Source organism: Kiritimatiellaceae bacterium, from assembly GCA_013141415.1.
Taxonomy (GTDB): Bacteria; Verrucomicrobiota; Kiritimatiellia; order Kiritimatiellales; family Tichowtungiaceae; genus Tichowtungia.
Genome location: JABFQY010000004.1, coordinates 1 through 50,149 on the forward strand (window position 1 = coordinate 1; position 50,149 = coordinate 50,149).

Genomic DNA, 50,149 nt, shown 5'->3' on the forward strand with positions numbered 1-50,149 from the left:
TTCGTTCAGTCGAAATGAACGCACTTTTAAATCAGCCGGACAGTCTTTTGAAACAGAGAAAGGAATGGATTATAAGCAGAAGCGGTTGACAGACTCCATAGAAGGCCCGGTCCCCGACCGGGCGTTCCTATACCGAAGATCATGCGAACTTGGTATCATTCACCTATTAAGGGTCGTCGGCCCGCTCCCTGCGGTCGCTCAAGACGCGAAGGCGCAGGAGTCCTGAAAACAACCTTTTTTGGCGTTCCTTGGCCCCGTCACTTTCGCAAGGGATGCGGCGGCTCTGCGGCCTGCGGTGAGCTTGTCGAACTCGCTTTGCGAGAAACAATTCCACTCAAAGTGATTTCAAGATGCCGGTACTGCCGGAACTCAGGCGAAGCCGTGGATCCGGCTATTAACACTCAGAAGCCGGATCTACGGGCGAATACGCCCTAAGGTCCGGCTGTACCTTTTGGTGCTTAAATCTATTGCGCCAGCCGGACGTCGATTTTATAGAACTGTCCGGCGCGATATACGGAATCGGTGTAACTGGACTGCGGAAAGGCTATATTGGTTTCCAATCCCTGAAAACTGTTCAGCAGGTTGCTGACTGAATAAACGGAATAGACTCGGCCTGAAACCGCGCTCCACCGGACAACGAAGCCGTTCCCTGCCCCGTCTTTCTCCAATCCAGTTGCCTTGAAGAAAGATGCTGCATTAGTCGGATTAAGACCGGCAATGTAACATTGGAGCACCGTGTTGACGCCGTTGGACGCAGTCGCGTTCGGGTTGGCATTGGTCGCCCCGCCGAAATATTGCGTCTCCCAGTCGTTCGGCAGGCCGTCATTGTCGGAGTCGTTACTTACAGCGCCTTCGGCAACCGATATCAGGTCAAGCGCGGTCTCCGCCTCCTGTCCAAAAAACTCACTGAAAAAGTACCGGAAGCGGATTTGTACATTCGTCATACCAGCATAAGCCAATAGGCTGACGTTCGTGCGAAACCATTGATCTCCTTGATTACCGAAAAGCAGCCGGGGATTGGCCCACGACACCCCGTTTGTTGAGACCTCAAGATAAAGCTGCCCGATGTTCGCGCCATACATGTGGTACGACCAACTGATCTCGGGGTTCACCAGAGCTTGAAAGTCGAAAGTTGTTTTCAATATTGCAGTTTTTGAGGCGTTGCCTCCTTGTACATACAGGTAGTACGTCCCGTCAGCCGCAGCCGACGGGCCGGTTCCGGGTAATGGAGTCGGCCCGCTATTGGTGATCCACGGCGTACTTCCTGTGTTATAACTCCAGCGTCCATAGCCGGTTTCAAAACTTTCGCTGTAAGGATATTTTCTAATTGGATAAAGCAAATCCAGCGAACGGCTGACGTTCAGGCGTCCTCCGGATACACATTTTCCGGAATAGGCCGGAAACTTATCAACGCCATCCATCAGCGCCTGTTTGCAGTCTAAATAGTTTAACCCGGGCTTCGCGCTGTACAGCAATGCAATCGCCCCGGCCACTTGCGGAGCGGCCATAGAAGTTCCGCTTTTTGTGGCAATACCACCACCCGACACGGTGCTTAAAATTAAACTGCCCGGAGCGACGATGTCCACCGTGGTTGCGCCGTAGCTTGACGTGCCCGACAACACCTCGGAACTGGTGCTGTTGGCTACTGCAATGACATTGGGGAGATTAACCCCCGCTGGCTGATAGGCTGTTACATCGTTATTCGCCGTGTCATTACCGGCAGCGGCAACAAACAGAACTCCCTTGCCATTCTGATAATCGATCCCCTCATAATAACTGCTTCCACTACCCGGCCCGCCATACGAATTAGAAGTGACCTTGGCTCCTTTATCAGCCGCATATTTCATAGCCAGCACCGCTTTGGTTGAGATCACAAGCATGTTTGTATAGCTTGGGAAATACTCAAAAGGCTTCAGCGCCATAATGGCCACGTTCCAGCAAACCCCCGCAACCTGATTTGAGTTGTTGCCAATAGCTCCGGCAATTCCGGCGCAATGCGTACCGTGCCCGCTGACACTGAAGCGACCGTCATAATCGGCGTCGCCATTATCGTCCGGATTGTTATCGCCCGAACCCACTGTCCCATCCCCCCGTCCAAAATCCCAGCCGATCCAGTCATCGACGTATCCGTTATGGTCGTCATCAATACCGTTTGTGGCTAACGCTCCGGCTTCGCCGGGGTTACGCCAGAGGTGCGCCGCCAAATCGGGGTGGTCGAGATCTATCCCTGTGTCAATGATGGCGATGATGATGTTCGTACTGCCGGTTCCGCTATCCCATGCCTCCGGACAGGCAATCCGCTGTTTATCCCATTGCGAAGCCCAGTTCGTATCGTTCGGAATCGCTGAGGGGAAATCGATCGAATCGACATAGGTGCGCAGAACCAGATTGGTTTCTTTTTCGTACACGGACATCATTTCCGGAACTCCGTCCAGCGAAGGCGTCGCAAGCTGAATCATAAAGATGTCCGGAAACCCTGTGTCTGAAATAATCCGGGTGCCGAGCGATGCATTCAGCGTCTCCAGTTCGGCCTGTGTACAGCCGGGCCGCAGTTTGACCATAAAATGGTCGGCCACGATCAGAGTCTGGCGCACAACAACGTATGCGTCCTTTGCGGCATCATAACGCACCAGTTCCTCAATGCGATGGTATGGATAACTTCCGCCGCCGTTCACTAAGAATAACCGCCGCACCTCACCGTTCCCTATATCCGCCACACGCCGTTCCAGAACAATTTTTGCCGACAGCTGATCCACGTTCACCCGTCCTGACCCGGTTTCCGGAAAAACGGATCCATTAAGAATATCGCTAAGACGGGTTTGTTTTATTTCCACTGCGCCATCGGAAACATGGCTTGGATCCGGCGAGTCCAACCCGACCGACCGCGCCTGAGTTAAAGTCGGCCGAGATGCGCTTTCCTTGCCAGTCAAACTGAGGTGCCGCAATCCGAAAAGCATCAGAAGGCACACAACGGAAATCAGTAATACGGATTTGAAAAAATTCATTCTCACCCTCATTAGCGGCCCGCATCGTACCACTTAGCGTATGAAATGTTCGAGAGATAAAATCCCAAGTGTGCCGCCTGAACGATGCAATCATTCCACTCCTCAGAGCGATTATCGTTGCGGTAGCATCGGCTTCAGACAGCTCCAGCCGGAACACAGGGCCATCCATACCCATTTATAAGCCGATAGAGTTTCTGTCCACACCGAGGTTCCCGCTTCGCGAAAGGTCGGCGCGCCGATTACAATCATCCAAACCGCCGCGAAAAACAGGTTGGCCAGATAGATGACCGAATAGGAAAACAGCCGCCCGTTTTCCTGCACGTCCGGCTGGCGCTGGGTCAGCATATAAACCGTGAACGTGACATGAAATCCCCATGTCAGTCCGACCGCCGCCAGCCACCACGGTTCGTAGGCACGCAAGTCGGTAAAGGCTCCGGCGATATACCAAAGCGCGATCACCAGTCCGGTGTAGAACGGAAAAAAGTACGGCGCGAGCGAGATGATGAAATTGCTTTTGGAAAGCATGACGTGGCCACCGGTTTTCCCGACTTTCATTTTTCCGACCTTGGCACCCATCAGCATTCCCCAGACTGCATGAGTCAATTCGTGTGCCAGCACGTAGGTACGGAAGGGTCGCGGCAGAAGAAAAAATCCAATAACCGATAAAACGAAACCGGCGGGCAGTGCCCAGACTGTCCAGCCGGAAGTCCCCGTCGGGAGTGCGCTGAGCAGACTGAAAACGGATCGGGAACAGGCCCAGCAGAGCGGCAGAAGCAGTAAACCGATGATGAATTTGAGAAACTTTTTCACCGGGAAAAATTAGCAGGCTCAATGATTATTGACACTCCAAAAAACATCACGTATAAACCCAGCTTCTTTCGACCTTTTGTGGGGGTATAGCTCAGTTGGTAGAGCGCTTGAATGGCATTCAAGAGGTCAGGAGTTCGACCCTCCTTACCTCCACCACTTAATCATGAGGCCAAGACACCAGATTAGTTTTCGCTGGCCAAACCCGCCCTTCAACATCGTGCTGGTCGAGCCGGAAATTCCACAGAACACCGGTAATATCGCCCGTCTCTGCGCTGCAACCGGCACCGTTCTTAATCTAATTGAACCGCTGGGATTCCGGCTGACCGACCGGGAGGTAAAACGCGCCGGACTCGATTACTGGGATGCCGTTGAAATCCGCCGGTTTCAAAACCTTGAAAAATTCGAGTCGGATTTTTCCAAACACCGGAAGATTTTCTTCAGCACGTCTGGGCATCGAAACTATACCGAGGCGGAATACCGGCCCGGCGACTGTCTGATCTTTGGCAGCGAAAGCCGCGGCCTGCCGCTGGAACTGCTCGAATCTCATCCGGATGATGTTTTCAACATTCCCATGAAGCTGGAAAACGTCCGCTCACTCAACCTTGCCAACGCCGCTTCGATCGTCCTCTACGAAGCTCTTCGGCAGTCACAAGGTTTTGCTTGTACAGAAACCACAAAACGGTAGTCTGTGAGCAGTATGATGTTCGCAATCAAACCCAATCGGCATGCGTGGCTCTGGTGGCTTTCCGCTGTGACTCTCTCCGTAGGAATTGCAGTTTATATCCTGCTCAAACCGGCGGAATATAATATGGAAATTCAGCGCTTCCGATCCATTGCTCTGGTTTCGGGAATCTTCATTTCAGGACTGTGCATCATCATCGGCACATCCCGCCGCTGGTTCGGAAAAGGTCTGTAAAGTTCCCGCCGGAAACCTCCGCCCTCTAAATATATTTTCTCTCCAGCGAAGCATGAATGCTGGTGAGAATTTCGTACGGAATGGTTCGGCAGATTTTTGACAGTTCATCGGCCCAGATTGATTCCTCGCCCTGTTCACCGATCAGAACCGCCTCGTCGCCCGTTTTCACTCTGGCATCCAGACCGACATCCGCCGTGATCCAGTTCATGCTGACACGTCCGACCACAGCACAACGCCGACCGCCGATCAGCACGTCACCTTTGTTGCTCAGCGCGCGGTTATAGCCGTCGGCATAGCCGACCGCCAGCGTGGCAATCTGGGTAGGATACTCCGTGCGGTAGGTGCCGTAATAACCGACTGCAAAATCGGCCGGTACTTTTTTGACCTGCACCACCCTCGCCTTCCACTGCAAAATCGGCCTGGTTTGGAACCGTCCTTTCGGATCGTTCGCGCCGTACCCGTAGAGAACGATTCCCTGCCGAACGCCGTTCAGATCCCAATCGGGGAAATAGAGCGCGGCACGGCTGCTCGAAAGGTGTTTAAAAACCGTAGAAGGCAAAACGTTCAGCACGTCATGGAACTTCGCCGCCTGCGCCGAAGCATGATCCGGCTGATCCGGGTCAACCCGGGCAAAATGGCTGCAAACGCCCGCCCATTCGAGACCGCCCGCTTCGTCCAGCGCGTTGACGACGGCTCCCGCTTCGTCCCACTGCACACCAAGGCGCCCCATGCCGGTGTCCACTTTCAGGTGCACCGGAAGCGCCATCCCTCTGGCGCGTGCGGCTCCGGCCAATGCCAGACCGTGTTCAAGACAGGTAATCACCGGGAAAATCCGTTTTTCTAAAAGCTCACTGACATGCTCCGGCATCACCAGTCCCAGCACCAGAATATTCACATCCGGCAGGGCGGCGCGGATCTTGAGTGCTTCATCAAGGAAGGCGACCGCGAACCAGTTGATGCCTTCTTCGGCGGCCGCTTTAGCCGTCGGAACCAGCCCGTGCCCGTAGGCGTCGGCCTTGACGACCAGTATCACAGCCGTTTCGGCAGGAATCGCAGAACGCAGTGCACGCACATTCTGCTTCAGGCGTCCCAGATCAATTTCAATCCATGAATGATTCACTCACGATGCTCCCAATTCATATTTCATAGCACGGGTGTCCGGTAAACAGTTGAAAATCCAGACGGCTCGAAAGAGTTCCTTTATTGTTCGTTCGTCAAAAGCCAACAACCAAGGGGGTCTCGATCCATGGGATACGAGCCTACGGTTTTCAATCAGCTGTTCAATTTTATTCCGAGACATCCTTTCCAGAAATCGACTGACCTGCCCCCATGGACGGGACAGGTTCTAATGAGAGTCCAGCACGGTTAGTTTTTCGCTCATTGGATGCTTTGCATGCCGCTACGTCCGCTTCGTGGTTCGTGTTAACCGGTTTTATCCGACGAATCTTCAACGGTCTGTCCATGCGATGATTTGTCAGCCGGGTTGGAGTAGGATTTCATGAACATGTGAATGCCGGTGATAATGATGAAAACGGCAAACATCCGTTTGAGTACCGCGTCGGAAATTCCGAAAACAATCTGTGACCCGATCACGGCACCGACCACTCCGCCGACAGCGAGCAGGCCGAGCAGTTTAAGATTCATTTCGACTTCCGGATTGAAGTAATAGCGGAGCGCACCGACCAGCGCCATCGGCACCATCAACGCCAGCGCCATGCCCTGCGCGCTTTTCTGGCCGAAGGCAAAGGCAATGGTGAGAATCGGAATCATCAGAATGCCGGAACCGACTCCGAACATGGAACTCAGGATTCCGGCGGCCAGTCCGGCGATGATGTAAAGATACCACTGTTCCATTTCAGGACTCCTCTCGCGTTATTTTTCCGTCCTTCAACACAAAAACCGCATCGGCCAGCTCACGCGCCTCGACCGGATTGTGCGTGATGTGCAAAGCGGTGACGCCGCTTTCGACCTGTACGCGCCGGAGCAGTTCATACATTTCGCTGCGCGTCCCTTCGTCCACTGCGCTCAGCGGTTCGTCGAGCAACAGAATCTGCGGACGGAACGACAGGGCGCGGCCCAGCGCGACGCGCTGGCGTTCGCCGCCGCTCAGTCCGAACGGACGGCGGTGCAGCAGGTGCGTAATGCCGAGCAGTTCGGCCAGTTCCTGTACGCGCTGTTCGACGGCTTCGCGTTTTTCGTGCCTGATTTCCAATGCAAAAGCAAGATGCTCACGCACCGTCATGGTGGAAAACAGCGCGCCGTCCTGCGGAACATAACCGATGCCGCGCGCCGCCGGACTGGCGTTTGTAACGTCATTCCCAGCCAGAAAAATCTTTCCGCTTTCGACCGGCTTCAGTCCGATGATGGCTTCAAGCAATGTCGTCTTGCCGGAGCCGGTACGGCCCATCAGTGCGCCGTAGCAACCGGCAGGCACATGGAGCGAGACTTCCGCGATGGAGAAGCCGCCGGCGCGCACCGTTATATTTTCAATACGGATCATACCATCACATCCCTTGAGCCCCAGATGCGGGTGATGAGCAGTACGACGACTGCCGCAAAGACCATGATGAGCGAAACGGCGACCGCCGCTTCCAGATCGCCAATGCTCATTTCGAGAAAGACGGTGGTGGAAAGCACCTCGGTTTTATTGCGGGTGGCTCCGGCGAAAATGAGCAGCGGGCCGAATTCGCCAAGGGCGCGGGCCCACGCGAGCGTAAACGCGGTGAGCATGCCCCGGCCCGCCTCCGGCAATGCCACACGCATAAATGACTGTGCCCGCGAACAGCCGAGTGTGAGCGCAACCTGTTCGCAGCGCGGGTTGATTCCGTCGAAGGTCGCTTTCATCGTGCGGATCGCGAACGCGGCGGCGACAGCGAACTGCGCCAGAATCACCGCAGGCACCTGATAAACGATCAGTTCGTTCAGTGACTTCCCAATGCCCGGAAGCCTCGCGGTGAACGGCCAGAATTGGAAAAGGATGAGCAGACTCAGCCCGACCACCAGCGGCGGCAGGACAATTGGAATATCCAGAACGGCATCCACCAGATTCCGGCCGCGGAACTTGAGGCGGGCAAGCAGCCAGCCGATCGGCACGGCGACAAAAACGGAAAGAATGGCCGAAAGCGTACAGGAGATCAGGCTGAGCGTAATCGAATAACGGATTTCCGGTTTGGCCAGCGCACGTAGAATCGGATTTTCGAAAAGGAATTTATGCCAGTCCGAGCCCTGCACCATGTAGGCCGCATCGCCCAGCAGCAGCAGAATAATCAGAAGAACATACGTGCCGCCGATAACGCTCATGCACAGGATAAAGAGCGAATCGGAAAGTCCTGTCCGCGTTTTGGTTTTCTGCGTCATTTCACCGGCATCGTAGCGTTTTTTCCGCAAAGCGCGAAAAGGAAATCGGCCGTCTGGTCACTTTTTCAGCCGGAAGTTGAATCCGGCGTCTTCAAAGCGCTTTTCGGACGCCGCGATTTTTCCGAACAGGCGGCGTCCAAGAAATTTATGTTCGCTGGAACACGCCACACTGAAAGGCTGAACGGCGATCGCAAACGGCGAGTCGATCCGGATCACGTCCACTTTATCGCTTTCCGATTTGGTGTCGGTGATATAGGCGATCGCCGCATCAACCGACTTGGTCGTCACCGCCGGTATCAGCATGGCGGACGACGCCGTCTGCGTCACCACGTTGCTCATGACACTGCCGTACACATTCATCTTCTCCAGCATGATGCGAGTCAGTGCGCCGATCGTGCACTGTTCGGGCTGGCCGACGGCAATGCGGATATTTTCTTTGGTGAGATCGGCGACGCCTTGAATATTTTTCGGATTTCCTTTCGGCACGGCAATCACGATAGCCGCGTCGGAAACGTCGATATCTTCCTGAAACCAGTCGCGGACGTTGTTGAGATAGTAGCGGTCACACGCCATGTAAACGTCGGGAAACCCCGCGCTGCCCTCTTTCTGTTTAATGACCTTCATCTGTCCGGTAAGGGTTCCGCATCCGTTATAAATGGTGTTCACCGTGACGCCTTCGCGTTGTTCAAATTCTTTTACGGTGGCATCCACAGCCCGGCGGTTCACCGATCCGCAGAAAAAAGTAATCTCCGGATGTGCGGCCCAGACATCGCCGTCAACGGCCTCGAAGCCGCACGTTTTGAACACTTCGTTTCCGATCTTGCTGTTGAGCCAGCGGGCGAAACGCAGCGCGGCGGTCGGCTGCTCGCTGGAGTTAAGTACCGCGACACTGACTTCATCGCGCACGGAATCGAACAGCGGTACGTTCACCGCTTCCAGCTCCGGATACTGCGCCGCCGTGGCATCCCAGATGATTCCGGCATCAACCGCGCCCAGCTTCACATCGTTGGCCACATCCGGAACGGTCGGCTTAAAAACTCCGTTCTGCTCAACCTGTTTTTTCACGGCATCCCAGATACCGGCACGTTCCAAAAGCTGTTTGGTTTGTTTACCAACCGAGGCGGATTCCGGATTGCCAAGCGCAAGGCGAACGCCGGACTGAAGCAAATCTTCCAGCCGCCGGATATTTTTCGGGTTTCCCTTCGGCACAGCAATGACCGGATGCTGGTAAGCCAGCGGAAGGACTTCGGCAATCAGCCCTTTCTTCGCCGCGAGCTCGATATAGCTGTGATCGGCGGCAACGTAGAGGTCGCCCTTGCGGGACACTTCGATATTGCTGAGAAGCGTGCCGGAACCGCCGTACTGAATCTGAATCTTCACGCCGGATTCAAATTCGTACCGCTTCGCCAGTTCAACAACCGGCGGCTTGACGCCGGCCGCGCAATAAACCAGCAGCGGGTTCCCGCCGGAGGCGGTCTCGTGCGGTTTCGAAATCAGAAAAAGCAGTGCAGCCAGTACCGCCGCAAGTATCAATCCGGCCCAGACAATTCGTTTCCCTGTCATCACGTTCTCCTTGTTTTGAGTTAATACGTTTCCCGGAGAACAAAAAAGACATTTTACTTGTGGAAAAATTCAGCTTTCGCCACCGTCTGCCTCCATGCCGCACACCGATCCTACAGCCACAGACGAAGCGCTGATGCTGCGTTTCCGCGATACGCTCGACGACGCCGCATTCGACGTCCTTATGGATCGGTACTACGGACGGGCACTGACCATCGCCGGAAGCCGCATCTTTGACCGTTCGCTGGCGCAGGACGCCGTGCAGGAAACGTTTATCCGGATGGTTCGCGAACGGAAAAAATACGACGGACGGAAATTTTCGCCGTGGTTCTATACGATCCTGCGCAATATCTGCACCGACTTCGTCCGGCGCGAAATGCGCCACCGCGATAAAATGGATGCGCTGTCCGTTGTAATCCCGGACGATGCGCCGTCAGACAAACGGAATGATTTTGATGAACTGATTGCCGCACTGCCGCCGACGGATCGCGAGCTTCTGGTTTACCGCTATGTGCAGGGCCTTTCCTTTCAGGAAATTTCGGAACTGATGGACATTACTGAGGACACCGCCAAGAAGCGCGGACAGCGGGCTCTGCAAAAACTCCGTGATACATTTGTCCCCCCGGACGGCGAGAGAGCGTAGTGAAGGACGGAACCATGAAAACAACCGAACAGCGTTTACAGGAATCCGTGGACAACCGGAACGACGGACTGGCTGAAGTCCGTGCCCGTCTGCACCGCGAGATCGCGGCGGAACGGCTTCGCGGCCGCTTCATTCTGTTTACAATTCCCCGTCCGCTTCGTGCCGCAGCCGCGCTGGCAGTCATCGGGCTGGGAACATTCCTCCTCTGGCAGACCACGCATAAAAACTGCGCTCTGCCGCTCTGCCCGCACTCCGCAAAAATCGAAAGTGCTGAACGCTTCATTGCCTCCGGCAAAGCGGTTCCGGAGGATTTTATTCTCAATCCGGAGCGCTACGACCGCATCTGCCACTGCTCGCCGCGCTATTCCGGCAGCCTCCGCTGAAAAATACCGTAAGATGTCCCTTATTTAACTTCCTCACCGTATTGGTGGAAAACCAAACGGAGAGGTGCCCTTCATGTTCAGAAAACTGTTTTGTGCTGTGCTGGTCTGTGCCGCTGCCGGATTCGCTGAAAACACCAATGTTTTCTTGGGTGAAAAAATAACGGTTTCCGCCGACAAACCGGTTCGTAATCTGCTCACAACCCCGGCGGCGGAATCCGTCGCGCTGGAAATTGCGACATCAACTGTCGATAGCGAAGACATCAAAAATCAGGATGCCGCGACGTGGAGCGATGCGCTGAAATTCGCGCCGGGCGTGCTCACCGAAACCCGCGGACGCAAAAATAAAAGCTTCGTCTCGTTCCGCGGGCAGATTTATCCGTATCCCGACTTTGCTATGAACGGCATCTGGCAGCGTGAATCCCGCGATATGACCTACACCCTGCCCGCTTCGCAAATCGGCAGCATCGAAATCGTCCGCTCCAGTGGCACCCTGCTGATGGGTTTGGCCGACATTGTTGGTGTGATCAACGTTCTGCCGAAAAAATATGATAAGCCGACCACGATGATCGAAGGCGAGATCGGCACGTTCAACACCTGGCGTACCGGCATCGCAAACGGGAACACCACGAGCAACGGCTGGTACACCGTCGGCGCGACCGCCAACGGTACGGACGGCCCCGGCGGACGCAACGCCGCCGAGCAGGCCCAAACGGTTTACGGTTACGGCGGAGTGCAGGCCAACGATCAGCTTTATCTCGAAGGTCAGTTCATCGCCATGCAGGGCTCGCGCGAGCTGATGACACCGGAACCGGACGGCCCGGCGCAGACCACGCTCAAAACCCGGCTTGAAAAATATGATCCGTTCCATGCGTACTCAGCGGGCGGCAAAGCGGTTTTCAAAGAGTCACCCAAGGCTTCGACGGAACTTTCCGGTTACTATACCTCGCGCTCCTATAATTTCATCAACCTCACCACTCCCGCTCAGAATGCGCTGGAACGCGACTATGAATACGGCGCGCAACTGATGCAGGCGCTGGAACTGACGGAGGCCAATACGCTGCGCTTCGGCGGCGTCTATAACCGCTGGGTCTGCCCGAACGGAAAAGATTTTTATGTCGGCGCGCCGCAGGATGTTGAAACCGGCGCCGCTGTACTGACCGACGAACACCGGTTCGACAAGCTGACTCTGGACGCCGGAGTACGGGTCATGCGCAACTACTACAATCAGTTTTCCGGCGCCAGCTATGACATCAGCGGCGTCAGTCGGGATTTTCCAACCGTTGAAAACCAATGGGGCGATCCGCTACTGACCGGAACGCTCGGCGCGAAATATAAAATCACCGACGAGGTTTCGCTCTACAACCATCTGGCGGCAGGTCAGCGGGCCAAAGAACCCGGCGCATTGAAAAAAGACGGCACCGACCTCGCCGACGAAATGCGCGTGATGTACGACGCCGGTGTGCAGATTGAAAGCAAAGATAAAGGCATGGTCAAACTCGGCGGCTTTTATGTCATGCGGAAAGACGCCGTCACCAAAACGGGTTCGGCAGCAACGAATACGATAACCGGCGACACGTTCTATTTTTCCGACAATCAGGATGTCAAACAGTACGGTCTTGAGTTTGAAACCCGTTCCGCGCCGATCGGCGGCATCGCCACCCTCTTCTTCAGTGCCACGGCCATGGACTCGCAGCTGAAGCCGATCGGAAGTTCAGACTATGTGGACTATCGGGAAATTCCGAACTGGATTCTCAGCGGCGGAACCTACATGCAATACGGTCCGTTCGATTTCAGTCTGGTCGGTAAATATGTTTCGTCCTTCGAAAACAACCGGTTCGCGCAGGATAAACAGTACCATCCGCTGGGAGACTTTCTCGATCTGAACGCCACCGCCGGTTACAGCTTCGGAGCAAAGCGGAATACCCGCATCTACGTTTCCGTGCAAAATCTGCTGGATCAGGAATATTCCACCGTCGTCGGCTACGACAATCCCGGCGCGCAATTCCGCTTCGGCGTTCAACACGAATTTTAAATTACCGGAATGATCCGGCGGTCATCTGCATCGTGCGAGTGGCGCAGTCTGCAGCGGCAGCATCGTGTGTCACCAGCAGCACCGCCCCGCCTTCGTCTGCGAAGGCCTTCAGCGCGTTGAGAACAATCCCGCCGTTCTCCGGATCGAGATTACCGGTCGGCTCGTCGGCTAAAAGAAGTTTTGGCCGATTGAACAATGCGCGGGCCAATGCGGTGCGCTGGCGTTCGCCAATGCTGAGTTGGGCCGGAACATGATGTGCGCGGTGTCCCATCCCGAAACGGGCCAACAATTCCTGCGCCCGGTCATGGCTTCTGGAATCCTTCTTCACCACGGAAGGAAGCAGAACGTTGTCGAGTACGCTGAGGTACGGAACGAGATGGAACTGCTGAAAGACAAACCCGATCTTCTCCGACCGCAGTGCACTGCGGTCGTTCGGAGAGAGTGAATACGGATCATTCCCGTCAATGGAAACCGAACCTTGCGTCGGTCTCAAAAGCGTTCCGGCAGCCAGCAACAGCGTGCTTTTGCCGCATCCGCTCGGCCCGCGGATGGCGACCACTTCACCGGAGTTGACGGTGAACGATACATCGTTCAGCGCGGTTACTTTTCCCTGCGGCCCGTTGAATACTTTGGTGACATTTTCAAATTTCAGCATGGGATCACTCCTCTCTCAAAACATCAGCGGGATCGGTTTGTGCGGCGATGAGCGCCGGAATCCAGCCGGAAATCATCATCAGTCCGACGGCTCCGGCCATGGAAATCAGCAGATTGAATACGCTCCAGACGGAGGCGGCATCGGCTGCCGAAAGTCCGTCCATACCGGCGGTACGCGCGCCGCAAAGCAGTGCGGCGGCGGCATAGCCGAGCGCTCCGCCGGCAAGGCCGACCAGCAGGTTCTTGCCGATAAACAGCAATAGAAGAGAATGAGTACGGAAGCCGATGGTGCGCAGCATTCCGATTTCACCGCGCCGATCGCGCACATCGCTGAAGGTGAGCAGACCGATCCAGCCGCCGCACAGCAGGAGCATAAGCGGAACGAGAAGCGCGGCGAACCGCTGGCGCTGAAGCTGAAGCTGGCGCTGTTTTTCTTTTTCCGCAGCGAGCTGGCGTGTGGTTTCCTCACCGGCACGAATCCGCGCTTCGGCTCGGGCAATCACTTTGGTGCCCATCTCGACAACCTGCGTGCCGGGGAGAATACCGGTGACTTCGCCGCGAATCTGATCCAGCGCATCCGCGCCGACGCAGAGACATTCCAGCGCCAGCAGCGAAGAAATCTGCCCCTTCATGTCGAGCAGTTCCTGCGCATCTTTCAGGTGAATCCAGGCGGTGATGTCATCTTTGCTTCCGCGCGCTTCGTGCAGGCGGTGGATTTTAAATTCCCGGCCCATCAGTTTAACGGTCTGGTTGCTGGTGATGCCGAGCGAATGGTGCAGTTCATAGCCGATAACGATCGTTCCTTCCGGCACCGGCTGAATCAGCGGCGCGCGCGGATTTTTGTAAAGGTCGGCCGCTTCGCCGCGCGTGCCGATCAGCACCATATTGCGTCCGGTTTCCGGCCAGACGATCCGCTTCTGAAGCATCGGCAGAATATGCTGAACGCTGACGATGCCGGACTTGACCAGCTTGTCGCCGTACGATTCGGGCAGCGTAAAGCGGCTCTCCTGATCAATGTACCACTGCTTCAAATCAACCTGTTCCGGCAGAATCAGCAGATTAAAACTGAGTTTCAGCGTGGCCTTGCGCATTTCATCGCGCAAGACGGCTCCGGCTTCGGCGGTCTGCTTTTCCCGCTCGGCCAGCAGAGTGCGGGCGGCGCGGTCGTGCAGACGCAGCAGCGTCAGCGCGGCGGTCAGCGCGGCGGCGGCGATGGCGACGGCCAAAAGCGCGGCGAGTGTACGGCGCAGGCGGTAGAACAGTTCGCGGCGAATCAATGTAAAGAGTTTCATGGTTCACCTCTCAGAATATCGGCAGGATCGCGGAGGACGGCCCGCCAGACTGGACGAAAACTTCCTGCCAGCGCAATCAGGAGCGAGCATGGAAGCAGTAAGACAAAAAGTTTAACCGGCATACCGCGCGCCACGGCGGCACTGATCAGCAGCCCGGCCGTTCCGCCGAGCAGTCCGAGCAGTGCCGCGCGCATCAAAAAAACGGCGGCGACGTAGCCGGATGAAAACCCGAGCGAGCACAGCGTACCGATCTCAGCCGTCCGGCGCGCCGTGTTGTCAGCCGTCAGCAGGTAAATCCACGCGATACACGCCAGCAGGATGAACGGAATCAAAATACCAAGCGTGCGCTGAACCGAACGGCGCATCTGTTCCCGCGCCGCCTGTTCGTTCGCAATTTGCGCGGCGCCCTTTTCTTCAACCTGCCGGATCGCGGTAACTTTGGCTAGCACTTCGGAGCCTTTTTCAATCACCTGTGTGCCGGGAAGAATTTTTCCAACCTCTTCTCGGATTCGTTTTACGTCGCGCCATGCGGCTCGGCATTGCAGGGCGCGGATTTCGCTGATTTGCCCCGCTTTACCGAGAAGTTCCTGCGCGGCAGCCAGCGGCAGTGTCAGCGTGACATCATCGGCGGCGGCTTCCTGCAACATGACATTGCGAACGATAAACGTCCGGCCCATCAGCTGAAGTGTGTCGCCGCTTTTCAAAGAAAGACCGCGGGAAATTTCGGTGCCGATGTCAACCTGTCCGGCAGGCACAGCCTCACTTCCGCCGGTTCCGGCGAGAATGATTGTCCACTGCGTTTCGGGCCAGCGGATTTTCTGCCGCAAAACCGGAATCAGTTGTTCGATCGTGACCAGTCCGCTTTTTTCCAATGTCTGCACATAGGATTCGGGCATGGTGCGCGCGGCGTAGTCGTCGCCGTACCAGTCGGCCAGGTTCTGCCCTGCTGGTAAAATGACGATGTTGAAGCCGAGATGCTCCATGGCACTCACGGTATCGTCTTGAAGCCGCTGAATCTGCGTCTCAAGTTCCGCCTGTCGGGCGGCGAGTATTTCGCCGGTGTGCCGATCGTACGCGCCGAGCAAAAGTAGCGAACCGCTCAGCACGGCTGTTGCCAGCAGGACGGAAAGTACGCCCAGCAGGAAGTTCACCCGGCGGTGTAGCAGTTCGCGGACAGTGAGTTTAAGAAGATTCATGATTACGTTTTTTGCGAAGCAATACCCATGTGGCGCCGCCAAGGCCGCCCAGCACGACTACAATGAATACGCTCAGAACCGCGCCAAAGAGACGGTGCTCTGTTTTTCCGGCGGTTCCGGTGGCGCCGTTGGTTGCGCTCAGCAAAGTTCCCATCTCGGCGGACGGACTCTTGAGCGGCGGAAGTTCGGCATCAAAAACATATTCCTGTTTGATTCCGCCGACCCAATCCACCGGAATCAAAATATCGAAGCCTGGATTCTGCGATTTAACTTCGCACGAGCAGGCACCGGTCAAAAACTGAACCACCTTCTCGATGTACGGTCCGGCGACATACTCGTCCATCATCAGCACCGCCGCCCGCCCCTGCCCGAAAACTGGAACAACGATCGGCCCGCTGTTGGTGGCAATAGAAGAAGACACCTGCGTGAGCATCGCCAGTAAAGGCGCTTCCTGCCGGTTATCGCGACGAAGCTCCAGTACGGAAAATTTCAGCTTCGGCGGTTCCTTACCTGCGGCTTTCGCTAGTGCCAGAAAATCCTCATTGTACTGAACCGTCGTTTCGAGCTCGCGTAACTTCGCATTCAGCATTTCATGAATGGCACGGTTCCGTTCCGCATCGCCGCCCGGAATAAAAACCCAGACCGCGGCATCACCGTCAAGCAAACGCCGGGCAATTTCCAGCCGGGCTGGCGACATGATCATCCGGTTCAGCGCATTCGTGGTGAGGTCATCGCTCCAGACGACGGTGTCCATGCGCATAAATTCCGGATAAAGCAGAGCGACGCACGGCGCGGCGCGGTTCGTCGGAAGCCCGGCCCGCACAGCCGCGGCCAGCCGGTTGGTTGCAGAAATATCATATTCATCGACAATCAGCGGTGATGAGCGGTAACCGGAGGTTTCATACACTCTAAACCCGGCAACAACCTGCTGCTGATCCTCCGTCAGAGTGCCATTCGAAAAAACAACCAGCCGGTACGGGTCGGCCTCCCAGCGTTCAATCGCATACCGGAATACCGGCGTGCTGCACGCCAGAGTGATTGTGGCGGACAGTAACACCGCCGATAGAACAACCCGCTTTTTAAATCGAATATTCATCATGATATCTCTCCCGCCGAAATTTCATCAAGGTAGTATATCAATCGGATCAGATCGTGCCAGCTAATTGGCGGATTGCGGGACGCGTCGGGCTCCGTCGAGAAGTTTTCCACCACCGAGGTCACAGAGGTTCACGGAGGAGTTTTGCTCTGGCGACAGGCGCTACGTATCGCAACCCTTCGCGGGCGTCACAGCCCGGGCGGTTGCCTTGTAAATTCCATATCCGAAGTTTGTAGGCCCGCTGCCCTCAGCGGGCGTTTGCGCCGGATGAGGGCATCCGGCCTACAGATGAAATACAAAATATGGTGGAACGTGATCGCCTGCATTGAATAAAACATTCCTCGCAGAGAGGTTGAGGGCGCAGAGGGAATTCGCTCTGCGACAGGCGGGACGCCTGCGGTACGTATCGCAACCCTTCGCGGGCGTCACAGACCGGGCGGTTGCCTTTTAAATAACGCAGAGAATTGTAGCCGCGATCCACGATCGCGGAACCGAGGTCAAGGACCTCGGCTACAAGGTGGAACGGGCTCGCCTGCCCTGAGTTTGTATCGAAGGGGCCGAGCACGTTCAAAACGCGCCGGGACGTCGCGTTCCACCCAACAGCCTGAATCGAAATGTAGGCCGGGTGACCTCACCCGGCGAATAATTTCAACGATCTGAAAATGTGGAAGCGGCATCCCTGCCGCTGGCCGGAAGTTGAGGTGAGCGGAAGCGCCCGCCCTGAGTTTGTATCGAAGGGCCGCGCACGCTTAATTTTAAAACGCGCCGGGACGTCGCGTTCCACCCACAGCCTGAATAGGAACTGTAGCCGCGATCCCTGATCGCGGAACCGAGGTCAAGGACCTCGGCTACAAAGGTAGAACCATTTGCACCTGATACTGGTGTGCCTCTGAACCTTTGTCTCTTTTCCGCTTTTCCCGATAAACTCTTTGCCACCCGCCCATCATCCTGCTAGAAACTGCCTGTCCATAGGCGTTTTAGAAGGGCTTTCATTAAAAGAGAGAGAGACCGCGATGACAGATAAAAAATGGTTGGGCAAATTGTTCACGAATTATTTCTGGTTTGGTCTTATATTAGTTCTGCTGTCTTGCACGCTTCAGGCTGAACTAAAATCTCCACATTATCTAATCGAAGCGGTTATTCTCTTCATGCAAATGATCGGGCTGACTATCATAGTAGCAGTCCTCTTCACTTTCACGACAGGTACTTCGGAGTTTCTTGATAAGATTACCGCTCTGCTGAAAAACATCGTGATAGACAGAAATTTTCTCGCGAATATCGATGCCGACAGCAAACGGAACGCGTTGGTTGCCTTAATAAAGCCATCAGAATCAGAACGACAACGTTACGCTGATATAGGCAGATACTATGATGTTTTTGTTAAGCATACGTTAAACATCACAAAGAAGTCGGTCCGTAGCGATTACCGGTTAGATGCACGAGCGTTTATAGATAAAGAAAAAATTGTATGTGTTGAACAGCGCCTGTCATACCGACTCCATCCAACAATAGAAGGCTTTACAGATGTCCAAATGAGATTGGATGATAAAACTCTTGGTTCTGATTTCAAGTGGGTACGCGTCTCCGATCCTCAAGGTAAGGTTATCCTCGACAAACTCCCGCAACCCGAACAATGCGAACATCGCGGTAATCCCACTCTTATAAGCACAATTCCTTTACGTGAGCTTGGTAAAGGATCTGATCATCTCATCGTCCAATGGTGTATCGTAGAACGCGGTCACGATCACTGGATACATCTGACATTCCAAGCTCGTGAACCTACGGATGGCTTCGAATATTTCCTGCAATGTGAAGATGATCTTCATATCTGCGCGCTTCAGACGTTTGTGCATGGCGCTGATTTCAAGGTTTATAGGGAAGGAACCCGAAGAATAGAAATATCGTGTCATGAGTGGTTTAATGAAGGCACTGGACTGGCCCTCGTGGTGTCCAACAATTGTCCAGAAGTTGAAACGAAGAGCGAATCTCGAGATAAAGATGACATAAAAAATGAAAAGGGCTCCTAAACCGCGCCAGATTCATCCTTCAAAATCGATAATTTCCAATTCTCCTCAAAAAAATTTATTCAGCCAATCCGTGACCCGAACATCGAAGCCGGTGCCGTGCTGATAATTATACGTGGCGGTGCGGAGCGCTTCGCCGATGGCGGCGAGGTCGTAACCAAACTGTCCGTCGAACGGAATTTCGTTACGGGCGAATCCGCCGGAAGTTTCCGGCAAGAGTTTGATTCCAAACCGTTCGGGTTCGCGGGCAATTTCGCTGTGCGCCGTCAGCGCGAAGCGGTGCCAGTAGGCCGAATGTAAAACGCCCTCTTCCATTAGACGGCGGACGGTTTCCAATCCCTGGAAGGTTTCGTCCAGTGTCTGCGTCGGAAAGCCGTACATCAGGTAGGCGTGTGTCATGATGCCCGCCACTGACAGATTCACCAGAACTTCTTCTGCTCCGGCGACGGTGATGCCTTTGTTCATCAGCTTGAGTGTGCGGTCACAGCAGGTTTCGAGTCCGCCGGTGACGGCGATACATCCGGCATCGGCCATCTTTTCGATCAGTTCTTTAGTCAGCCGTTTTTCAAAGCGGATATTGCCCCACCACTCGACGTTCAGTTCGCGGCGCAGAATTTCGTCGCACAGTCCGGCGAGTAGCGCAGGCGGAAGCGCTTCGTCGACAAAATGGAATCCGTTAAAGCCGGTCGCGGCGATGACCGATTCCATCCAGTCGCAGACGGTGGACGGGCGCGCCGGATCGTAGCGGCAGATGTAGTCGATGGTCGTGTCGCAAAAAGCGCAGCGTTTCCAGTTGCATCCGTGCGCCAGCACCAGCTTGTTCCAGCGTCCGTCCGACCAGAGCCGCGTAACCGGATTGAGCACTTCAAACAAACCGAAGTAGCGGTCGAGCGGCAGGCCGTCATAAACCGGCGGCGGAAGCGTGTCGTGCGCGACCGGCGTTTCGCCGCTGTCATAAAAACAGACGACTCCATTCTCACGAACAAACGTCCGTACAAAATTCGCCGGTTCCGCGCCTTCGGCAATCCGGAGAAGCGGAAGCATGCCGCTGTCGAGCGTGATGAAATCAACGGTTTCAAAGATGGCCGGATCGGTCAGTTCGCGCAGTTCAGTGTTCGCGTACCCACCGCCCAGCACGATGCGGATTTCTGGCCGGGTCTGTTTAATCCGCCGCGCAATGGCCAGCGCGCCGAACAGACAACCGGGAAACGGAACGGTGATTCCAACCAACTGAGGGCTGTATTTTTGAATCTGCGCGTCAGTCAGTTCTTCCAACCATTGGAAAAAGAGCAAGGCCGGCGGGACGCCGGCGGTACATATTGCCGCCGTCCCGGCGTCCGCAGAACGTATCGCCGGCGTCCCGCCGGCCTTGGAATTTAAAACTGACGGCGCGCTCGGCGATCGCGCCCTACCTTGCCGCTCCAGTGCCTCCTGAATCTTTCCGAAGTTTGGAAGTGAGGACGCCAGATGCTCAGCGTAGCGGGAAAAGCCGAAGTGCGGATCAATCAGCGCGGCGGCTTCGGCGATGTCGTCGAGAAACAGACTGCATAGATGGCGGGCGCGGTCATGGCGGTCGAGTCCGCGGAAATCCCAGCCGAACTGTTCTTCCTGTTCATAGGCACGAACAAGGTGCGTTCCTTCCGGAAGTGCGCCGCGTTTGGCAAACCGTTTTGCTAACGATGGATTTTTGTCCTGTAAAAACTCCATCACATCGCCGATCACCGCGCGGTATTCGTCATCAAGATTCAGATGCGAGAGACCGTCGGCAGAAAATAATTTAAGAAGCAGTTCGAGCGAGAGGTCGGCCTGCACCGCGTCGTGCCCGCAAAAACGAAGCCACGCCGTGAGAATCGGCGTGGCGGCGTACGGCGTGTTCGGCTGTAACAGCGGCGGCGTTAGCAAAAGGGTTTTCATAAACGCTGTTAACGTAGGACAGCCATCTTGGCTGTCTAGACAGGCTGGAAGCCTGTCCTACTTTATGTGGTCTGCGCACCGCGGGCCAGCAGGACTTTGCCGGTGCGGACGAGTTCGATGATTTTGAATTTTTCAATCATCTCAACCAGCGCGTCGATTTTCGACGGGTCGCCAACCGCCTGCAAGATCATCGACGTTTCGGTCAGGTCAACGGTTTTACAGCCGAAGTGTTCAGCGATCTGCAGTGCTTCGCCGCGCCCTTCCGCGCCGACAGCGATTTTGATCAAACCCATTTCTTTGACAACAGCGTCGTCATAGGTGTGGTCGGTGCAGCGCAACACGTCGATCAGCTTACTGACCTGACGGATAATCTGGTCGAGGCCGTCGGCTTCGCCGCTGACGCCGATGGTCATGCGCGAAAAATGGCCGTCCATGGCTGGCGAGACGACGAGCGACTCGATGTTGTAGCCGCGCCGCGAAAAGGTTTGCGCAATGCGCGCCAGAACGCCGGGCTTGTTAGTGACGTAAACGCTCAACGTATGAATCGGTTTATTGTTAATCATGACTTTCTCCCTACAAAATTTTTCTGATTCCTGTTCCCTGACTCCTGCCCCCCGATCAGGTCGATCCCGTCGGTTTTTCGAGTTTCTTACTGCCCGCTTTCGGCGCTTCAATAATCATCGCTTCGATGCGCTTGCCGGCGGGAATCATCGGGAACACGTTGTCGGTTTTCTCGACTTCGCAGTTGATGAGGCACGGGCCTTTGTTGTAGGCCAGCGCGGCTTTGACGATGCGTTTAACATCGCCGGGGCGGCGCAGGTTGAAGCCTTTGATGCCGTAGGCGTCGGCCAGTTTAACGAAGTCAGGATTGCCTTCAAGGTCAACGCCGCTGGTGCGGTCTTCGTAGAAAAGTTCCTGCCACTGGCGAACCATGCCGAGGTAGTGGTTGTTGAGAACAACAAACTTGATAGGCAGTTTATGGAGCGCGGCGGTGGCGAGTTCAAACTCGGTCATCTGGAAACCGCCGTCGCCGCAGAAGGCGATCACGGTGTCTTTCGGACGGCCAAACTGCGCGCCGATGGCCGCCGGAACGCCGAAGCCCATCGTGCCGGCGCCGCCCGAGCTGAGAAAATTGTTCGGTGCGTCGGTTTTATAGAACTGCGCCGCCCACATCTGATGCTGGCCGACGTCGGTGACGACCACGGCTTTGCCGTTGGACAGTTTGTAAAACTCGTCGATGACGTGCTGCATTTTGAGGCTGCCCTGCCGTTTGAATTTGAGCGGGTATTTCTGCTTCCAGCCGTCGAGCGTTTTCAGCCACTCACCCGTGTTGAGCTTGCCGACGTGCTTACTCAGTTCCTCAATGAAGAGTTTGGCGTCGGCGATGCAGTGGTATTGAGGACGGATCATTTTGCCGATTTCCGCCGGATCAATATCAACGTGAATCACGGTCGCCTCTTTGCAGAAAAATTTCGGATCGCCGATGATGCGGTCGTCGAAGCGCGAACCGATATTCAGCAAGAGGTCGCATTCGCACATCGCTTTGTTGGCGTAAGCCGTGCCGTGCATACCGAGCCAGCCGAGCGACAGTTTATGCGTTTCCGGAAATGCGCCTTTGCCCAGTAGCGTCGTGGTAACCGGCGCGTTCATTTTTTCCGCCAGCGTGCGCAATGCTTCGTGGCCGCCGGAAATCAAAACGCCGTGTCCGGCCAGAATAACCGGCCGCTGCGACTTGCTGATGGCTTCGGCAATTTCTTTGACCGTTGCAATGTCGATCTCTCCGGAATGCGGGTTGTATCCCGGAATATCCATTTCGGCGTGCAGGTTGCCCGTAAACGATCCAGCGCTCATGTCCTTCGGAATATCGATCAAGACCGGGCCGGGCCGGCCGGTGGTGGCGATATGGAACGCTTCACGGACCGTGCGCGGAATGTCGTTGGTTGATTTGAGCAGATAGCTGTGCTTAACAACCGGCATGGTGATGCCGAAAATATCCGCTTCCTGAAACGCGTCTTTGCCGATCATCCACGAAACGGACTGGCCGGTCAGAACAACCATCGGAACCGAGTCCATGTGCGCGGTCATAATACCGGTGATCACGTTGGTGGCGCCGGGGCCGCTGGTGACAAGCGTAACGGCGGGCTTGCCGGTGGCGCGGGCATAGCCGTCGGCCATGTGAGCAGCGCCCTGTTCGTGGCGAACCAGAACAAACTTAATGTTGCTGGGCGTGGTGATCATCGCGTCAAAAATCGGGATAACCGAACCGCCGGAATATCCGAAGATATATTCGACACCTTCCGCCTCCAGACACTTGATCAGCGCCTGCCCGCCATCCATGACTGTTTTATCCATCGTTTTCTCCTTAAAATACAATGCCTGTAAAAATTTGAATAAATTTACACCTCATTTTTAAGCCATCAAGAAAATTGATCATATTTTTTACCAAAAAAACGGTATGTTTTTAGACTAATAATCACATAAAGATAATTTACGAATAATTTTATGTCTTAATCTGTCGGTTAAATTCACACTCCGGTCGAAAAAAAGCTTCTTCCCGCTGGCAAAACCCTCTGATACCGTCTTGTCCCATGAACAATCCGTTGAATATTCTGATGGTTGCCGCCGAAAATGACGGTATTACCCGCTGTAAGGTCGGCGGTATTGGCGACGTAATTCGCGACATTCCGTCCGCGCTGGCCGACCAAGGTTGTCAGACCTCCATCGTCACCCCGTCTTACGGCTTCCTGCACGAACTGGGCGGCTCGACCCGCGTTGCCTCTATCCGGTTTGTTTTCGCCGGACATCAGGACGAAGCCGTTCTCTACCGCGTCCGGCCGCGCACCGCTATGGCTGAGCGCTCTGCTCACTACGTCATCGACCATCCCGCCTTCCTCCATTACAACGCCGAAAAAGAGCAGTACGACATTTACAGCAACGATCCGCTTGGCCGCCCGTTCGCCACCGACGCCACAAAATTCGCCTGCTTCTGCGCCGCCGTTTCCGCCGCTGTGCAGGAAAATCTTTTCGGCCCGCTCGACGTTCTGCACCTGCACGACTGGCACGCCGCCTTTCTGCTCCTGCTCCGTAAATATGATCCGGCCTGTGCCGCGCTGAAAAAGCTCCGCACGGTTTACACCATTCATAATCTCGCCTTGCAGGGCATCCGCCCGCTCAGCGGCGACCGCTCTTCGCTGGAAAGCTGGTATCCCGACATTCAGTTCGGCGACGAAATTCCCGGCGAACTGCGCGACCCGCGCTGGATCGACTGCATCAATCCGATGGCCGTTGGCATCCGGCTGGCCGACACCGTTCATACGGTTTCACCGACGTACGCCCTTGAAATCCTCGAACCCAGCCGCCCGCCGCAATTCTTCGGCGGCGAAGGACTCGACGGCGACTTGCAGCGCGCCATGGCCGAAGGCCGCCTGCACGGAATTCTTAATGGATGCGAATATCCGTCCGTAAACCCGGCGAAGTGTGATATCGGCAAACTGATTGGCATTCTAAAAGCCGAAGCCGCGCACTGGGCCTCGCGACGCTCCGACCTGTCCTTCGCTGATTTCCTTGCGTTCCAACGCTTGGAAAAACTCGAAGCGTCGCGGAGTAAACCGTCGTTTATCGCCACCAGCATCAGCCGCGTCGTCGACCAGAAAATGCTGCTGATCAAAGCTCCCGGAACCGACGGCGTTTCCGGACTTGAAAAAATCCTGAAAGCCATTGGCCCGAAAGGTCTGTATATCCTGATCGGCACCGGCGACCGCGACACCGAAGCCTTCCTCACCGAAGCCGCCGCGACGCACAGCAACTTTCTATTCCTCAACAGCTACGCCAATAAAGCGGCGGAAAATCTCTACGCATCCGGCGATCTCTTCTTAATGCCCAGTTCGTTCGAGCCGTGCGGAATCAGCCAGATGCTCGCCATGCGCGAAGGCCAGCCGTGCCTTGTTCATCTTACCGGCGGACTGCGCGACACCATCCGTCCCGGTATCAACGGCTTCGGATTTGAGGGCTCAACGCTTCATAAACAAGTGGACAACATGGCCGCCGCGCTTAAAGACGCATTACACCTACGCACGTCGGAACCGGAAAAATGGCAGGCCGTCTGCACAGCCGCCGCCGAAGCACGCTTCTCCTGGAGCGCCAGCGCGAAACAGTACATCGAGAAACTGTACGCAAAGAACTAGCTGGCGTTAAGGCGCAAAGCGGTCGCGGCCACCGAAAAGGTTTTTGTCTGGATCGAATTCGACGTTCCGATCATTGAAAGTTGGATTCAGGTAATAGGTAAAATAGACGCCCAGATTTTTTTCGTCCGCGAAATCGCAGATAATATCGCCGTAGATTTTGCCATATTTGGCTGAAATTATTTCTCCGCTTCCATTCACCACCGTTTGCGCGCGAAAGAAAAAGTTCATGTTCTCTCTTGGAGAAGGATTAATTCGCCCATCACGAGTCGGCGTGATTTTTCGCTCATAAATCCAGTTCGTTGCATAACCGAACTCTGAAGAAAAATATGGCGAAGCAAACATGCTTCTATCATTAAATTCAGGTTTAACCGGAATTTCAAACGTCTTAATCCCATCCTTTTGATTAGGGAAGGTTATCTCTAAAAATGAGTTCCGCTCTAAATTGGAGTCAAATTTCCCGGTTGCGAAAAAGAGCATATCCGTCCGGGAACCCTTCCCATAAGGGGAAACCCAATCGCCTTTTTCGAAATCGAACCCAATCGGCTGATTGAGCGCAGGAATTACCGTTTCGACCTTCTTTACATACATCGGAACCGGATTTTTAATTCGCTTTAGAACCACCGTATTGGTCGGGTTCCACGGCTGCCAGCGATTGTTGATTACCGGCGGTTCAACCATTCCAAAAACATAACGCCCCTCCGTTTCGTAATATCCGCTCTTTTCCATAGAGTACCACATGTCCATACAGGTAACCCCTTCAACGGCGCATAGTCCGTTCGTATCGGTTTCTCCCGTAATAATTCCCTGCTTTTCGGGATTATAATAAAAACCGGCCTGCACCTTGACCTGTGCAACGGAATTTTGCTCGTCGTCCAACACCCGAAAAGTGATCTTTGCCTTTCCGCCCTGCGTAACGGCAGTTCCATATTTTCCAGCATAACTTGATAGAGAGAACAGCCCTATCAACACTAATCCAATAATTATTTTTTTCATTTCAGACCACCTTCCAATGTCAGTTCGTTGAACAATTCGTATGTGTATAAATAGGCAACGTCTTTACAGTCGCTGTGGAGCCACCGTTTTTTATAAACGGGATGATTCCTCGGCCAGCCATTTGCTTTAAGGGTGCTGATATTAATGTTCTTCGCTGGAATAATTGCCTCGATGTTGGTTAACCCAACCGAAGGCGACATAGCAGAAATCCCCATGGCGAGCATTTGATTAACCTCGTTGGTGCCAAGGGTGCCTACATGAATATACCGGTCGGGGTAATGGCCAAACGCCGGGTCTTTTTGCCGTGCTGAAGCATCCAAAACGTTAGCTTCTTCGGCTGAATAAGCCTTCAGCCCAAGCAGATTGTGATGAAAGCCCCATCCCCACCACTTGGTGGAGCCAATCGGCGACGGCAGTCCGGGAAAATCACGGCCTTTGAACACTTCCTGCTTTTGCCATGTGTACCGCTCCAATCCGTGAATTTCCGAACTGGGAAGCCAGATATCAAAATCAAATTCAACACCGGTCATCATGTTAACCGACGCCTGATTGATTTCAAACACTTCATCCTCCGAACTGTAAAAGTTGTATGCAAACGGCACAACTGCGGCGAAACGTCCGCGCCAAGTCAGTTTCGCCCGTGTGTCGGGGAGTGAGTAAAGTTCATGGAAATTGGCCGACCACGTCTGCAGTGCATATCCGCGCCAGTCGGCGTGCAACATTGGATTGTTGTTCGCGGCGGCGTTGAATAGAGAACCATCAAAGGCCTCCGAAGCCACGGCGGCATCCAGCATCAGATATTTTTGCACACTCATGCCATAATCTTGAATTGCACTGGATACGACCATGTTTCCAAGGCTGTGCGCCAGCATAATCTTTGATCCGCCGATTGATTCCACATAGTTTTTCAAATACGGCGCTGTTTGGAATGCGTGATTTACATTTCTTTGATACCAAGGGTCGACCACCCCGGATTCGTCACCGCGCCAAGTTATGGCGTGAAATCTGGCCTTCGACCCTGACCAGTAAAGGCGTTTAAACATTTCAGCTTGCCAGCCGCGTGAGGATTGTTCATCAACGCTGAATCCGTGCAAGAAAAAGAGATTTGTTGTACTGCACAGCGAATCAGGCCAGTTCGGCGCAGTACTTCGGTCATCAACATGTTTATCGCCTCCAATTTCCGGACGTAGATTTTTGTGGCGGAACATGTCTTCGACGCCGGAGAGGCGTAAGGGCAGTTCGGTTCGGGCGACGACGGTGTCGTTGGAGAGAACTTGAAGAATCAGCGGCGCAGTTGATGGTCGGATCGCCTCCATCAACAGAATGCCGTTGTTCGGATTTTCTATAATCCGTTCAATAAATTCGGAACTTAAGTCAACGCCGCCTGAGGTGATTTGGATGGCATCCGCATCGCGGACGTTCTGAGTGAAGTTGGAGCCGCAGGAGCTGATGTCGGTGATGAGGTAGTCTCCGGCGTTCGTTTTAGCCAAATCGGTATAAACAAACTGCAAGGCATTACTGGCCTGACTCAGCCGGTACGTAAACCCGTTGGTAACCGGACAACCGGCCAGCACCAAACCGATATCGAGCCAGACGGGGAAGAAGTCGGTCAGGTCGCAGCGCCCGTTGACTTTTTGATCTTTACAGTTTGGAGTGCGGCTCCTCGGTAACCAGCTTTCTTTCTGGCCGGGAATGTCGCTGTCACCTTCGGCGATATCGCCGGAGTCGCTGTCGTCGTTGATCCAGAAGCGGAAAGGAAGTCCGTTGGTGGATTCGTTTTCATCGGCAAGGTCTATCTGCCGGTCACGGTTCCAGTCCGGAACCAGTTTTGGTTCGATCCGAACTTCAACGGAAAAACGGGGCATGTCGTTTTCAAAGTAGGAATAGCGGGTTACCGCATCTCCGCAATAGAGTCCCACGTACGAACCCCACGACCCGCAGGATGTCGGCCACAATGCTCCGACGTATGGGCCGTAGTAAGGCGCGTAAAAGCTCTCGTCGGCGTAATAGTCCAACCCCTGCTCCGCCGGCGAACCGGCGCCGGCGCCCACAACGAGTACAGCCAGATCGTTGGTACGCAATTCAGCAGAAATATCTTCCGCAGGTTCCGGCTGAGTTTCCCCGCGAGTATGAAAAGTAATCGGCTGGCCGTTCGACGCCCTGTAAAGGCGGAGATTAGAAGAAGCGGAAAGGCAAATTCTCGGCGTGGGAGCATCCGGATGAATAATAATCCGTTTAAAAACAACCAGCCCCGCCGCGTTCGTGTCCCCAAGACAGCCGGGCGTGTTGTTCAGCGGAACACTCATTCGCCGACCGTAAGCTCCGGCAGCGGCTCTTTTAATTCTGTAATCCAGTGAATATGGATAAATGAAGCTCGAATCCTCGGCGACCAGCGCGGAAGTCCGCATGAGTCTTTGCTCATGGATCGAACCGTCCTGATTAACCGCGGTTATATCAGTTTTCCGGTATCTCGCCCCCGGTTCTCCGAAAAATTCTTTCAGAAAAACCACATAGTTGACTTCGGGTTTGTGTTCTGGACCAGGAACCGTACTGACAAACGCGGCCTCCGGGTTGCGCTTTGTAACCGCGCCCTGAAAAAGAAATTCGGGCGGAGAAACATTTATGTCTTTTGTATCTTTTGCAACACTCACACTGAACGATGGATAGCGGTGAAATTCATCACAGTTAAGTTGCCCGTTATCGTTGGCATCTCCGCCAGGTCCGCCATAACCGTCACACATCAGCCAATCGTAACTGCTCCGGCCATCGCTGTCGCCGTAAATTTCGTTAACGGTCATTCCTGTGCCAGCACCGGGAGAGTCCGAGTTATATGGATCGCCACCGCGGCGGTACTCCTTCAGGTTGACCAAGCCGTCGCCGTCCGGATCCAGCAGTGCATCGTCGACTAAAGGTTGCAGGCCGCGATCAAACTCCCACTTGTCCGGCATGCCGTCGTCGTCACTGTCCGCCTTAAGTGGATTGGTACTCCAAACCAATATTTCTTCCCCGTCATTTAGTCCATCATCATCGGTATCAGAAACGTTCGGGTTGGTTCCGTAAACAAATATCTCATCCCAGTCACTCAACCCGTCACCGTCCGTGTCCGTGCAAAGCCGATCCGTGCCATAAAGAAGAATTTCATCGCAATCACGCAGTCCGTCACCATCCGCATCGGTCGCCGGATCCAACGGATTTGTATCATACAGATAAACTTCATCGCCGTCGTTCAACCCGTCGCCGTCTGTATCCGCACGCTTCGAATCGGTATGGTGTATCCGGATCTCATCGGCGTCAGTCAGACCGTCAAAGTCGGTGTCTGGATTATTCGGATCGGTTCCGTATACAACGATTTCCTCCCGGTCACTCAGTCCGTCGCTGTCCGTGTCAGCGCAAAGCGGGTGGGTGTTGTAACGGTACTCTTCGCGAACGGAAACCCCGTCCTGATCAAAATCCTCCCGACCGGAAGCGACGGTAATGTTGGTAAAATAGAAAATCTCCCACTTATCGCCCAATCCGTCGCCGTCCGTGTCGCTGTCGGAAAATTCAAATACGCCGATATCAGTAACAGAGGAGTCTGCATCGTTACTCCAAAGCGGATGATCCCAGCGGGGATTTCCGGCGGGATCTTTCTCCGGCGCCCCTTGATCGCTGCCGTGATCAATGCAAGGAGAATTCGGCAACGGTTCACCGGTCACCGAGTTCAGCATTGGGTTGATGTGAATATTGTTTGTGCCTGTCACTTCCGGAAGACAGCAGAATTCAAAAACGGGTCTTATCACTTCGTAACTCCAGCCCCACCCGGTCACAGCAGGGTACGAGCCTTTTGAGTTTCCCCATAGAATCGTATTCCGCACGGAAATGCCGGCATCCGCGCCGGTATTCGCGAAACCTAAAACTCCGAAACAGTCATTGCTGTATAGAGTGCAGTTTTGCAACCGGGCAGAGGCAGCCCCCATAAAATTAAACACGCCGACATCTTCACCGCCACTTATGCCGTTTTCCAGAAAAAGGCAATTGAGGAAATCGCTTTCTCCGTTCCAAATATTAATCACCCCCTGCGATCCGGGGTTCCGCCGGAAGGTTGAATCAGAAACAGAAATTTCGGAATCACCGCCAGTGATCAGCGCCTCATGCAGCGGGTCGTTCTGCAGAAACAGACAGCGGTTTATCCGGACGGAACCGTTCTCCGCAGTCAATAGACTGCATGAGTTTCCGGTGAACGAACAGTCATCCATCCGGAGCGAAGAGTCATAGAAAAGCAGCCCGTGATGCCCCCGGTTGCCAGTCGCCGTGCTGTTGAGTATTTGCACGTCCGAGCTGTAAAAATGCAGCATGCCTCTTCTCGGATCAAAGGACGATGCCATGTGAGGGGAAAACGGCTCATTGCCGTCGAAAAGACAGTCCTTAAAAACGGCTCCCATATTCTCGCCGTAAACAGCGCTGGCGCCCCAAGCATTCGCCGTCACATTGGATCGGAAAATACAATTTTCGATTAAAAGATTTGAGTTCCGGCAAAAAACGGCACCACCGCACCACGACCACGCTTGCCACGCTTCTGGGCCTATTGCCTCCGGCGTGTCCTGAAAAAACTGGAGTCCCCGCAGAATAAAAAATCCGGGTCGCGGATTTTTGAGGAATTCGTCCTGTTGCATATTTCCAAGGATAAGACTCCGCGCTTCATTTTCTCCGTCCAGAATACAATTTTCCGGGCCGCTCTCGGAGAAAAGCATGAACGGGTGTCCGAGTGAGTTCAGGTTTCTGTTTTCCGGTCCACAGTAAGTCCCGTCCGATATAGAAATAATGTCATAGTCGTTTATCAAAGAGAGAACCGACTGGATATTCGTGGCGGCGGTCATGTTGCTGTTAAACGGCGCAATATGCTGCCCGGAGAGCGACACATACCGGTCGGGCGGAGGAAAAGAATTTGCGTCAAACAAATCAGTGCCGTGCCTGCATTCATAGACATTCGGGAATCCGTCACCGTCGGAATCAATTAGCGCGTCCGATGGATCGAAAGGATCCAGACCGCGCCCCATCTCAAACCGATCCGACATCCCGTCGCCGTCGGAATCGGGGCCAAAAATTATTTCTTCCGCGACGGACCATCCGTTGCTGTTCGCACTGGTCGCGTTCGGATTAAGTCCAAGGTAGGCCGCTTCGGCATAGGTAAAAACTCCGGTTCCTCCGACAAAACTTCCGCCGTCAGTAACCGTATCCGGCGTTCCAAACCATTTCATCTCCCAGATATCAGAGACGCCATCGCCATCCGCATCCGTATTCATTTCAACCGCCAGCGATGTTCGTCCTCTGATTTTCAAGGCGGCGAACTCGACGGAGCCGCTTTCCCACTGCGCCCCGATAATCGGGACGATTTCGCTGAAATCGATTGCTTTATAATTGTAGGAAATTCCACCGTCGGCACGCAGAACCATCTGAAAACTCAACCGGGAACTGTCCTCAAATGAAATAATGCACCGGTCGGTCTCGCTTTGCACATAAACAGCCGCATCAGGACTATTGATCAAATAGCATTCATGCCAAAAGGCGCAAAGGGTTCTCGGCGCAATCTGCGCCGAAGGAAGCGGAGCGATTCCCCACATCATCGGATATTCGTCGAGACTGACAAAGCCCTGTGCCGAAACATAAATATTGGTGCTGGTGGTGCCAGCATACGGAAACTCGAAACCCAGCGGAACTGCGACGATGAAATTGTTGTATGTGGACGCGCGGATTTCTTCGCTGATGTCCTGTCCTGTCTGAGAAATGTCGATCCACTCATAATCGGTTGGCTTCATGGAGTACATTAAAGAGGAACTCAAATCCGTGGTGGCGAGCGGATCCGTTTTATAAATATAGATCTCCGCCCAGTCCGATAGGCCATCCGAATCCGTGTCGCTAAAGGACGGACTTAAACCGTACAGATATTTCTGCCGGTACGTCAGACTCCGCCCGGGGGTATCCGCAAGCTGGCCGCTGGAAACCGCATCAAGGCGTCCGAACCAGAGTTTTTCCCACCAATCCGGCAGGTCGTCTGTATCCATGTCCACCCACTCATCCGCGCCCATGTCCGGAAGCGCATCGCGCAATCCGCCATTCAAATCGAAATTCGCCGCGTTTTCTCTGTTACCGCAGTTCACAACGGACGACTTTTCCGATGCCGTGTGCCACAACTGCACCAGTCGGGGGTTAACGTCGATGTTGGATGCACCGGAATAACCGTCCTCTATGCAGGAATACGAAACCGTCGCACCGTAAATCTGGGCGTCACTTAAATCCGCCCGGTTACTCCACACCACGCAGTTAATAGCAGTTCCATTATAAATCGCACCGCCCCGCTCCCAGGCATGATTATTGAGCAATGTACAATGGTTCAATTCCGATCCGGCGGTCTCGCTGTAAACGGCACCACCCTGCAAAGCCTGATTGTCATTAAAAACACAGTTAAACACTTCCATTGTTTCGCTGCCGGCATAAATCGCACCGCCAGCAGTTTCCGCACGGTTAAAAGAAAACACACAGTTGCGTATAATTGATCCGGCTCCGGAAACATAAATTGCGCCGCCATTATCGGCAGAATAGCCGTTTTGCAGCGTCAGCCCGGCAAGAACCGGCCAGCCGTAAGTCGCATCAAACAGACGGCTTGATCCGTTGCCATCCAGCACGACGGTGCCGGGTGCTGCATAAATAAGAACGTTGGTTAAAGCCAACTCGGCCGCCGCCCCCATATTGTAAATTCCCGGCTCAATGAAAATGACCGGATATTCATTGTTCGCCACGGAATTTATGGCGGCTTGGATGTCCGTAAAGGTGCCGTCATGCCCGTTCAAACTGACGACTGCATCCGGCACCGGCACCGCAACAGGATTCGATGGATCGGTGCTATGAAGATATTCATACAAGTTCGGAACTAAATCACCGTCCAGATCATTCATGGCGTCACGCGAATCACATGGATTCATCCCGTGATGCGCTTCAAAGCCGTCAGGAATCCCATCTGCATCGGTATCTGAGATCATGGGATTTGTACCGGCGAAAAATTCCTCGTGATTCGTCAGACCGTCGCCGTCAGGATCTGCTCCGGCATCATTCATCAGAGGATCCATTCCTGCGTTGAGTTCCCAAGCATCCGGCATTCCGTCGCCGTCGCTGTCTGAACAAAGAGGGTCAGTGCCCCACATATACTCCGTGCTGTTATCCAGCCCGTCGCTATCGGAATCCACAGCGCGATTCGGTATCAGCGGATTCAGACTATGCGCAACTTTCCAACCATCGGAAATCCAGTCCCCGGCGCTGTCCCACTTGTCCGGAGATGTTTTGTAAACATATTTTTCGCGGGCATCCGGGATGCCGTCGCCGTCGCTGTCTATATCCATATTCCCGGCAACAAAAAATCCGCCGTTACTGATTCCGGTGTACCATCGGGCAGGATTTCCGTCGACCGGCCGCAGACTCACAGCGGCCACACGCCAATCGCCGGAAACAAGATTTGAACAGGTATAAATTTCTACGCGATTAGTAAATTCGCCGGGCGCAGACACGACGATGCTCAAGCCGTTACTTTCAGCCTCGCCGCTGACAAGCAAGTCATCACTGCGAGCCGCAGTCACCAGACATAATCCCGCAACGGCAATACACAGGCCGAAAAGTTTCGCTTTATTCATTAATTCCCCGGACGCGCTTTACTTTGTTTTAAAGACTTCCGGCAAGCTATCTATCACCCCGTATTCCGTCAAGGCGCTTGTGTAAAGAATTTGTTAAAGTTGAATTGTGTGGCAAGAAATCGTCGAGGCGCCCTGCTTGACATGCCCGGGCGACCACCGCCTCATTAGTGTTGATTCCGGCTGGAATTAGCGGCTAAGCTCCCCGCATGACAAATCCGACACTTGAACAGCGCATTCTCGCCCATCTGAATAAACCCAACTATCAGCCGCTGACCCGCCCCGATCTGGCCAAGGCCATGCGGATCCATAGCACGGAGCGCAATAAACTGCGGCAGGCGCTGATCGACCTCGAAAAACAGGGCAAGGTTTCCTGCTTGCGGAAAAACCGCTGGGCGGCGGCCGGAAAAAACTCTTCCGGACAAACGGTGACCGGCAGTGTGCGTGTGATGGAAAAGGGCTTCGGTCTGTTTGCTCCTGATAACGGCGGCGAAGAAATCTACATCGCCCGCGACGATCTAAAGTGCGCGCTCCATGAGGATCGCGTTTCCGTTGAACTCTTCCCGAAGTCCGCGCCGGATCGGCGCGGCAGTCGCGGCGGCGGACAATCGCCGTCATTCAGCAATCGCGAAGGCCGTGTGGTTGAAGTTCTCGACCGCAAAAATACGGAAATCGTCGGACTGCTCCGCCGGACGCCCTACTACGCTTATGTGATTCCCGATAATCTGCGGCTGATTCAGGATATCCGCGTCGCCGCCTGGGAAAAAGGTCTCGAAGAAACGCCAGAAAATTACAAGGTGGTGATTGAACTCAATGAATGGAGCGATCCGTTCAAGCCGCTCACCGGAAAAGTGATTGAAGCCCTCGGCGACCGCGACGACCCGAATGTCGAGATGCAGTGCATCCTGCGCGCCCACGGCTTCCAGCAGAATTTCTCCGAAGAGGTTCTCGCCGAAGCCGCGCGGATGCCGCACGAACTGCGCCCGGAGGATTACGAAAACCGGCAGGATCTGCGTAAACGGCTGACGTTCACCATCGATCCGGAAACCGCGCGCGATTTCGACGATGCCATTTCGCTGGAGAAAGTTTCCCGGGGCTGGAAGCTTTCCGTACACATCGCCGACGTCGCCCACTTTGTGCCGCGCGGCTCGCTGCTCGACAAAGAAGCGCTGCACCGCGGCAACAGCATTTATCTCGTTGACCGCGTCGTCATGATGCTGCCGACCGAACTGACAACGCGGATTTGCAGCCTAAATCCGCACGTTGACCGGCTGGCGCATACCGTCGAAATCCTGCTCGACGAAAAGGGTCAGATGCTCAGCGCGGAAAGCTGCCGCTCAATTATTCATTCGGATGCGCGACTCACTTATGAACAGGTACAGTCTCTGTTCGACGGCGATGAACATACCGGAATTCCGTCGAACGTTTCTGATGCGATCATGGCGTTGCGTCCGCTGGCCCGCGCGGCCCGCGCACGGCGCACCGCCAACGGCTCGCTTGAAATCAATACACCTCAAATCAAATGCCTGATGGATAAAGACGGCAAAGTCGCTTCGATCAAAAAAGGCGAAGCCAAGGAAGCGTATCAGCTCATCGAAGAATGCATGTTGTTGGCGAACGTCGCCGTCGCCCGCAAACTGAAAGATGCCCAGTGGCCTGCGATTCACCGTATTCACGAAGAACCAGACGAAGACCAGTGGGCGCAGATGGGCGCTGAACTTCAGGCGCTCGGCATTAACGCCATTCCGCTGACGCGCAGTGACATCAATGTCGTGATGGAAAAAATCGAAGGCACGCCGCTGGAATACACCGGAAGCCTCGCCGTCCTGCGCAACCTTAAGCGCGCCGGTTATTCCGCCGAGCCGGTCGGGCACTTCGGCCTCGCTTTCGAGGACTACGTTCATTTCACTTCACCGATCCGGCGCTATCCCGACCTCGTCATCCACCGCCTGCTCAGCGCGCTGGAAGAAAAGCAGTCGTCGCCGTACCGGACGAAAGACATTGAGTCCATCGCCGCGCAATGTACCCGCACCGAAACCGAAGCCGATCAGGCCGAAAAGGAAAGTATCGAACTGCGCCGCGTCGAGTATTACAACAACCTGCTCTATAAAGGTGAAACCGGCCCGTACAAAGGATGCATCATCCGGATCCTTAATAAAGGGCTCATCGTCGAACTCACCGACACCATTCAGCGCGGGCTGGTTCCTTTCGCCTCCATCACCGACGACCGCTACGACGTGAACGCCGCGAAAACCCGTGCCACCGGTCAGCGCACCCGCCGGATGTTTAAAATCGGCGATGTGATTGATGTCGAACTGGTCAAAGTCGATCTGGCTCATAAATTCATCGACTTCAACCTCGAAGGACAAAAAGCGGCGACCGCATTTGCCGCCAGCAGGAACAAGAAGGGCGTTCCGCCGCGCAGTAAACAGAAAAAACAGCAGGTCACGCTGACCGGCGACCGCCCACACGGCCCGAAGCAACAGAAGCGCCGAAAACGGAAGTAATTTTCAACCGAACTGAAAATTCTGACGCTTTTTATTCGTCACAACCTTTGCAGTAGATTACAACCCGCGCCCTATGCACATCATTTTTAGGAACGGCCTGAACGCCGCAAAGAAAAATATCGGGCCGGGACTTCTTCTGCAAGGGTTGGCTCTGGCACTGGTTCTGCTCTACTACTTTCATCCGCCGACCCGGCAAATGTTGCTGGAAGTTCCGAAAATCAGGCAGGCAACCGGGTTTCTGTTTCCTCTTCTGGCCACCGCTCTTTTCGGCGGATTGATTCCTTTTCTCTTTCTGGCCGTCCGGAAAAAAATTGCCGCCGGGCGTTACATTTCAGAACTGCTTTTTATGCTGGGATTCTGGGCGATCACCGGACTGGCGATCGACTCTCTTTATCAGGCACAGTCCGTCCTGTTCGGCGATCAGGTTGATGCCGCGACGATCATAAAAAAAGTGGTGGTTGATCAGTTTGTGTTCAGCGTCTTTTGGTCCGCGCCGTTTGCCATCGTGACGATGCACTGGAAAAACTGTGGCTTCTCATTCCAGGCCGCGATCAAGAGCTTTTCGCGCAAACAGTTTCTGATCAAACTTCCTTCGATTCTGCTGGCCCTCTGGGCTGTGTGGATTCCAACGGTCGCCATCGTCTACTGTCTGCCGCCGGCTTTGCAGTTTCCGCTGGTGAATATCGTACTTTGCTTCTGGTCGCTTTTACTAACCGCCCTGAACTCCGGAGAAAACAATGAGATCGATTGCTAACAAATTCCTGACCATCGGTGTAAAAGAAAAAGGCGCTGAGCTTTGCAGCATCAGAGATTCCGGCGGCACGGAATACATGTGGCAGGCCGACCCAGCATTCTGGGCCCGTCACGCGCCGGTACTTTTTCCAGTCGTCGGAAGACTGCTCAACGGACGCTACGAGCTGAACGGAAAAACGTTTGAACTGCCGCCGCACGGCTTTGCGCGCGACATGGAATTCAGTCTGGTCGAACAGAGTGAACACTCACTCGTTTTCCAGCTTCTGCCGACCGCCGAAACCCGCGCCCGCTATCCGTTTGAATTCGCCCTGAACATCATTTACCGCCTGAACGTCAACAGCCTCGAAATCAGTTATGAGGTGCGGAATAACGGTGTAGAAAGGATGCCCTTCTCGATCGGCGCTCATCCGGCATTTAATCTGCACGGCCCGGTCGATGAGTGCTTTCTGGAGCTTGAAAAAGCTGAAACGCTTAACACTCATCTGGTCAGCTCACATGGATTAATCCGTAGCGAAACGGCACCGGTTTTAGAAAACTCCAGCATCATTCAGCTCACTGAAACGCTGTTTGACCAAGACGCTCTGGTGTTTATGGACATGAAGTCAGAAAAAATCACGCTCGGCGCAAAGCACCACTCACGCCGCTTAACAGTGGAGTTCCCCGGATTTCCGCAGCTCGGCATCTGGTCCAAGCCTGGCGCACCGTTTGTCTGCATCGAACCGTGGTACGGTTACGCCGACCCCGAACAGCCGTATGGCGACATCATGAAAAAGCCGGGTATCCAGTATCTTGGAGCGGGCGAAACGTTCGTTTGTACGCACCGGATCAGCATTCAATAATCGGTGGATGCGTGCAATGTTTTGGAGTGCGGCGGCAAACGCAGTGCGACGCCGCGATGTAGCCGCGATCCTTGATCGCGGACTAAACCCGAGGTCAAGGACCTCGGCTACAAAATTCCGTAATCCCGTTCGCCAGATTTCCGGCAAACATCCTGCACAACCAGTCCGGCGAGGTTGAAACCAAACGCACCGGTGATATGCACCATCGAGCCGTTGATCTGCGCTTTCTGATGGCACCAGACATCGGACGGAATTTCGTTCCCTTCGTCATCAAGTTGTTTGGGACAGAAACAATGCGCTGAACCGCAGGCGGCTTTTACCGCTTCGAATGCCGGAAGCATTTCCTCGGAATAGACGCATAGACAGTCGCCGGTCGCGCCGCGCTGACGCAACCGCTTGCGAACGAAATGGGCCAGCCGGCAACCGCGCGATTTCCAGATCGAATCCACGCGAATCGTCGTGGCATCCAGTTTACTCGCCGCGCCCATGGCGGAAAAGAGCGTAACGCCGGATTCCATCGCGGAGGCAATCAGATCGACCTTATGCGACAGGCTGTCGATGGCGTCGATAATGTAGTCGTAGCCCGTCAGATTGAATTCCTCGCGCGTTTCCTGATTATAAACTTTCTGTAGCGCCGTGATGTCTGCGTCAGGATGAATGTCGAGCAACCGTTCCTTCAGCGCGTCAACCTTCGACCGGCCGACGTTTTTCGCCGTCGCCTGAAGCTGGCGGTTGATGTTGGTCACACAGATTACATCGTTATCCACAATCGTCAGATGGCCGACGCCGGAACGGATCAGCGCTTCGGCGCACCAGCTGCCGACACCGCCGACGCCGAACAGAATCACGCGGGTCTCTGAGAGCTTCTTGAGCGCCGCTTCACCGATCAATAATTCGGTTCGATGAAATGCCGGATGTTTTTTCATATGTTTCGCAGTGCGGATGAGGAAATATCTGCGCGGAATTTTGATTCCGGCACAGCTTCAAAAAGTGACGCGAAACCCGGCGGCAGAGCAAGATTTTCCAGAGTCTGAAAAACTCCGTTGTGTTGGCGACCGGCGACCAGAAATTTGGTTTCCAAGGTTTGGATTTTTTTCCAATCTTCGGATGTGTAGTCCTTGATGAACCGGATCGCTGTATCGAACCCGACCACAAAGGTGGTTTTAGAAAAAAGTTCGGCCTTCTGAATAAAGCGCGGAGCGTGCGTCAGTGCCACCGGAATATCGCGGATGGCGGCGGCGCGCTTCAGACATTCGGCTTCCGGCGTTTCCGGTTTATCGACATTGACGCAGGAAAGCTCAAAGGTTCCGCGAAGACCGGTCATTTCTTCCGCGACGTTAAGTAAATTGAAATGTCCCTGATGAACCGGATTGAACGAACCGGGAAGCATCAGTCCGCGCTCCGCGCCGACAGCCTGCCCGATGAGAACAAGCAGCCAGTCGCTCAAAAGCGACTCCTGCTCCGCGCGGGAAGCTTTGGAAAGATGAAGTGCGTAAACTTTTTCTGTGTCAGCGTTTTTTATGCAGATGAACGCGCGGTCGTCGCCGCGCCGTTCGCGATCGGTTTGCAGAGCGGCGGTGCAAGCGATTCCCATAACGTAGGACAGGCTTCCAGCCTGTCTAGACAGGCAGGATGCCTGTCCTACATTTTCAATAGCTTTCTTTGCGAGCGCACGAACAGTTTCGGGAGAGACGGATTGCAAAGGAGCTTCGCCAAGAAAGCGTTCGAGCGCTTCCGGCGAATACGGCACATGCGCCTCGGAGACAAAGCGCGAGGCGCCGGGAGTGCTGAGCAGTGCATTGAGCGCTCCCGATCCGCCGCCGGTTGTGACCAGCACCGCCCGCCAGCCGGAGTTTATAATTTTCGATACCACAGTCATATCCGAGTTCGTTTTATACCGGTTTCTGCTCCGAAAAACAGAATTATATGTTGTCACTGATTCCTTGCGCCGTTACTTTTGCGGAGTCTTACTCGCGGAGGAATTCATATGGTTCGGTTCATCCTACTTCTTGTCCTGTTCGGGCTTCCTTTGTCCGGGCTTTCTCAGTCGAACTACATGAAAAGAAGACCCCCGAAAGCGAAAGTCCCGTCCAGCGAACCGGCAGAAAAGAGCGAAGCACAACCGGTAGTAAAAAGCGAAACACAACCGGCGGCAAAAGAAATCCGTCGTCAGCCCGCCGTTCAGATTCCTGCGGAGCAGATGCGAGCCATCGAAAATGCCTTCTACTTCGTTAAAGGCAAGAACGGAAGCGGAAGCGCGTTCCTGATGAAAGACGATTCCGGAGTATGGTTGGTTTCAAACAGCCATGTTTTTGAGCACACAAAATCACCAAAAATCTCCAACATTAAACGCGACGAGATTGCCTTGCCCGCTGTTATTGAAGTGGCGACAGACCGCGATCTGATCCGCTTTCGTGTGGATCGGACAAATGGACTGTCTCTGGCCGAATCGTGCAATTACAATCAACCTATTTACGCCTTTGGCGACAGCGGCGGAGCCGGTGTCTTGACTGTGCTGAGCGGCAACGTGGTGGCTATGGGATCCGACCGGCTAGAAATTTCTTCCAATATCATTCCCGGCAACAGCGGGGGTCCGGTAATCAACGAGAGTAATCAGGTCGTCGGCGTATCTTCTTACCTGCTCAAGCCCAAAAGCCTGCCGGACTGGATTACAAAAGACACCCCATTCGCAGATGCTCGGCGCATGGCACTGAGATTAAATGATGCGACATGGGTTCGAGTTGATATGGGGAAATATCTCGAAGAAGCTGAAATCGTCAATGAAGTTGAAAATGGTGTTGATGCCTTTTTTGATATCATGGCGTCCCTGTCAGAAGACTCCACCAAGCCCATTACCAGCACGATTGATAATGACGCAATCCAGGAATGGCTTCGCAAGCACAACCAGCTTGCGAGTAAATTTCACACAGCATATCGCAGAAACGAAACCCGATACCTTCCTCAAAGCATCAAGAAAAACATTATTGAACTGGCGGAGGTGACGGTCGATCTTGAGCGGAGCGCAAACCCAAAACAAGTGACAACCTCGTACTTCGAGGTACGATTAAAGTCGTATCGCGAAATGTATAAGTCCATACGTGAGCATATGGAAACCGCATATTCCGGTCTGAATTAGTTCTATTTCAGCACAGTGACTTCCGTGATGGTGATCGTTTCTCTGGGCACGTCGCCGGAACCGGTCGGGATATTCCGAATGGCGTCAACCACATCCATGCCTTCAACGACTTTGCCGAAAACGCAGTAGCCCCAGCCCTGCTGAGTCGGTGATTTGAAGTCGAGAAATCCGTTATCCACGACGTTAATGAAAAACTGCGCGCCGGCACTGTGCGGATCGGAGGTGCGGGCCATGGCAATGGAGCCGCGAACATTTTTCAGCCCGTTATTGGCTTCGTTCTCGACTTTGTTCGGGGCTCTTTTCTCCGCCATATTGGCAGTGAGTCCGCCACCCTGAATCATAAAATTGCTGATGACGCGGTGGAAAATGGTGCCGCTGTAGTGGCCGCTTTCAACATACGTAAGGAAGTTCGCGACGGTTTTCGGCGCTTTCTCCGCGTCGAGTTCGAGTTTGATATCGCCTTTGGTGGTTTTCATCAGAATCATGGTCGGTTCTCCTGCTTGAAGGTTGCATACGCCCAGCAGCAGTAAAGCCGCCAGAGTTTTAAACGGGGTAATCATCCGGTTTTTCATGCGCAAAAACCTATTGGTGTTTCGTCCGGTTGTCTATAAAGTTCGTCCTCAAATTACGGAGGGATTTACCTGTGAAAAACGAAGCGTCTGCCATTCTGCTGATTTCCTGCCCCGACCGGCAGGGCATCGTCTGCGCCGTCACCGATTTCCTCATGCGCCACAACGGCAACATTATTGATCTGGAACAGCACACCGACGGCGAAGAGCAGGTATTTTTCATGCGGGTCGAATGGGAACTGCACGGCTTCGCCCTGCCCCGCGACCAGATCAGCGAAAAGTTCAGTCTGATCGCCGCGCGTTTCGCGATGAAACACGAACTGCACTTTTCCGATTACAGACCGCGCATCGCCATTTTCGTTTCAAAATTTCCGCACTGCATGCTCGATCTGCTGGCGCGGCAAAGTTCCGGCGACCTGAACGCCGAAATCCCGCTGATTATCAGCAACCACACCGACCTCGCGCCCGCTGCAAAAATGCACGGTATCGACTTCCACTGCATTCCGGTCTCACAGAACAATAAGGCGGAGCAGGAAGCCCGGCAGATGGAACTGCTCAAGCAGTACAACATCGACGTGATTGTGCTGGCGCGCTACATGCAGATTCTCTCCGACGACTTCTGCAAACACTTTCCGAACCGCGTCATCAACATTCACCATTCCTTCCTGCCCGCCTTCGTCGGTGCCAAGCCGTACCACTCCGCCCACCAGCGCGGCGTAAAAATTGTCGGCGCAACCAGCCACTACGTCACCGGCGATCTCGACGAAGGGCCGATCATTGAACAGGAAGTCATGCGCGTCACCCATCGCGACTCGGTCGAAAATCTGATCCGCAAGGGCCGCGACCTCGAAAAACTCGTTCTGGCCCGTGCCGTCTGGGCGCACCTGCAAAACAAAGTGCTGGTCTATAAAAACCGCACGGTGGTCTTCGGCTGATATGGCAAAATTTTACAGAACCCTGCGCCGTCCGTTTGAAACCGCCGCATTCCGCGTCGCGCTGGCCGTTATCCCACGGCTTCCGCGCCGCGTCATACTCGCTCTGGCCTGGGCTGGCGGAAATCTCGGGTTCCTGTTTGACCGAAGCGGACGACAAATCGGTCTGGCCAATCTCGACATCGCCTTCGGTCTGTCAAAAAGTCCGGAAGAAAAAAGGACCATTCTGCGCCACTCATTCATCACATTCACCCGCACCCTGCTCGACGTCATCTGGTTTGGAACAAAATCCAAGGAGCGGCTAAACCGGTACGTCAAACCCGACGACAGCGTGCAGCGTTTGTTCTGCGGAAAAAATCAGATCTGTGTCACCGCGCACTTCGGCAACTGGGAAGTGGCCGGACAGAATATGGCGCTCCACGACTTCCCGTTCTACAGCATCGCCATGCCGGTCAAAAATCCGGCGGTGGATCGTCTGCTGATTGAGCGGCGCGAAGTAACCGGACAGAAAATTATTCCGCGCGAAGGCGCGCTCCGCAAAATGCTCGGCGTTCTGCGCGGCGGCGGAAAGGTTGCCTTCCTGGTCGATCAAAATACCGAAGAGCATGAAGGCGGCATCTGGGTTGATTTCTTCGGCCTGCCCGTTCCGGTAACACCTGCGCCTGCCGCGCTGGCCGTAAAAACCGGCAGCGAAATTTTCATCGGCTTCTGCGAGCCGCTGTGCGGCGGACACTACCGGTTTTACATCACCGAAATAATTGTCCCGCCGAAAACCGCCAGCGAGGAAACCACCCGCGCGCTGACTCAGCAGATCATGTCCGCCATCGAGCGTCAGGTCGGCAACTATCCGGAGCACTGGCTCTGGATGTACAAACGCTGGAAAATAAAAAACCGCTCCGTAAATCCAGAGCGGTATCCCTTCTACGCCGACAAAGACTAAAGCCGCGTGCCGGACGGAATGATGGTTCCTTTCGGAATGACGATGACGCCGTCGCGAACCACATAGTGCTGGGTCTGCTCGCCTTCCTGCTTGCCGTCGGGCGAAATATAAACGCTGTCGCCGATGCGCACATTCTTGTCGATGATGGCGTTCTTGATGTAGCAGTCGCGGCCGATTCCGAGCCGGATATGTCCGTTGCCGACCGTCTTCTTTTCGTGTTCAAAGTAGTCGGCGCCCATGATGACAGAATGTTCAATCACAGTGCCTTCGCCGATCACCGCGCGCAGTCCGACGACTGAATGAAGAATCCGGTGTCCGGAAATAATGCATCCTTCGGCCAGCAGGCAGCGGTTGAGGTCGCAGCAGTTGATTTTGGACGGCGGCAGATAGCGCATGTGGGTGTAGATCGGTGCTGAGGCATCGTAAAAGGTGAACTCCGGCACGAGATCGGTCAGCGCCAGATTGGCGTCGTGAAACATGCCGATGGTTCCGATGTCTTTCCAGTAGCCTTCGAAAATGTGGCTGTACACCTTGCAGTCGTGAATGGCGGCGGGAATGATGTGTTTTCCGAAGTCCGGATGGTCATTGCCGCACAGCAGTTCGGCCAGCACCTTGGCGTTGAAAATATAAATCCCCATGCTGGCGAGGTAGCGTTCGTCTTTATACATCGGAGCGCGCAGTCCGTCCAACTGCGGCGTATCGCCCGGTTTTTCAACGAATTCGATGATCTTGTTCTTCTCATCGACATGCATGATACCCAGCGAACCGGCCTCGCGGCGCGGCACCGGCTTGGTGCAGATGGTAACGTCAGCGCCGCGTTCCATGTGTTCGGCGATCACTTTGGAAAAATCCATGCGGTACAACTGATCGCCGGAAAGAATGACGACGATATCCGGCTCGCTGGTCATGAAGTGGCGCATCGACTGACGAACCGCATCCGCCGTGCCCTGAAACCAGATGCTGGACGTCGGCGTCTGTTCGGCGGCCAGCATGCGGACGTAGCCCGGCGAAAACTGGTCAAAGATGTAGGTGGACTGAATGTGCCGGTGCAGGGAAACGCTGTTAAATTGCGTAAGCAGGTAAATCGAGCGGATGCCGCTGTTGATGCAATTGCTGATCGGAATATCGACCAGCCGGTATTTTCCGGCAATCGGAACCGCCGGTTTGGCGCGATCCTGTGTGAGAGGCTGGAGACGGGTTCCCGCCCCGCCGCCGAGAATCAGACCGACTGTTTTAACGCCCATACCTGCACTCCTTAAAATAACGGACAAAATTTAGCCTCTACCTTTACTCCGCCGCCAGAACAAAATGCAAATGGCGCGATTTATTCTTCAATCTCAACCGGGCATTCCGGCAGTGCGCGCAAAAAAAGCCGTCCGTACCACTTGCTGGTTACACGCGGATCGAGAATCACAATCGTCCCTTCATCGCTCGCCGTGCGGATCAGCCGTCCGGTTCCCTGACGGAATTTCAGCACCGCCGACGGCAGCGAATAGTCGCGGAACGCATCGCCGCCGCGCGCTTTAACATCTTCCAGCCGCGCCTGTACCAGCGGATGATCCGGCACAGCGAACGGCAGGCGGACAATAATCACACTGCTCAGCGCATCGCCGCGCACATCCACCCCCATCCAGAACCGGTCCAGCCCGAACAGCACGGCTGAACCGTGCTCGCGGAACCGCTTCAGCATCGCCTGCGGCGGAAGCCCGGCGCCCTGCACCAGCAGATCAAATTCCATCCCTTCAAGCTGATCTTTCACCTGTTCCGCCACGCGGCGCATAAACCCCGCATTGGTAAAAAGCACAAACGCGCGGCCCTGACTTTGTGCGATATAACGCGGCAGGGCTTCGATCACGGCGGCTTCAAACGCCTTTTCATCCGTTGGATCCGGCATGTTCGCCGGAATCTTCACGCGCATCTGACGGCTGTAGTCAAACGGCGAACCGACTTGCAGTTCGTCGCAGTGTTCCGCGCCGATCCGTCCGCGGAACCAGCTCAGGTCGTCGCCGACCGCCAGCGTCGCGCTGGTCATCACGACGCTCGGTACTTCGTCGAACAGCATCCCGGAAAGCAGCTTCGCCACGTCCACCGGCGCGGAATACAGTACCGGCTGTTTATGCGTCTTGCCTTCCAGCCCGGCCCAGTAAACATGCCCGGATTCGCTCTGAGTCAGAAAGGTCGTCAGCATTTCGATAAACGCTTTGCCCTTCATCCGCGCCGACTGAAGTTCCGCCTTGAGGCTTTCGTCTTCCATATCGCGAACCAGCGTACCGAAATGAACGTCGAGTTCCGCCAGCTGTTCCGTCAGGCGGGTTTCGACGGCGGGCGGCTCGCGCAGCCGGACTGTCTGGTTGCTTTCCGACAGCTGGCAGTGTTTATGAATCGCTTCAAAAAACCGTTCGCTTTCGTCCCAGATGCGGTTTGTCAGATCGGCGCCGCGCCCGTCGCGCATCACCGCGAAAAGCCCTTTGCGGTTATCCTGCGTAAACAGCCGCCGCAGCCAGTGCTCCATGGCGTAGCGCGACAAGCGGATTCCTAAATGCTCCGCCGCCACATTTTCCATCTGATGAGCTTCGTCGAAAACGACCATGCCGTAGTCCGGCAAAAACGCGCCGCCGGTCGAACGTACCGCCAGTTCCGAAAAAAAGAGATGATGATTCACCACCAGCAGATTGGCTTCATGCAGTCCGGCGCGCGCCTTCATTACAAAACAATGTTCATAGTCAGGGCATTTTTTACCAAGACAGTTTCCGTGCTCCACACAAACCGCGCTCCAAACCTCGGATGAAGGCTGCGGCTCCAATTCCTGCCGGCTTCCTTCGACCGTCGTGTCGGCCCAGGCGCGAATCCGTGCCAGCTCGATTTCCTTTGATGAATCAAACAGATCACTGCCCATCTGCCGGGCACGCGCTAGACGGCGCAGACAGAGATAGTTGGAACGGCCTTTCACCAGCCGCGCCTTAAAATCAACGCCGAGCGACTGCTGGAGAAACGGAATGTCTTTCTCCATCAGCTGTTCCTGAAGCGTGATCGTGTAGGTGGCGACTACGGCGCGGACGTTTTGCGCCAGCGCATTCAGAATCAGCGGAACGAGATAGGCAAAGCTTTTGCCGACCCCGGTGCCCGCCTCGACCGCGAGGTGACAGGAATTGGCGCAGGCTTCGGCGACGGCGCGCGCCATCTGCTGCTGCTGAGGACGGATTTCGAAGGGGAAGTCGCTGTCGGCGTGCGCTTTTTCCATCCCGCCGCCGGACGCAAAAAAGCGTTCGGTCGCCAGCAGCGTTTCGGGATGTTCAACAGGACGGATCATTTCGCCACAGCGTACCGGAAGTTTTCACCACGGAACACACCGAAGACACGGAAAGTTCCAAGGATTGAAATCTCAACCGCGCCCACCGTGCGCGGCCACAGGAACCCGTTCCAACCTGCGCCTGTACCGATTATCATGCGTATCTGGTATAAGGTATGTAGTTCCGCCTTCAGGCGGCATCACCTGCTCCGGCTAAAGCCGGAACTACATACCTTTTCCAATACTAGCATCAGAGTCCAAGGAACTAAATCGCTACTCCAGCAATTCAATCATCCAACCAGTGCCAGAACATCCGAAATTCTCAGCCGGAAGGCTCCGGAATAGATTTCAACTTTTTTCAATTTGCCCGCTTTTATCATTCGCCAAAGCGTGGCTCGACTGACTCCTAACAACTCGGTGGCTTCCCCCATAGTCAGCAACAAAGGCCCGCTTAATGCCTGTCGAACCTCTTTGTTTTGAAGGATATCCAAGGCCTTCATTTTGGCCTCATCATCTGCCGTGAAAACGGACAGGATGATCTGCTCGTTTAACGTTCGTGTATCCATTTTTCTCTCCTTGGTGCGTGTAGCTATGCTTAAGAAAAGAAATGCCCGCAACTATTGCGAACCAGAAACCACTCATCCAGCAATCCAATCATCCACCATTCCAGACCTAAAGGCCAAGGAACTGGATGGCGACGCCGGAAAGGCCAATCGCGCCGCCAGCCAGTGCATGCGTCCAGCGCTCCAGTTTTCCGAGGCGGGCAAAGCTGATTCCCCATGAAGCGGCCATGACAATGGCCATCATTGTAAAGATCGTCACCGCGCTGAACACCGTCGCAACCAGCACCGTGCCAAGAAGACTATGCTGTGAAGCCGGATACATCAGCAGCGGAATCAGCGGCTCGCACGGACCGAGTACGAAGATGGTAAACAGAATCCACGGCGTGATGTTGGCTTTTTTCGCCGGTTCGTGCGCATGGAAATGTACGCCGTCATGGCTGTGCGAATGGGCCGGCTCACAGTTTTCTTTCAAATGAAGATGGGTGTGCGGACGGTTGCGGATGCCGCGCTGAATGCCCCAGCCCATATAAGCGAAACCAAATCCAATCAATGCCCACGCCGCGATGTTTCCGCGAAACGCCTCGAACGCTTCCAGCTTCATGACGGCGATACCGCAGGCGATACCGATCAGGCCGAGCACCACCGAGCTGAGCACATGACCCAGACCGCAGAAAAAGGTAATCCACGCCGTTTTCGTCGAACTCCATTTGCGGGCGCGGTTCATGACGATAAACGGCAGATAATGGTCCGGCCCGAAAATCGTATGCACAAATCCGATTGTTGCGGCGGTCCAGCATAGAATGGCGACATCCATGTTCATAAAGACGTTCCTGCGATTGATTACGAATTGAGAAAACGTAACACCTGAGAGAGAAATAATCCATCCCGAAAACCAAATCGTTTCCTCGATTGCAAAGACCGTCCCTGTTTCAAGGCAGGCAGGATGCCTGCGGTACGTAACAAACTGAAAATTAATGATTTCCGGTTTGTCATGATTGGACCGCAACACTACATTCACGGCATTGGCAGTTTAACCTTTCAAAAACCAAAGTAAGGCTGATAACCCGGTTGGATTTAGGATAAAGACAATGACCGATACCGTAAAAAACAGCCAAGGCGAACCCCTCCCCGACAACTGTTGCCCTCTATGCTGGCAAGCCGATCTCGGTCGATTCCCACTTCGTCCCAAACTTTGCACCCAACTGCAGATTGAAAAATGTTCAAATCCTGAGTGCAATTTTGAGTGCATAGCAAGCTGAATAACAGGAGCGTATTACCATGAACTTTATTAAAAAAACCGTTTACTTCAACGAGGGGAAGACAATTTCAAAACGCCTTCTCAATACACTTCAGGCTGGCCCCGAAATTCGTGTGGCAAAAATCTCAGTTCTCTCCGCGGTCTTGTTCCAAGGTTTCCTTAATAATCAACCAGCCATGAAACTACTTCTCGCCCCACACAGATTCACCGAAGACGAGTTAATACAACTCTATACAGACCTCACTGGTATATTAAACTCCACCAGAAAGAATCGCCAACAACTTGAATACAACAAGAACGCATTAGGCTTGCCGTTCCCTGATTTTGCCATAGACCTTGTGAAGATTAGTGAGTCAGTTATCGAGCTTTGGTTAGCCACCTTGATTTCTGGAGTTTTTCCAAAACTCGAACCCACCGCCAGACAAGCATGGAACCTGATCAACGCATCTCGCATCATGCACGATGATGCGCTCAATGAACTCAAAGAAACCGAACAAAAATCAACAGAACTGACCGGGGCGACCGGACCAATGACCTACAACGAGATTGATTCGGTGACCTGCCTTGAATATTCAAACATGATGCCAGCGTTCAGATCTCTGTCATGAAGACATAGAAAATCCAACCACCGCTTTCACATCTGTCACCCCCGCACTTGCGGGGCTCAGATTGACGAGTAACGTTCGGCAAAGGAGAACAACAGATGGACTTAATTGATAAAATCAAGACCGCACTCGATGCGGCCCGCGACAACAGGACTAAGACAGCAACATTCCACAGCATGATACTAATCCATGCCAAGGAACTGGAGGATCGTGACGCTCTCGATTTCTGTCGAAGAGTTGGCATCGAAGATGTGTGGAAAGTTGAATTCAAGAGGATGATCTCTGCGGCTAGGATGCTTCGAGAACTCGGATTCGACATCACCAAGAAGTAAAAATTAATACCGAACAACCGACTTCACCGCGTACGCGGTGCCCGAAGCGGTGGAGTGAATCATGATAAACTCTAGGGCAGGCATCGCGCCGAGTGAGCCCCACGTTCAATCCGCAAGAACTCGTTTCACAGCTTTCTTCCGGTGCTGGCGGCGGTGAGTTCGCCGGATTTGACACCCTTGGCCGCTTTCAACTGGTCGGCCATTTCGCGGATTTCGCGGGCTTCGCCTTTGACGATAATCACTTCGAGGCAGTTGTGATGATCCATGTGAACGTGCGTCGATGAAACAATCCGGTCGTGGTGGTCGTGCTGGATGGCGGTGAGTTTATCCTGAAGCTGGCGCTGGTGGTGGTCGTACACCAGCGTGATCACGCCGACGACTTCTTCGCCCGCCTGCCACTCTTCATCAATCAGCGCTTTACGCACCAGATCGCGCACCGCCTCGGAGCGGTTGGAATAGCCGCGCCGGTCCAGATGTCCGTCGAACTTTTTGACCAGATCGTCTTCCATCGAAATCGAAAAGCGTTCCATTTAAACCTCCTTATATTCGCCGGGTGAGGTCACCCGGCCTACAAATCCAAAATGTAGATGCTATGTGAGTTGCCGCAATCGCTATAATCCTTAGTGGAACAACAAAAGGAGGACAGCATGACGGACAACTCACATAACAGCGATACGTTACTGGTGGCGATGGAGCTGAGCAACAGCAA

The 50,149-nt window shown here is 54.3% G+C and carries 39 protein-coding genes and 1 tRNA gene; 16 read left to right on the forward strand and 24 right to left on the reverse strand.

The window, feature by feature from the left end; translation table 11 throughout:
* Window positions 1-464: 464 nt before the first annotated feature.
* Together HOO88_06980 and HOO88_06985 are read right to left on the reverse strand one after the other, a co-directional pair.
* The gene (locus tag HOO88_06980; GenBank protein NOU36497.1) at window positions 465-2,834 is read right to left on the reverse strand and encodes a S8 family serine peptidase; all 2,370 of its coding nucleotides are present in this window, start codon (window positions 2,832-2,834) and stop codon (window positions 465-467) included.
* Window positions 2,835-3,116: 282 nt separating this feature from the next.
* Complete coding sequence (locus tag HOO88_06985; GenBank protein ID NOU36498.1) at window positions 3,117-3,815, reverse strand: hypothetical protein; 699 nt, start codon at window positions 3,813-3,815, stop codon at window positions 3,117-3,119.
* Between the two features lie 80 nt (window positions 3,816-3,895).
* On the opposite strand from HOO88_06985, the gene HOO88_06990 reads away from it, so the two are divergent.
* The 3 genes from HOO88_06990 (at window position 3,896) to HOO88_07000 (ending at window position 4,731) form a co-directional block, all read left to right on the forward strand.
* Window positions 3,896-3,971, forward strand: a tRNA-Ala gene (locus HOO88_06990).
* Window positions 3,972-3,978: 7 nt separating this feature from the next.
* On the forward strand, window positions 3,979-4,500 hold the full coding sequence (locus tag HOO88_06995; GenBank protein NOU36499.1) for a tRNA (cytidine(34)-2'-O)-methyltransferase: 522 nt from the start codon (window positions 3,979-3,981) through the stop codon (window positions 4,498-4,500).
* Between the two features lie 12 nt (window positions 4,501-4,512).
* Window positions 4,513-4,731 carry a hypothetical protein gene (locus HOO88_07000; protein ID NOU36500.1) on the forward strand — a complete coding sequence of 73 codons (219 nt, stop codon included), beginning with the start codon at window positions 4,513-4,515 and terminating at the stop codon, window positions 4,729-4,731.
* 25 nt (window positions 4,732-4,756) lie between these two features.
* Here HOO88_07000 and alr read toward each other — a convergent pair whose 3' ends face one another.
* From alr to modA, 5 genes are all read right to left on the reverse strand, one after another.
* Complete coding sequence (alr, locus tag HOO88_07005; protein ID NOU36501.1) at window positions 4,757-5,851, reverse strand: alanine racemase; 1,095 nt, start codon at window positions 5,849-5,851, stop codon at window positions 4,757-4,759.
* 302 nt (window positions 5,852-6,153) lie between these two features.
* Window positions 6,154-6,585 (reverse strand): sulfite exporter TauE/SafE family protein, encoded by a 432-nt coding sequence (locus HOO88_07010; protein NOU36502.1) that lies wholly within the window; start codon window positions 6,583-6,585, stop codon window positions 6,154-6,156.
* A gap of 1 nt (window position 6,586) precedes the next feature.
* Entirely contained in the window at window positions 6,587-7,231 is a 645-nt protein-coding gene (locus HOO88_07015; GenBank protein NOU36503.1) for an ATP-binding cassette domain-containing protein, read from the reverse strand.
* The gene (locus tag HOO88_07020; protein ID NOU36504.1) at window positions 7,228-8,031 is read right to left on the reverse strand and encodes an ABC transporter permease; all 804 of its coding nucleotides are present in this window, start codon (window positions 8,029-8,031) and stop codon (window positions 7,228-7,230) included. The genes HOO88_07015 and HOO88_07020 overlap by 4 nt, the downstream gene beginning before the upstream one ends.
* A gap of 114 nt (window positions 8,032-8,145) precedes the next feature.
* Window positions 8,146-9,651, reverse strand: a complete 1,506-nt coding sequence (gene modA, locus HOO88_07025; GenBank protein ID NOU36505.1) for a molybdate ABC transporter substrate-binding protein — start codon at window positions 9,649-9,651, stop codon at window positions 8,146-8,148.
* A 94-nt stretch (window positions 9,652-9,745) separates the two neighbouring features.
* Here modA and HOO88_07030 point away from each other — a divergent pair, with 94 nt between their 5' ends.
* From HOO88_07030 to HOO88_07040, 3 genes are all read left to right on the forward strand, one after another.
* Window positions 9,746-10,291, forward strand: coding sequence for a sigma-70 family RNA polymerase sigma factor (locus tag HOO88_07030; protein ID NOU36506.1), 546 nt, complete (start codon window positions 9,746-9,748; stop codon window positions 10,289-10,291).
* 14 nt (window positions 10,292-10,305) lie between these two features.
* Window positions 10,306-10,674: a hypothetical protein gene (locus HOO88_07035; GenBank protein NOU36507.1), complete on the forward strand. Its 369-nt coding sequence runs from the start codon at window positions 10,306-10,308 to the stop codon at window positions 10,672-10,674.
* A 73-nt stretch (window positions 10,675-10,747) separates the two neighbouring features.
* Window positions 10,748-12,706, forward strand: a complete 1,959-nt coding sequence (locus HOO88_07040) for a TonB-dependent receptor plug domain-containing protein (GenBank protein ID NOU36508.1) — start codon at window positions 10,748-10,750, stop codon at window positions 12,704-12,706.
* Window position 12,707: 1 nt separating this feature from the next.
* Here HOO88_07040 and HOO88_07045 read toward each other — a convergent pair whose 3' ends face one another.
* From HOO88_07045 to HOO88_07060, 4 genes are read right to left on the reverse strand one after another with little or no spacing between them, the layout of a single operon-like run.
* Complete coding sequence (locus HOO88_07045) at window positions 12,708-13,361, reverse strand: ABC transporter ATP-binding protein (protein ID NOU36509.1); 654 nt, start codon at window positions 13,359-13,361, stop codon at window positions 12,708-12,710.
* A 4-nt stretch (window positions 13,362-13,365) separates the two neighbouring features.
* A complete protein-coding gene (locus tag HOO88_07050; protein ID NOU36510.1) occupies window positions 13,366-14,652 on the reverse strand; it encodes an FtsX-like permease family protein in 1,287 nt (428 codons plus the stop codon).
* The gene (locus tag HOO88_07055; protein ID NOU36511.1) at window positions 14,649-15,848 is read right to left on the reverse strand and encodes a hypothetical protein; all 1,200 of its coding nucleotides are present in this window, start codon (window positions 15,846-15,848) and stop codon (window positions 14,649-14,651) included. Before HOO88_07055 ends, HOO88_07050 begins: the two co-directional genes overlap by 4 nt.
* On the reverse strand, window positions 15,835-16,947 hold the full coding sequence (locus HOO88_07060) for a hypothetical protein (protein ID NOU36512.1): 1,113 nt from the start codon (window positions 16,945-16,947) through the stop codon (window positions 15,835-15,837). The genes HOO88_07055 and HOO88_07060 overlap by 14 nt, the downstream gene beginning before the upstream one ends.
* A gap of 1,010 nt (window positions 16,948-17,957) precedes the next feature.
* Between HOO88_07060 and HOO88_07065 the strand changes: the two genes are divergently transcribed.
* A complete protein-coding gene (locus HOO88_07065) occupies window positions 17,958-18,971 on the forward strand; it encodes a hypothetical protein (protein NOU36513.1) in 1,014 nt (337 codons plus the stop codon).
* Window positions 18,972-19,016: 45 nt separating this feature from the next.
* Here HOO88_07065 and HOO88_07070 read toward each other — a convergent pair whose 3' ends face one another.
* The 3 genes from HOO88_07070 to ilvB form a co-directional block, all read right to left on the reverse strand.
* Window positions 19,017-20,882, reverse strand: a complete 1,866-nt coding sequence (locus HOO88_07070; GenBank protein NOU36514.1) for a radical SAM protein — start codon at window positions 20,880-20,882, stop codon at window positions 19,017-19,019.
* Between the two features lie 62 nt (window positions 20,883-20,944).
* Complete coding sequence (gene ilvN, locus HOO88_07075) at window positions 20,945-21,445, reverse strand: acetolactate synthase small subunit (GenBank protein ID NOU36515.1); 501 nt, start codon at window positions 21,443-21,445, stop codon at window positions 20,945-20,947.
* A gap of 55 nt (window positions 21,446-21,500) precedes the next feature.
* On the reverse strand, window positions 21,501-23,219 hold the full coding sequence (gene ilvB, locus HOO88_07080; protein NOU36516.1) for a biosynthetic-type acetolactate synthase large subunit: 1,719 nt from the start codon (window positions 23,217-23,219) through the stop codon (window positions 21,501-21,503).
* Window positions 23,220-23,470: 251 nt separating this feature from the next.
* On the opposite strand from ilvB, the gene HOO88_07085 reads away from it, so the two are divergent.
* A complete protein-coding gene (locus tag HOO88_07085) occupies window positions 23,471-25,066 on the forward strand; it encodes a glycosyltransferase (protein ID NOU36517.1) in 1,596 nt (531 codons plus the stop codon).
* A gap of 6 nt (window positions 25,067-25,072) precedes the next feature.
* On the opposite strand, the gene HOO88_07090 is transcribed toward HOO88_07085, so the two are convergent.
* Together HOO88_07090 and HOO88_07095 are read right to left on the reverse strand one after the other, a co-directional pair.
* The gene (locus tag HOO88_07090) at window positions 25,073-26,059 is read right to left on the reverse strand and encodes a hypothetical protein (GenBank protein ID NOU36518.1); all 987 of its coding nucleotides are present in this window, start codon (window positions 26,057-26,059) and stop codon (window positions 25,073-25,075) included.
* On the reverse strand, window positions 26,056-33,720 hold the full coding sequence (locus HOO88_07095; GenBank protein NOU36519.1) for a hypothetical protein: 7,665 nt from the start codon (window positions 33,718-33,720) through the stop codon (window positions 26,056-26,058). The genes HOO88_07090 and HOO88_07095 overlap by 4 nt, the downstream gene beginning before the upstream one ends.
* Before the next feature lie 206 nt (window positions 33,721-33,926).
* On the opposite strand from HOO88_07095, the gene rnr reads away from it, so the two are divergent.
* The 3 genes from rnr to HOO88_07110 all read left to right on the forward strand — a co-directional run bounded on the left by rnr (window position 33,927) and on the right by HOO88_07110 (window position 37,816).
* Window positions 33,927-36,224 carry a ribonuclease R gene (gene rnr, locus HOO88_07100; protein ID NOU36520.1) on the forward strand — a complete coding sequence of 766 codons (2,298 nt, stop codon included), beginning with the start codon at window positions 33,927-33,929 and terminating at the stop codon, window positions 36,222-36,224.
* Between the two features lie 73 nt (window positions 36,225-36,297).
* Window positions 36,298-36,978 carry a hypothetical protein gene (locus HOO88_07105; protein NOU36521.1) on the forward strand — a complete coding sequence of 227 codons (681 nt, stop codon included), beginning with the start codon at window positions 36,298-36,300 and terminating at the stop codon, window positions 36,976-36,978.
* Complete coding sequence (locus tag HOO88_07110) at window positions 36,962-37,816, forward strand: aldose 1-epimerase family protein (protein NOU36522.1); 855 nt, start codon at window positions 36,962-36,964, stop codon at window positions 37,814-37,816. Before HOO88_07105 ends, HOO88_07110 begins: the two co-directional genes overlap by 17 nt.
* A gap of 107 nt (window positions 37,817-37,923) precedes the next feature.
* On the opposite strand, the gene HOO88_07115 is transcribed toward HOO88_07110, so the two are convergent.
* Both HOO88_07115 and HOO88_07120 read right to left on the reverse strand, forming a co-directional pair.
* Complete coding sequence (locus HOO88_07115) at window positions 37,924-38,742, reverse strand: tRNA threonylcarbamoyladenosine dehydratase (GenBank protein NOU36523.1); 819 nt, start codon at window positions 38,740-38,742, stop codon at window positions 37,924-37,926.
* Window positions 38,739-39,695 carry a hypothetical protein gene (locus tag HOO88_07120; protein NOU36524.1) on the reverse strand — a complete coding sequence of 319 codons (957 nt, stop codon included), beginning with the start codon at window positions 39,693-39,695 and terminating at the stop codon, window positions 38,739-38,741. The genes HOO88_07115 and HOO88_07120 overlap by 4 nt, the downstream gene beginning before the upstream one ends.
* Before the next feature lie 108 nt (window positions 39,696-39,803).
* Here HOO88_07120 and HOO88_07125 point away from each other — a divergent pair, with 108 nt between their 5' ends.
* Entirely contained in the window at window positions 39,804-40,952 is a 1,149-nt protein-coding gene (locus HOO88_07125; protein ID NOU36525.1) for a trypsin-like peptidase domain-containing protein, read from the forward strand.
* Between the two features lie 2 nt (window positions 40,953-40,954).
* On the opposite strand, the gene HOO88_07130 is transcribed toward HOO88_07125, so the two are convergent.
* Window positions 40,955-41,437: a peptidyl-prolyl cis-trans isomerase gene (locus HOO88_07130; GenBank protein NOU36526.1), complete on the reverse strand. Its 483-nt coding sequence runs from the start codon at window positions 41,435-41,437 to the stop codon at window positions 40,955-40,957.
* 158 nt (window positions 41,438-41,595) lie between these two features.
* On the opposite strand from HOO88_07130, the gene purU reads away from it, so the two are divergent.
* Together purU and HOO88_07140 are read left to right on the forward strand one after the other, a co-directional pair.
* Entirely contained in the window at window positions 41,596-42,456 is an 861-nt protein-coding gene (gene purU / locus HOO88_07135; protein ID NOU36527.1) for a formyltetrahydrofolate deformylase, read from the forward strand.
* Window position 42,457: 1 nt separating this feature from the next.
* A complete protein-coding gene (locus HOO88_07140) occupies window positions 42,458-43,393 on the forward strand; it encodes a lysophospholipid acyltransferase family protein (protein ID NOU36528.1) in 936 nt (311 codons plus the stop codon).
* Here the strand turns inward: HOO88_07140 and HOO88_07145 are convergent.
* From HOO88_07145 to HOO88_07160, 4 genes are all read right to left on the reverse strand, one after another.
* Window positions 43,390-44,637, reverse strand: coding sequence for a glucose-1-phosphate adenylyltransferase (locus tag HOO88_07145; GenBank protein ID NOU36529.1), 1,248 nt, complete (start codon window positions 44,635-44,637; stop codon window positions 43,390-43,392). The two genes, HOO88_07140 and HOO88_07145, sit on opposite strands and share 4 nt — an antisense overlap.
* A gap of 80 nt (window positions 44,638-44,717) precedes the next feature.
* Complete coding sequence (locus HOO88_07150; protein ID NOU36530.1) at window positions 44,718-46,703, reverse strand: ATP-dependent DNA helicase; 1,986 nt, start codon at window positions 46,701-46,703, stop codon at window positions 44,718-44,720.
* A gap of 269 nt (window positions 46,704-46,972) precedes the next feature.
* Window positions 46,973-47,248: a helix-turn-helix domain-containing protein gene (locus HOO88_07155; protein NOU36531.1), complete on the reverse strand. Its 276-nt coding sequence runs from the start codon at window positions 47,246-47,248 to the stop codon at window positions 46,973-46,975.
* A 106-nt stretch (window positions 47,249-47,354) separates the two neighbouring features.
* Window positions 47,355-48,065: a hypothetical protein gene (locus HOO88_07160; GenBank protein NOU36532.1), complete on the reverse strand. Its 711-nt coding sequence runs from the start codon at window positions 48,063-48,065 to the stop codon at window positions 47,355-47,357.
* 458 nt (window positions 48,066-48,523) lie between these two features.
* Between HOO88_07160 and HOO88_07165 the strand changes: the two genes are divergently transcribed.
* Both HOO88_07165 and HOO88_07170 read left to right on the forward strand, forming a co-directional pair.
* The gene (locus HOO88_07165) at window positions 48,524-49,111 is read left to right on the forward strand and encodes a hypothetical protein (protein ID NOU36533.1); all 588 of its coding nucleotides are present in this window, start codon (window positions 48,524-48,526) and stop codon (window positions 49,109-49,111) included.
* Window positions 49,112-49,206: 95 nt separating this feature from the next.
* Complete coding sequence (locus tag HOO88_07170; GenBank protein ID NOU36534.1) at window positions 49,207-49,440, forward strand: hypothetical protein; 234 nt, start codon at window positions 49,207-49,209, stop codon at window positions 49,438-49,440.
* 125 nt (window positions 49,441-49,565) lie between these two features.
* Here HOO88_07170 and nikR read toward each other — a convergent pair whose 3' ends face one another.
* Complete coding sequence (nikR, locus tag HOO88_07175) at window positions 49,566-49,970, reverse strand: nickel-responsive transcriptional regulator NikR (protein NOU36535.1); 405 nt, start codon at window positions 49,968-49,970, stop codon at window positions 49,566-49,568.
* Between the last annotated feature and the right edge of the window lie 179 nt (window positions 49,971-50,149).

Bases quoted from the DNA above. Each gene is read 5' to 3' on its own strand.
- HOO88_07040 (NOU36508.1), top strand. From the start codon at position 10,748: ATGTTCAGAAAACTGTTTTGTGCTGTGCTGGTCTGTGCCGCTGCCGGA.
- HOO88_07010 (NOU36502.1), bottom strand. From the start codon at position 6,585: ATGGAACAGTGGTATCTTTACATCATCGCCGGACTGGCCGCCGGAATC.
- HOO88_07020 (NOU36504.1), bottom strand. From the start codon at position 8,031: ATGAGCGTTATCGGCGGCACGTATGTTCTTCTGATTATTCTGCTGCTG.
- HOO88_07125 (NOU36525.1), top strand. From the start codon at position 39,804: ATGGTTCGGTTCATCCTACTTCTTGTCCTGTTCGGGCTTCCTTTGTCC.
- HOO88_07115 (NOU36523.1), bottom strand. From the start codon at position 38,742: ATGAAAAAACATCCGGCATTTCATCGAACCGAATTATTGATCGGTGAA.
- HOO88_07090 (NOU36518.1), bottom strand. From the start codon at position 26,059: ATGAAAAAAATAATTATTGGATTAGTGTTGATAGGGCTGTTCTCTCTA.
- HOO88_07170 (NOU36534.1), top strand. From the start codon at position 49,207: ATGGACTTAATTGATAAAATCAAGACCGCACTCGATGCGGCCCGCGAC.
- HOO88_06995 (NOU36499.1), top strand. From the start codon at position 3,979: ATGAGGCCAAGACACCAGATTAGTTTTCGCTGGCCAAACCCGCCCTTC.
- HOO88_07110 (NOU36522.1), top strand. From the start codon at position 36,962: ATGAGATCGATTGCTAACAAATTCCTGACCATCGGTGTAAAAGAAAAA.
- HOO88_07070 (NOU36514.1), bottom strand. From the start codon at position 20,882: ATGAAAACCCTTTTGCTAACGCCGCCGCTGTTACAGCCGAACACGCCG.
- HOO88_07095 (NOU36519.1), bottom strand. From the start codon at position 33,720: ATGAATAAAGCGAAACTTTTCGGCCTGTGTATTGCCGTTGCGGGATTA.
- HOO88_07045 (NOU36509.1), bottom strand. From the start codon at position 13,361: ATGCTGAAATTTGAAAATGTCACCAAAGTATTCAACGGGCCGCAGGGA.
- HOO88_07120 (NOU36524.1), bottom strand. From the start codon at position 39,695: ATGACTGTGGTATCGAAAATTATAAACTCCGGCTGGCGGGCGGTGCTG.
- HOO88_07000 (NOU36500.1), top strand. From the start codon at position 4,513: ATGATGTTCGCAATCAAACCCAATCGGCATGCGTGGCTCTGGTGGCTT.
- HOO88_07140 (NOU36528.1), top strand. From the start codon at position 42,458: ATGGCAAAATTTTACAGAACCCTGCGCCGTCCGTTTGAAACCGCCGCA.
- HOO88_07030 (NOU36506.1), top strand. From the start codon at position 9,746: ATGCCGCACACCGATCCTACAGCCACAGACGAAGCGCTGATGCTGCGT.
- HOO88_07060 (NOU36512.1), bottom strand. From the start codon at position 16,947: ATGATGAATATTCGATTTAAAAAGCGGGTTGTTCTATCGGCGGTGTTA.
- HOO88_07055 (NOU36511.1), bottom strand. From the start codon at position 15,848: ATGAATCTTCTTAAACTCACTGTCCGCGAACTGCTACACCGCCGGGTG.
- ilvN (NOU36515.1), bottom strand. From the start codon at position 21,445: ATGATTAACAATAAACCGATTCATACGTTGAGCGTTTACGTCACTAAC.
- HOO88_07150 (NOU36530.1), bottom strand. From the start codon at position 46,703: ATGATCCGTCCTGTTGAACATCCCGAAACGCTGCTGGCGACCGAACGC.
- ilvB (NOU36516.1), bottom strand. From the start codon at position 23,219: ATGGATGGCGGGCAGGCGCTGATCAAGTGTCTGGAGGCGGAAGGTGTC.
- HOO88_07155 (NOU36531.1), bottom strand. From the start codon at position 47,248: ATGGATACACGAACGTTAAACGAGCAGATCATCCTGTCCGTTTTCACG.
- HOO88_07145 (NOU36529.1), bottom strand. From the start codon at position 44,637: ATGGGCGTTAAAACAGTCGGTCTGATTCTCGGCGGCGGGGCGGGAACC.
- HOO88_07160 (NOU36532.1), bottom strand. From the start codon at position 48,065: ATGAACATGGATGTCGCCATTCTATGCTGGACCGCCGCAACAATCGGA.
- HOO88_07105 (NOU36521.1), top strand. From the start codon at position 36,298: ATGCACATCATTTTTAGGAACGGCCTGAACGCCGCAAAGAAAAATATC.
- HOO88_07050 (NOU36510.1), bottom strand. From the start codon at position 14,652: ATGAAACTCTTTACATTGATTCGCCGCGAACTGTTCTACCGCCTGCGC.
- HOO88_07035 (NOU36507.1), top strand. From the start codon at position 10,306: ATGAAAACAACCGAACAGCGTTTACAGGAATCCGTGGACAACCGGAAC.
- HOO88_07165 (NOU36533.1), top strand. From the start codon at position 48,524: ATGAACTTTATTAAAAAAACCGTTTACTTCAACGAGGGGAAGACAATT.
- modA (NOU36505.1), bottom strand. From the start codon at position 9,651: ATGACAGGGAAACGAATTGTCTGGGCCGGATTGATACTTGCGGCGGTA.
- HOO88_07015 (NOU36503.1), bottom strand. From the start codon at position 7,231: ATGATCCGTATTGAAAATATAACGGTGCGCGCCGGCGGCTTCTCCATC.
- HOO88_07085 (NOU36517.1), top strand. From the start codon at position 23,471: ATGAACAATCCGTTGAATATTCTGATGGTTGCCGCCGAAAATGACGGT.
- rnr (NOU36520.1), top strand. From the start codon at position 33,927: ATGACAAATCCGACACTTGAACAGCGCATTCTCGCCCATCTGAATAAA.
- HOO88_07130 (NOU36526.1), bottom strand. From the start codon at position 41,437: ATGATTCTGATGAAAACCACCAAAGGCGATATCAAACTCGAACTCGAC.
- HOO88_07065 (NOU36513.1), top strand. From the start codon at position 17,958: ATGACAGATAAAAAATGGTTGGGCAAATTGTTCACGAATTATTTCTGG.
- nikR (NOU36535.1), bottom strand. From the start codon at position 49,970: ATGGAACGCTTTTCGATTTCGATGGAAGACGATCTGGTCAAAAAGTTC.